The organism is Streptococcus infantis (genome assembly GCF_047464715.1).
GTDB classification, from domain to species: Bacteria; Bacillota; Bacilli; order Lactobacillales; family Streptococcaceae; genus Streptococcus; species Streptococcus infantis_S.
The window spans coordinates 1-57,671 of sequence record NZ_JASHBJ010000002.1; the positions used below are offsets into that span (position 1 = coordinate 1).

The window sequence follows — 57,671 nt, forward strand, 5'->3', positions numbered from 1 at the left end:
GCATAGCACCGCTTGCGTTCAGGTAATAACGGGAACCATCAATCTCTTGAAACCCTGTTAACATGACTCCTTCTTTGTCTAGATAGTACCAGAGTTCCTTGTCTTTGAGCCAACCTGTCTTCATAGCGCCGTTGCTTGCGAAGTAATAATAATGGTTATCAAGCCATTTCCAACCAGTTTGCATAGCACCGCTTGCGTTCAGGTAATAACGGGAACCATCAATCTCTTGAAGCCCTGTTAACATGACTCCTTCTTTGTCTAGATAGTACCAGAGTTCCTTGTCTTTGAGCCAACCTGTCTTCATAGCACCACTGCTTGCGAAGTAGTAATAATGGTTATTGAGCCATTTCCAACCAGTTTGCATAGCGCCACTTGCATTGAGATAATAGCGAGAACCATTAATCTCTTGAAGGCCTGTTAACATGACACCTTCTTTATCTAGATAATACCAGATGTCCTTATCCTTGAGCCAACCTGTTTTCATCGCACCACTGCTTACGAAGTAGTAATAATGGTTATTGAGCCATTTCCAACCTGTCTGCATAGCGCCACTTGCATTGAGATAATAGCGAGAACCATTAATCTCTTGAAGGCCTGTTAGCATGACACCTTCTTTATCTAAGTAGTACCAAGTATCTTTATCCTTGACCCAGCCAGTTTTCATAGCTCCGGAACTAGCAAAATAGTTCCAATGACCCTCAATTAAGCCCCAACCAGTTTGCATGATACCATTTTGATTAAAGTAATAGGTAGTGCCGTTGATATTCTTTTTACCAACTGTTCGAATACCATCTTCATCATAATAATACCAGCTTGAACCTTGCTTTTGCCAACTAGACGCGCCACCTTCTGTTTGAAGAGCGCCACTACTTGCAAAGAGCATCTTCTTGCCATTAAAGACTTGTAAGCCAGTCAGCATTTTACCATCTTTATCAAAGAGATATTTTTGACCACCAATTTCAGCTAGTTCATTGTAGCGTCTTGCACCCGACCACGTGATATAGTACCAAGAGCCATCATGCATAAACCAACCGGTCCTCTGCATACTTCCATCTTTGTTTAGATAGTACCAGTTTCCATCTATTTTTTCTTTAGAGTCTTTCAGATGAAGCCATCTATCAGCCTGCATTTGCCCTTGCCCATTAAAGAAATAGTAGACGCCATCTATTTTTTTCCACCCAATTGCCATTTCATCATCAGATAGACGATATTTCCAGTAGCCATCTTCCTTATACCACTTTTCTGATACCGTAGGAATATCAGGGAAAGATTCTGATACATTTGAAAAACCACTATCGCTGATATCAAAAACCGTCGAATCTTTGGTTTCACTATAAGCTTTGATTATTTGTATATTTTTTTCTCGGAGCAAATTAGTCGTTGATTGACGATTGATGTCTGATCCACTTGTTTGGACAACTATACTAGGTGACAAATTTTCAATAAAGTTAACTGTGTTTGAAATTGTGGCATCATAATGATGATTCCATTTCATCATATCTACTTTACCGATTACAGGACCTAATCTATCTTCAGCTCCTTCAGCATTATCTAGATCTCCACCTAGATAGATTTTCTTACCAGCTACTTTCACCACAGCAACAATTGAATTAGAATTATCATCAAAGACTCTTTTTAATTTTCCATCAGGACCGTACTCATTTTTATAATTGTAGAGTTGGATATCCATATCACCCAATTTAAAACGACTATCCTGATCAGAAATATCTTGGACAAGAGTTACGCCACGTTCTAGAGCTGTTCTAACCGCGTTATCATAATTATAGAGGTTATCCCACAATCTCCACTGTGTTGTAATACGTTCGTCTGAATATTTTTTGAGATAAAATCTGTCAACAGGGTAGCGTTTTATAACTTCATCTGCAGTGCCAATATGATCACTATGAACATGAGTTCCTAAAACAAAATCTAATTTTTTAACACCAACCTGTTTTAAATGACGGAAAAGTCTGTCCTCTATTGTATCTTCATTTGCCCTACTAATTCCCCAACGATCTGGATAAAGTGGATTACTTCCATCTGGAAAATCATAGTCTTCACCCATATCAATTAAACCAAAATGTCCATTGCTTTCTAAGAGAATAGCATCACTTCCCGACTTTGATTTCAGATTTATAAAATGAATCCTATTACCCCCACCAGTAGAAATAGTATCAGCAAAAACAGGTTTCGATAAAGATAGTATCACTAAGGTATATAGAAGACAACTGTATAATATTAGATTTTTTATCTTTAAATTTTTCATATAAATTATACTTCCCTTTATTTAATTGAGTATTCTGTTTATTTTTCTATTTTTAAAAGTTTTGACGATTATTTTCTATAAGCCTTTATACTATGGCTATACCACTCTTGCATTTCTGTTGAGGGCGGTGTCATATAATCACCATACATCTGTGTTAAAAAGGCATCATAGTTTTTCGGAATCGGCAACATTCTTCCTTCAAACTCTGTCAAAATCAGTTCCTCAAAGGTTCCTGCCGGAAAGACTTCTTTCATTTTTTCTTTTCCAACTCCAACGGCCCCTTCATAAGCAGGATTTTCTATCACACTATTTTTTACTAATTGATCTATTTTCTTATAGAAGTATCTCGGATTAACAAGTCTAAGAGGATACCAAGTACACAAGCGAAGGAAATCTTTTAATTTGCTATCTCCGTGAACCGCACGTTCTTTCTTGATATAGGCAAGCTGACGCAAAGCAACATATTTATAACTCTTATCAACAATACTTAAATCTGAAAATTGATCGATTGGAAAGACATCAATGAACAAACTAGTGTCATGGCGCTTATATTTTACGTTATCTTCAATTACAGTTGATGTATCTAAAATAGCTGCAAAATTATGGAAATACCATGAAGAAGTATTGTAAGAAAGAACACGATAAACAGGATGATTATCCTCCTCAATCGCTTTTAATAGACGCTCATAGTCTTTTCTATACAGTGAGATATCGATATCATCATCCCAGGGAATCATTCCCTTATGGCGAACAGCTCCCAGCATGGTTCCATAGCTGAGGAAATAAGAAATATCATTTTTCTTACAAATTTCATCAACATAGTCCAAAATACCTAGTTGAATTTCTTTAATCTCATTTTTTTCTAAGTACTGCATTTAATCCTCCAATTTATAGGCTTCAAATTCGTGGATATAAACCTGTTTTTCTTTTGGTGGCAGAGTCATATAATCACCATAATACTGCTTCAAAATAGAATCGTATTGTTTCGGTGCTGAAAGCATCAGATGTTCAAAAGGGACTTCAATTAAATCTTCAAATACTTCTTTGGCAAAGACTTCTTTTTCCTTAAACTTGGAAGGAATAAAAGCGATATATTTACCATCTTTCACCCTATACTTTTGAATTTGCTGTTCAATTTGACTCGCGAAATAACGGGGAGAAATCGGACGAAGGAGAAACCAGAAGAAGGAACGAATCAAGTCTTTTAACTTACTATCTCCATAAACAATATTCTTATGCTTACTAAAGGACAATAATTTAAAGCTTTCCAATTTATAACAAACATCGATAACTTTAGCATCATTGAAAGAATCCATTGGAAAAATATCAATAAAAATCCCGGAATCATAGGTTTTTGTATTTCGTGTATCCACTATCTTTGTTGTAGAATCCACAACTTTAATAAAATTATTATAGTATCGCTCATCAGTTTCCAAAGCTAAAATCTTATACTTAGACTGCTCTTGATTAAATAACTGGATAAAGCGTTCGTAGTTATCTCGTGTCATAGAGAGGTCTATATCATCATCCCAAGGAATAAAACCTTTGTGACGGATAGCTCCAATCAAGGTGCCATAATTGATAAAATAGGCAATATCATGTTTCTTACAAAAAGAGTCAATATAGGCTAAAATGTCAAGCTCGATCTGCTTAGCTTCTTCAATGCTTAATTTTCTCATCTAATCCTCCTAAGATTTTTTTATACGTCTTTTAAGCGAGACAAAATGTCCTAAAAACTCATAAAAGATACTATCTTTTGTCCAAACAAGTAAACCAATATAACTAAGAGCTGATAAGACCATGATAATCAGCATATTAATCAAAAAAGGTAGGTTGATAACCATCTTGACTGGATAAATAGCATTGACCAAGAAATAGATAGGAACAAATGTCAATGCGAAAAGTGAATAACGTACAGTATATTTGAAGATATGTCTTAAACTAATTAGTTTTTTCTTATGAATAAAGATAGCATAAAGTATTAGGAGAAAACTTTCCGATAACATGGTAGTAATTAGATAATACTCTGGTGTAATAATATTATTAAAGTAGAGAAGACTATCAAGCACTAGGTTCAGTCCACCAGCAAATAAGGTATAAACTGTGATTCTTTTTTCAAATCCATTTGTAAAGAGAATTTGAGATCCTAAAATCGTATCTAGGGCAAGAATAATGGTGCGAAAAGCAAAGAGGGATGTTAAGATACCACCACCAATATATTTTTCACTCCCATATAAAAGTATTGCTTGAGGTCCTAAAATCATCAAACCAAAACTAAGTGGAATGATGAAGAAGTTGAAAATGCGACTTCCGCGATTTACCAAATTTACATACTCTTCTTTTTTTCCAATACCTAGATAGTAGCTCAAGCGAGGAACACTGACTCCAATCGCACCCGTAACAACACCTGCAATAACCGTTACAATCCGTTGTGCCATCGTATAGTAACTGACGTTCACATCAACACCCGTCTTTACCAAGAATAGACGATCAAGGAAGGTAAATAACATATTGGCATTGGCAAAAATCAACATGGCTGTCAAAGGTAGGAAAAGTGGTTTAAACTCTTCTAACGAAACCTTAACAAACTGAATATCTCTCTTAATCCAAAAATAACTAATGAGATAATTGATAAGAGTTGAAAGACTCATAATCAGTGTATACACAACAATGTCATGCTCATTTTTTACAAACATGAAGATGGATACCAACATGAGAACACGTATGAAAGCTGTTTTATAAAATAAAAAGCTATAATTTTCAAGTGCCTCATTGACCCATTCGATGGAGAAGATTTGAGCAATTAGTTGAACACCCATTACCAAAAAGATCTTTTTGATGACAGGATTACTATTAAAGAATAAGGGATAGGAGAACAGATAGACAACACTTGTCAAAATCGTACAAGCTACACACAAATAAAAAAGGCTTGAAAAAACTTTATTTAATTCTTTTTTATTATCTTTTACATTACTAATAGCACGAAGCCCGTAATTATAGACTCCATAGGTCGCAAAAGGCAAGAAAAAAGACAGAATAGTATCGACAGAGTTAAAATAACCATAATCTGTACGATCTAAAACACGCGCTACATAAGTACCCGTCAAAATTGGGAAAATGATATTTAAAACACGAATACCCATATAAGCTAGGGCATTTAATTTAATACTTTTCATTCAATTTACCTCGTCGATTTATTATATCATAAAGTTAGTTAAAAAGCCTATTCAGCTAAGAATTCTATTTATTCCCTCAATGGTGAATAAAAAGAAGACCTTTCAGTCCTCTTTTTATTTTTATGTAAAACGATTTTAGAGCGCAAAAGCGATAACACCTAAAACTGAACGATTGAGATTTCTCACTTCTTGCATACTTTCTTCAAATTTCTTATAGCGAGTGACACCATATTCTTCTACGAAAAGTACATTCTCAAATGCTAAAAGTTCTTTGATATTCTGCAAATTAACAAATTGAACTCCTTCAAGATTCAACTTGTATTCTGACTTCAATTTATTCAAGATATGCTTATCTGAACTTACAATTGCTAATGGTTGGCCTTGGCACACATAACTTAGGAGTTCAGAAAGATTTTCAAGAGTTGTGATAGTTGAAACGAAATCTACTTGATAAGCAGAAAAATCACCTGCACGATTGATAGTTGGATTAAAGAGATATACTAGGATATTTGCTAAAATAACTAAGACTACACAGAGGACACCAATAATCACTAAGCGTAAAATAAGATTTTTCAAGTTAAATCCAAGAGCAACTTCTCCATTCGGAGTCAATTCTGTAGAGTTGACCGTTTCAAGTTTCTCAATCTTAACATCTGTAAAAGTAGACTTAAACTTATCAATCAAAGAGTCAAATTTACTCTCAAGGAAATCATTTACTTCCTTACTTGGAGTTAAAATTTTAACAGTTACACCTGCATCATCAATTAATGGATTGATCGTTAATTTTTTTGTCCAATAGTCACTTGCAGAATTCTTCAATGCTGTTTCTGTAGTATCTAAATCTTTTGCGATTTCTTTCATCTTATCAGAATCAACATCATTAAACAGAAAGGCACCATTGAGATTACCATCAATTAGTTTTGCATAGAAGTCACTATAGCCACCAACTTGATGATTTAAAATTGTCTTTGATGATTCTTCTGGAGCAGTTATCTTATAGGTAATATAAGTTGAATAGCTAGTAGAATCTTTGACTGTATTTTTACTTTTAACAGCTTTTAAAGTAAATGGTACAGCTATGAGAGCAAATAAGGCTAGTAAAGCTAGCAAATTCACTTTACGTTTTTTATAAAGATTTGCGAACAAATCAGCTACAGAATAATGTTCAAACATGTATTTCCCCTTTTTTGATTAAGTGATGATTTTCTTTTGTAAGCATTTTTGCCACGAAAATGATAATAAGAACAATTCCCCAGAATTGCATTGTAAAAAGATTAAAGAAACTTTCTGAGAAGCTACTTCTAGGCATAAAGAATAAATTATTCAAGATTAGCAAAGATAATGCAAATAAGATTGTTCTTGAGCGATATGCCACTTGCAACATAGCTATAAAGAGCATACCAAGTAAGATACTTAGTAGAAATAGTCCCAACATACCATAATCAGTATACAATTCCATGATATAACTACTTCCAATACCATGGCCTCTTAAATATTCTTTATTTAGAACAAGATAAGATAAATTGTGGGCATAACTATTACTGTCAATCGCTAGTTCAATACTATTTGTCGTATGTTCAAATGGTTTGGCACCAAATATGATTCCGATACTACCTCTCGCAAAATAGTCAACAACCGGACCAAAAGTGAAATTTCGGAAGTCTCTATAAGGAAGACTACTATTGTACAGGAATCCTCTAGCTAAAACTCCAAAACTAGTTCCTTGTTTATAAATGAAATCGAGTAATAAATCAAAAACTCCACTATGGGACACTTGAGCATTATCACGAACATAGTTTAATGCTCCCATCGCAAGCATGAGAACAGGTGTTCCAAGATAAATAGCCATTTTTTCTTTGAAACCGATCCATTTACCTTTCTCCGTTTGTTCACGCATAAAGTAGTAAACAAAGGCAAAAATCAAACTTAGAATAAAGGGATTTCTGGTACCAATTACTAAGTGAATCAAGTTAGCCGCGATATAGGCAACTAAAACCATTGTCGCATGTGACTTTTTAGGTTTGGTTGCTAAGTAAACACACATGGCATAAACCGTGAAAGTCGATAAGATATAGGTAAAGTAGGGCAATTGACTTTCAAAATTTGCATAATAATTGTAATAAGAAGTTTGCAAACGGTATAGCAAGCGCTCAAATAGTCTAAGAAAATAAAATGGATAAGTGAGTAGAAATACACTCAATGAAACAAAACGTAATTTTTTTATATAATTGATATTTACTGTTTTTTCTACTTTTACAGGAGTCTTGCTTTTTCGAGCAAGATAATAATTCGCTATAAAGCCACCTATAGTCAATCCTAAGATAGAAACAATGACAACTAGGAAAGCAAATCGATAAGCAATTGGTTGATAGGTATCTAGCGCTCCATCTCTAAAATAATCAATGGTGGGTCTGGATACCAAAAATATAAAAATTGTGATAAAGAATATAAAGTGAATCAAATAGTATTTAATATTATTCCAGCAAAGTAGCAGACTGCTAATTAAGAGCAAAAGCAAAGTTGTCAGAAGTCCTACGTTGTTACTGGTAAACAAATAAGTGATTCCACTTATTATGGTTACGATATAGCTTAGAATCGTAACCGTTAGCAACATTCGTTTGCCATCAACCATCTCAGCCCTCCTTTTCTAATTAATTTTTTTCGACTGCTCAATATTTTTGAACAATAATATTCTATACAATCTTACATTTACAAATAATGCTAAAGCACTAATACGTCTTCCTTTTCTAAAAATGGTATTTTTGAAAATAGCAAAGGCATGTTTTTTCAAATAACGATAAATTCTTGGATAGTCTTTAAACTCTTTGAAATTATCATCTAAGAGCATCTTATCTAAAATAAAGAAATGCGCATATGCAAGTCTAAAGAAAGCTACTTCTGTTAAGCTTGGATAGTTTTTAACCACTTCATTATAAAATTTTTGATAAATATCAATGTAGGCTAAATCTTTTTCCGCATATGGTTTGGTAGTAATACTGTCTCCTCGGTGGAAATAGTAATAGTATGGTTTGGTATTAACTACATACTTTTTAGCTACTTTAATGAGATCAAAATGATAGTAGGCATCTTCATAAATCAAGCCTTTTGGAAAAGTTAACTGTGCTGCAATTTCCTTTTTGATGAGTTTGTTACAAATAGTACCAGGTATTTTCTCACCAATTAAATATTCTCTAAGGAATGTTTCGGTATCACATACAAAATAATCATCCTGATTTTCAGTTTGCGGACTCTCACTATTGGCATAGACATTCATAACCCCACAGCTGGAAACATCCGCATCTTCTTTGATTAATTGTTGATATAAGCTAGCAATCATTTCAGGATGAATATAATCGTCCGAATCTATAAAAATAACATAGTCCCCGTGGGCTTGCTTCAATCCATCATTTCGAGCTTGAGATAGTCCTTCATTTTCTTTGTGATAGACCAAAACTCTTTCATCTTGCTCAGCAATTTGTTCACACAAGCGACCACTTTCATCTATCGCCCCATCATTAACAAGAATAATTTCGAGATTTTTATAGGTTTGTTGCTGAATGGATGCTATTGATTTTTCAAGGTATTGCGCCACATTATAGACTGGAACAATGACACTAATTAATGCAGTTTCCATGCTACTCCTCTATTAGTTTTTCTACTTGTTCAATTTGTTTAGCAATTGTAAACTGTTGAATAAATTGGCTAGCCTCATTAACATCAAAGCTTGATACACCTGTCATGTAGTTATCAATCGCTTGAGCTGCCTCTTGATTACTATCAATGACTTTACCAAATCGACCTTCCTGAGATAATTCTTCTGCTCCGCCAACCTCGGTAGATACAAAGGGAACCCCTAGACTCAAGGCCTCAACATAGACCCCAGGAAAACCTTCCTGTTTGGACATGGATAATAGGACTTTCATATGAGAGAGATACTGATAAGGGTTCTTTTGATAGCCTAAAAAATGAATGTAGTCTTCAAGTTGGTATTCTAGCACTCTTTTTTTCAATTCACTTTCCATCTCTCCAGCACCTATAAAGTAGAGGTGATATTTCTTACCTTGTTGGTGCAAAAGTCGTATAACTTCTACTACTCGGTCAGAACCTTTATTTTCCTCAATACGTCCAATGGTACAGATACTTTGAGGAGCTATGTCTATTGCTACTTTCTCTTTTGATTTTTCTAAAATACTTTCAAAATCATAACCATTATAGACTGTAGTCAATTTCTGTGAGTATTCCGTATAAACTTCTCTGATAGAATTGCTGGTTTTCTTTGAAATCCCCACAATCGTATCAGCAGCATCCAATTGTCGTCTATGAGATTCACGCTTTGATCTATCTGTTAAGAATTCTTCAATACTTCCATGAATCCAAGAAATCTTCTTCACTTCTTTTCGTTTAGAAAATAAAAGAGGAGGATTCATGATTGTAAAGGAAACCTCTACATCATATTGATATTTTACAAGTAAACGTCTTGTAAGTCTCGGAAAATAAATTCTCAATCTCCATAAAAGCGCTCTTAACCATCTTGGTTGGCGATAATCTTGAAAAGCTTTTAAAATTTTTACATTTTCAGGAACAGATTCGTATCCTTTATCAAAATGTTCCATTTCAAGAATGTCAATATCATACTTTTCCGGATCTAAGTTTGAAACAATCGTTGAAAGGATTTTTTCTGCACCTCCACCTAGAGAGAAGGACCACATAAAAAATAGAATTTTCTTCTTATCCACCATATTCTCCCTTATATTCTGTGTAGCTCTTATCCATATCAGCGATTACAGCATCGTGGTGAGGTACTTGCTTGTCTGCCGGCGGTGGTGTCATATAATCACCAAAAGCCGTACTGAGATAGGCATCATAACCAACTGGAATAGGCATCTCTGTTCCTTCAAAAGGTAAGAAAATATTATCTTCAAAGGCCTGAATTGGATATTTCTTCTTCATGTAGCCTGGACCTGAACATAATTCTGTGATACCATCACTTTCAGCTAATCCATACTTGGTCATTTCTTTCTCAGCCTTTTTCCAGATACGATAGCGAAGCGATTTAGGAGTCAACCCTAGTAAAATGGTACTACCCCACTTCATGAGAGCTCCATGCTTTTCTGGAATGGTTTGTGCACAAAATAGAGAATAAATCAAAGCCCAGCGGACTTGTTTCTTGCGCTCTACTGGATTTTTAGGGTAGTAGTCCAAGGGAAGAACATCCAAAGCCAAGCCGTGGGGAAGATCCAAATCTTGTTGATAAGGCTTTATACAAGTCGTCTCCTTATCGCGAATGGTGATAAAGAGGTTACGGTCTACATAGTCTTTAGAACTCTTTGATAGGAAGTAACGCTCATCCGCATATTGAGGCCATAACTCTGCTAGTTTTTCATAGTCCTTTCGTGGCATAAAGAAGTCCAAATCATCATCCCAAGGTATGAAACCTTTATGTCGTAAAGTTCCAATAGCTCCTCCGCCACACAAATAACAGAGCAAGCCATGTTCTTTACAAAAAGCGACAAAATATTCAGCCATTTCTAAGCTACGGGCTTGAATTTCCTTTAAATCACTCATCTCATTCTTTTCCTCTTCTATAGAATTACATCATTTTATTATACCAAAAAATGGTCAAAAAATCCATCTGGTTATGTAAAAAATCAAAGCCTGAGACATCTATTTTATTAGATGTTTCAAGCTTTGATTTAGTTTTTATTATCATCTAAATCCCATTTGAGCTAATTTTTTCTGATAGGCTTCTTGGTCAATACGAAGTGACTGACCTCCGTAGACATCATAGTCATCTACCCAGTCTCCAAGTTCCGGTACTGTTAGTCTTTCAATACCGTTCTGACCTCCCTCAAGAACTGATAAACCATTGGTCAATAGGAAGGTATATGGAATATTTGTAGATGTCATAGCGAATACTTTTCCAAGGGCTTCTGAACCTGTGAAAAGTTTTGTAGGATCCTTAATTTGCTGTAAAACAGCTGTCATGACTTGTTGCTGTCTACGAGTGCGTCCATAGTCCCCTTCATCGTCATCACGGAAACGTGCATAGTTGAGAAGAGTTGAACCATTCATTTGTTGCGTCCCAACTTTAATAGTTTGTGTTGGCGATTCAGATTCTGTGGCATGCAAGTCATCACCAACTGTAGCTTCTGTAACCGGAACTCCGTTTAGGGTTGAAAATTGAGCATCAATGGTCACACCGTCAGGGAAAAGCGTGTCAATGGCAGTCGCAAAGGCTTGGAAATCGACAAGTGCATAGTATTTGATATCTAGGTCAAAATTATCTTTAAGGACCTTACGCACCATTTCAGCCCCTTGTTTTCCTTCTTGTTCCCCCAATTCGTAGGCCAAGTTCAACTTGTGATCAGCCTGTTTTTGTCCGTTAATAACTTGGCTATAACCATCAATATAAACTAGGTTGTCTCGCATAAAGCTTACAAGCTTAAGCTTTTTATCCTTACCACTTACATTTAAAACCATAATGGAATCTGTCCGTGTTTCTGCACTATTCTGTCCAATACGGCCGTCTGTTCCTAAAATAAGAATATTGACACCATCTCTTGTATCCTGTCCATTGAAGACTTCAACTTGAGCAGCCTTGGCATCTTTTGACCCACTTGAGCCATTCGGATTGGCTGATTGGAAACCTTTCAGGAACATGAAAATCATTCCTACTGCAGCACAAAGCAACAGCATTCCTAACCAAGCAAGTATGCGTTTAAATCGAAAGACTCTTTTTTTCTTTGGTTTCTTCTGCTTAGGAATCTTGGCTTTTGGTTGAGGTGGACTACTACGTCGACTAGCTCGGCTACGATTTGTATAACTCGGTAGACCTGTATTAGATTCCGTATAGTCCTGATAGTCTTGATTTTCTGCTTCTTCTACGACAACTGAACGAGCTTCTTGTTGACCATCCAGCTTAGCTTGTAAAAAAGCAAACTCTCTCTTTTCTTTCTCATTCAAATAATGAATATTTTTCAAGAGATAGTCATAGCGTAATTTTTCATGGTGTGTCAGAGGATTTTCTCTAGTCATTCCTTCTCCTTCCCTTTATCCTGTATGGTATAGATAGGGTAAGCTCCAAGTATTTTATACTGGATACCAATCGTTTCTAGTTCTTTTTGAGCAAAATGGACCAGTTCTTTATCAGTATAAGCGACATCAATGATAAAAAAGTATTCCCCCAAGGCAGTTTTTAGGGGACGACTCTCAATCTTCGTCAGATCAATTCCGCGCCAAGCAAAGGTAGAAAGCGCTTTGTATAATGCACCTGGAAGATTATCCGGCAAGGTCAAAGCTAGACTCATCTTTTCAGAACCTGGACTCAAAGGGATTTGTGGTAAGTTAAGCCCCAAAACCCAAAAGCGAGTGAAGTTGGCTTCCATTTCCTGAATATCTTGAGCAATCAGTTCTAAACCATATTCTTCAGCAGAGCTTTTTGGAGCAATAGCTGCAAATGGTTGATCTGGATGTTCGGAAACGTACCGAGCAGCATAGGCTGTACTTGCCGTTACTTCTAATTGAGCGTCTGGAAAATGTTCATCGATAAATTTCTTCCCTTGGGCTAATGCCTGCGGATGAGAAAAGATTTTCTCTATTTTAAACTGTCCTGGTACTGCCATCAGCTGTTGATGGATTGGCTGAACAATCTCTGCCACAGCTTGAATGCGAGCCTGATGGAAAAGATAGTCTAGGGTCTCATGAACACTACCTTCAATAGAATTTTCAACTGGCACTACTGAATAGTCTACCAAACCTTGTTCATAGGCCTTGATAACGTCCGTAATATTTGAAAAAGGCTCTAGTTCCTCATGTGGAAAAGCCGTCTGCACAACATGGTGCGAAAAAGATCCTTTGGGACCTAGATAGGCAATTTTCATTTCAGTTCCTCTATAATTTCCTCTGGGCTTAATCTTGATACATCAACAATCTGACTAGCCACTTCCTCATACCAGATTTGTCTTTCATTAAAAATCGCTGCCAAATCTTCCTTACTATTGTTTAGAAATAGGGGGCGTTGATTGTCCTTATCGGCTGAAATACGCTGATAGAGAGTCTCAAAATCTGCTTTTAGATAGATATTCTCTGGATTTTGCTTGAGTAAGTCTCGATTACGTGGCGAAATAACAATCCCTCCACCAGTAGAAATAACTTTATCTGTCTTTAGCAGGTCAACTAGGACTTCTTCTTCTACCTGACGAAAGGCTACTTCCCCTTTTTCTTCAAAGAAACGAGCAATCGACATCCCCAGGCGTTCTTCAAGCAGAGAGTCCATATCGACGAAGTCAGATGCTAAATTTCTAGCAATGGTAGATTTTCCTGCCCCCATAAATCCTAGTAAAACCTTAGCCATGAATCAAGGTCTCCAAATCATCAAAGAAGCTTGGGTAGCTAGTATTGATAGCTTCGGCACGATCCAATTCGACCTCTCCATCTGCAACTAAAAGAGCTGCAATGGCTGTCATCATGCCGATACGGTGGTCCCCAAAGGTATTGACTCTGGCTCCATGGAGAGCAGTTTTCCCTTTGATAATCATGCCGTCTGCTGTAGGAGTAATAGCTGCTCCCATGCTATTTAAAGCATCAGCAACAACTTGAATGCGGTCAGTTTCTTTAACCTTAAGTTCTTCTGCATCTTTGATAACCGTTTGCCCTTGAGCTTGGGTAGCTAGGAGCGCAATAATCGGCAATTCATCAATTAAGCGCGGAATCAAAGCTCCACCAATCTCGGTTCCTTTGAGGTCTGAAGTTTCGACAGTTAAGGTTGCTGACTTAGCAATTGGATCAATATCAGTAAGTTCTAGTTTCCCACCCATAGCACGAATAACATCGATGATACCTGTACGTGTTTCATTAATACCGACATTCTTAAGCACCACACGAGAATTTGGAACAATCAAACCTGCGACTAACCAAAAGGCTGCACTAGAAATATCTCCAGATACGACAACAGTTTGCCCACTTAGTTTCTGTGGTCCTTGGACTGTGATTTTCTTACCATCGACACTCAAGTCTCCGCCAAATTGACGCAGCATATCTTCTGTGTGGTTACGAGTGCACTCCTTCTCGATAATGACTGACTGTCCTTGAGCCTGCAAGGCTGCAAAAATCAAGGCAGACTTGACTTGAGCAGAGGCGATTGGCAATTCATAATGAATAGGTGTTAAATTTTTTGTACCTTTTAAGTGCAACGGTGGCAGGTCTCGCTCTGTCTGACCAGAAATGCTAACTCCCATTTTTTTCAAAGGAAGAGTTACACGGTCCATAGGGCGTTTGGAAAGACTATCATCTCCAAACATCTCCACTTCAAAGTCTGCACCTGCAAGGACGCCTGAAATTAAACGAATAGAGGTCCCAGAATTACCCATATCTAGAGCATTTTGAGGAACTTTCAAACCATCCATACCGACACCTTGAATGGTAACGACACCATCCTTGTCCTCAATCTCAACGCCGAGGTCGCGAAAAACTTGCATAGTTGACAAGACATCCTCACCACGTAAGATATCATAAACCTTGGTCTCTCCATCAGCTAAGCTCCCAAAAATGATAGAGCGATGACTGATGGACTTATCCCCTGGTACTCGAATGCTACCATTCAAATGCTTAACGTTTGTTTTTAACTTCATACTAGACCTCATACTGACAATACTTTTTCTTATTTTATCATAAAAAGTCAGAAATTTCTTAAAAATTCCTGACTTTATGAGGTAAATTCTTATTTTAAAAGTTCTGAAATTGGTTCAAAGACAATTTTTTCAATATCAGAAAGGTAGATAGAAAGTTGTTGCTGTTTGGCAAAGAATTCTGACAAGAGAGAGTTGCCTTGAATCTGTTTACCAAAGCTTTCCATTTTTTCTTGGAAAGAAGCGTCTGGAATTTGACCAGTTTGTGCCATAATTTGGATTTCATGCTGAAAAGCAATATAATCCGCAAAAATTTTGCTTGCTTCTGCATCTGCTTGGATGGCATCTCTAGCTTCCTTAACCGCCTTGTATTCAGGCAATTCGCGTAGTCCACGACTAAGTGCATTTGCACTATCATAAACATTTGACATAATTGTCCTCCTTATTTAATTACGACTGTGTAGTCAGTATTTTCTGTAATGACTTGCTCAGCACGTTTTAAATCCTGAGCATTCTTAAATGAAATTTGTAGAATCCCGTGAACATCCTCACGGTTTTCCTCATTGATATGGATATTGACCAAAGAAGTTCCTCTTAGCAATTCCAAGATGCGCAAAATCACATCTTCCTCATCGGGAACATCTACATAAAGGTCATAAGAGCTATCTACGCCTCCACGTTTGTGGATTTCCATAGCTTGACGTTGCTCACGCGCTTGATTGAAAAAGTTCCAGATTTGGTTTTCATCACCTGCACTGATAGCTTGTTCAATCTCGCCCAAACGGCCCTTGAAGTCCTCGATGCGTTCAATAATGGTCTCTCGATTGGATAAGAGGATAGAAGCCCACATGCCTGGCTCGCTTTCAGCAATCCGAGTCATATCACGAAAACCACCTGCCGCAAACCGTCGCGCCATTTCGTGCTCTTCAGCATAAGTGGCAGTTTGTTCCATCAAGCCTGATGCTAAGATATGCGGAAAATGGCTAATCTGAGAAGTCACTCGGTCATGCTCTTCAGCATCGATTTCAATGAAACGAGCATGAAGACCTGACAGCAAGTCTTTCATTTCTTCGAGCGTATCCGGAGTTGTCAGACTAGATGGCGTGAAAATATAATAGGCATTTTCAAAGAGGTTGACATCGGCAGAGGCCGCTCCTGTCTTATGACTACCTGCCATAGGATGAGCGCCAACAAAGCGAACAGACTTATCAGCAAAACACTTCTCAGCTGTAGATACGATAGCTGACTTGGTCGATCCAGCATCAGAAATAATGACACCTTCTTTTAGTTCCAAAGTTGCCAATTCTTGTAAAAAAGCAATGGTTTGCTTGATTGGCAAGGTAAGAATGATGATATCTGCAAGGGGAGCGAAACTGGCAAAGTCATCCGTCGCTCGGTCAATCATTCCTCTCTCCAAGGCAATATCTCTAGACGCTTGACTACGATTGTATCCTAAAATCTCATAATCAGGATGGTCCCGCTTGATTCCCAGTGCCATCGAAGCACCAATCAAACCCAGTCCTGCGATATAGATGGTTTTTGCCATAAGAACTCCTTAATAATTCTTTGTATACTCCCGATGTTTTGCAACAGCTTCTTTTAATTCTTCCAGATTATCTGAAGAGAATTTCTCAAGGATTTCTTGAGCCAAGACCGTTGCTACGATTGCCTCCATAACGACGCCTGCTGCTGGAAGAGCAGTCGGATCACTTCTCTCTACTGTTGCTTTATAAGGCTCATGGGTTTCAATATCAACGCTCATCAATGGTTTATAGAGAGTTGGAATTGGTTTCATAACCCCACGGATAATAATCGGTTGACCATTGGTCATACCACCTTCGAAACCTCCAAGATTATTAGTACGACGAGTATAGCCATCTTCTTTAGACCATAGGATTTCATCCATGACTTGGCTACCCTTGAGATAACCTGCTTTAAAGCCTAGTCCAAATTCCACACCCTTAAAAGCATTGATCGAAACAACTGCTTGAGCTAATCTTGCATCTAGTTTTCTATCCCATTGGACGTATGAACCCAGACCAACCGGAACACCACCGATAACCGTTTCAACAACACCACCGATGGTATCTCCATCACGTTTGATTTGGTCAATATAGTCCTTGATTTCCTGCTCACGTTCTTGGTTAACGATAGAAACTTCTGACTGGGCAGCTAGTTTTTTGATCTCTGCGACTGTTAAGTTTTCTGGAACATTGATTTCCTTACCACCAAAGACAACAACATGGTTAGCAATTTCGATATCAAGCTCAGCTAAAAGCCGCTTGGCTACTGCTCCAACTGCCACTCGCATGGTCGTTTCACGGGCAGATGAACGTTCCAAAGAATTTCGCAAATCATCAAAGCGGTATTTGATGCCCCCAACCAAGTCTGCGTGACCTGGGCGAGGATGAGTGATTTTTCGTTTACTTTTGAGTTTGTCTTCAATATCCTCGGCAGACATGATATCTAGCCATTTTTGATGATCCTTGTTAATGACATCCATGGTGATTGGAGCCCCTGTCGTCTTCCCGTGGCGAACACCAGAAGTAAAGACAACTTGGTCACTTTCAATCTTCATACGTCCACCACGACCGTAACCGCCTTGGCGACGTTTGAGATCCTCATTGATATCTTCTGCAGTCAAAGACAGTCCTGCAGGAATTCCTTCAATAATTGCTGTCAGACGAGGACCATGTGATTCTCCTGCTGTTAAATATCTCATACATTCTCCTTATTTTACTAAGTAATCTTTCATTTCTTCGAGAGAAACTGGGTGAATCATCGCTGAACCAAGTTCTGGCACCAAGACTAACTTCATGGTATTCCCACGCGCTTTTTTGTCATGAGTCAAAGCCTGATAAAGCTTATCAATGTCCCAGTTTTCATAATCAACAGGAAGACCAAACTTCTGACACATCTCTCGGATGGACCGGGTTATTCCAGCTGGCATGAGTCCTTTTTCTTCTGCCACCTTAGAGACCTGAACCATTCCCATAGCTACTGCCTCACCGTGCATGACTTTTCCGTAACCAGCAGTTGCTTCAATGGCATGGCCAATTGTGTGACCAAAGTTGAGATATAAACGAATGCCATTATCCAACTCATCTTCAACTACCATCTTGCGCTTGACCTGGCAAGAATGCTCAATCAAACTCTCGGAATGTTCCAAAATACTTTCCACAGAACCATCCATTTCAGATAATAAGTCCCAGAGTTCTGGATCTTCAATTAAGCCATACTTGATGACTTCACCCATTCCTTCAATCAATTCTCTCTTCCCTAAGGTTTCAAGAACGGTTGGATCAATCAAAACACCATCCGGCTGAGCAAAAGTTCCCACCATATTCTTGGCAAAAGAGGTGTTAACTCCAGTTTTTCCACCGATAGAGGAATCAACCTGGGCAGTCAAACTAGTTGGAATTTGAACGAAATGAACTCCTCGCATATAGGTAGAAGCTACAAAGCCAGCTAAGTCCCCTACCACTCCGCCACCAAGTGCAACGATTCCATCACTACGAGTCATATCCTGTTTGACTAAAAATTCATAGACTTTTTGAACTGTAGTCAGATTTTTTCGTTCTTCGCCCTCTAAAAAGTCAAAAACTGCCACTTGAAAGCCAGCATCCTCCAAACTCAATTTAACCTTTTCTGCATAGAGTGAAGCCACACGGTTATCCGTTATGATAACAACTTTTTGCGGTTGCCAAAGTTCCCGCAACCATTTCCCTGCTTGAGACAAGCATCCTTTTTCAATCTGAATATCATAAGGATGGTGGGGAAGGTCTATTTTGATTTTCATAGCAGTTCTCCTTTTTTCATTATTGATACTTTTGTTTTAATAATTCCCAGATTTGATCTGTTGGCATTTCCTTGCCGGTCCATAACTGAAAAGCTTCAGCTGCTTGGTAAAGCAACATGCCTAGACCATTAATAGCTTCATTTCCCTGGTTTCTTGCCCACTTTAGAAATGGAGTTTCAAAGGGTTGATAAATCACATCTGCTACCAATAGATTTTCTGGTAAAACAATACTTGTTGGGATTGGCTGAGATGCTCCATCCATACCCACACTGGTCGCATTGACTAAGAGATCAGCATGAGTGATGCTGCCTTGAAGGTCTTGACGATCTTCTAAAGCAAATAACTCTACTCTAAATCCTGTTTCATGCTGTAGCTTCTCTAAGTAAGGTTTTGTTTTTCCCATCGAAGCCGAGCGTACAAAGACAGAAATCTGGTCTACTCCATCCAAGATTGCCTGTGACAAAATTGCCTTGGCTGCGCCACCTGCTCCTAACAAGACCATTCTTTTCCCTGATATTTTAAAAGAAGGCAAGCTCTTAAAGAATCCCTTGCCATCTGTGTTATATCCGATTAAAGTTCCTTCTCGATTCACCACTGTATTGACAGCACCAATCAAACGAGCTTCTTCGCTCAACTGGTCCAGATAAGGAATCACTTGCTCCTTATAGGGCATAGAAAGATTGATTCCATACATCTGATAGCGACGAATATTGGCAACTGTTTCAGCCAAGTCCTTAGCTTCTACTTCCCAAGCTAGATAAACCCCATTGGTATTGGTTGCTTCAAAAGCGCTATTGTGAATAAAGGGAGAAATGGAATGTTTGATGGGATTTGCGACTACAGCTGCTAAACGTGTGTAGCCATCAATCTTCATTGAGAATCTCCCGAATTTTTTTCATGCTAGATAGAGAAATCTGTCCTGGCGCACTAGCTTCATCTAGACTTGCAAAAGACCAGCTAGAACCCGTTACATCTGATGTGATACGAGAAACCTTGCCCACTTTCCCCATAGAAATCGTTACATATTCCTGTTCGGGATTTAGTGTTTTAAAGCCACGTGTAAAGTTCATCAAATCCAACACATCTTGTTCTGTGTGAGCCATAACTGCGATTTTCACAACTTTAGGGTTTAAACTTGTTAACTCGGACAAGATTTCCATTAGATTTTCCGGTGTTTCTTGGAAATTATGATAGCTTAAGACCAGGTTTGGAAATTCTAACATTTCCTCAAAAACATCCCTATAGCTAAAATACTCAAAATCAATATAATCTGGTTGATAAAGCTGGGCTACTTCCTTGATAATTTGAACATATTCTTCTGAAGAGAGTTCAATTTGACCACCCTCAGCACGAGTACGCAAGGTAAAAACAAGCTCACGTCCTGCAAATTTTTCGAAAATAGCTGGTGCTACCTGCAAAATAGCTTCCTTTGGTAAGAAGTCAGCTCGCCATTCGATGATATCGGCATCATGGTAGCGCATCGCATCAATAGCCTGAGCCTCCTCTAAACTTCTTGGCATTACGGAAACAATTAATTTCATTTACTAACCTTCATGGTAATCACTTTGAGGTAATTACTACTTTCATCTTTTTCATTGTAGACAAAGTCTGCTGGAAGTCCATACTTTTGAAGGACCTGATATTTTCTACCTGCAAATCCTTTGTCGATTTGTTCTGTGAATTTTTGACGGGAAACATTAGCAGCATTAGTACTAGCAATAATGATTCCACCTGGATTTAAAATCTCTAGGCTTTGGGAAATCAATTTATGATAATCCTTAGCTACAGAGAAGGTTTGTTTTTTATTTCGGGCAAAACTAGGCGGATCCAGAACAATCACATCGTAGCTCAAACCCTTCCTCTTAGCATATTTAAAGTATTCAAAGACATCCATGACAAGCAATCGATGATTGTCTAGACTCAAACCATTAGCATGAAAATGAGCTTCTGATAGTTCTCTCGAACGCTTGGCTAGATCCACAGAGGTTGTTTCACTAGCTCCTCCCATAGCTGCAGCGACTGAGAAGGCTGCTGTATAGGAAAACATATTGAGCAAGGATTTCCCCATTGCTAAACCATCAACTAAGCTCCCACGAACTTCATGCTGATCCAAGAAGATCCCTGTCATAAGACCGTCATTCATAAAGACTTGGTACAAGACTCCATTCTCAAGAACAGTGAAATATTCAGCTGCTTCTTGACCATAGATATGGGCAGACTCATAATCTAGACCTTTGAAGCGAATCTTTTCATAGGCACCCAAGACTTCTGGAAATACCTGAGCGAAGGCTGCCATAATCTCTTGGCGAAGACCATAGATATAGGAGTTATACCAAGAGAAAACAACATAATCTCCGTAGAGATCCAGCGTCATTCCACCAAAACCATCGCCTTCTTGATTAAACAAACGAAAGGCAGTTGTCAACTCATCCTGATAGTAGGAAGAACGTTTGTGTTTGGCTTTTTCAAACAAGCTTTCAAAGAACTTTTGATTAAAAGAAACTTTCTGGTTGGTTACAAACCAACCAATCCCCTTGTTTTGACTGGATAAATAAGCCTTCCCTAAAAATTTTTTGCTTTGGCTGAAAAGCTCAACTTCTTGATTAGTTTCAGATAGCTCTGGAAAATCAATCTCTTCTAAAACCATCTGACCCTTATTCAGCTTTTTTTCGACACGCCGGCTGACGAATACTTTTTTCATAGATACAATTATATCAAATTTGTTGAAAATTCACAAAATAGAAAGTGATTTCTCCATTGATTCCATAGGAATTGAAGCTATTTTTCACGCTTTTTCATCAGATAATAACTCTCTTCCGCATTTTAAAAAGTTTTTTGTAAAAAATGGACATAAAATGGCTAGAGTATATTTTCTAGCGCAAACGTTTGCGTATTCCTTGGCTTTGTGGTAAAATGATTGTCAAATTGTTAAGTATGAGGACTTTCTATGAAAAATCAAACCCTAATGCAATATTTTGAGTGGTACCTTCCCCACGATGGACAACACTGGACGCGACTTACCGATGATGCTGAGCATCTTGCAAATCTAGGAATTAGCCACGTCTGGATGCCACCTGCCTTTAAAGCTACCAACGAAAAAGATGTCGGTTATGGTGTCTATGACCTTTTTGATCTCGGAGAATTCGACCAAAAAGGCACTATCCGTACCAAATACGGCTTTAAAGAAGACTATCTTCAAGCCATTCAAACACTTAAATCACATGGGATTCAACCTATGGCCGACGTCGTCTTAAACCACAAGGCAGCTGCAGATCGTTTAGAATCCTTCCAGGTTATTGAAGTCGACCCAGAAGATCGCACAATTGAACTTGGAGAACCTTTTACTATCAATGGTTGGACAAACTTTACTTTTGATGGAAGACAAAACACCTACAATGATTTCCACTGGCACTGGTACCATTTCACTGGAACTGACTATGATGCCAAAAGACGGAAGTCTGGCATCTATTTGATTCAAGGTGATAATAAAGGCTGGGCTAACGAGGAATTAGTTGATAACGAAAATGGTAACTATGACTATCTCATGTATGCAGACCTAGATTTCAAGCATCCAGAAGTCATACAAAATATCTACGATTGGGCTGATTGGTTTATCGAAACGACTGGTGTAACAGGTTTCCGCTTAGATGCTGTAAAGCATATTGACTCTTTCTTTATGCGTAATTTCATTCGTGACATCAAAGAGAAATATGGACAAGACTTCTATGTCTTTGGAGAATTCTGGAATCCAGACAAGGAAACCAACTTGGACTACCTCGAAAAGATTGAAGAGCGCTTTGACCTTGTCGATGTCCGACTCCATATGAATCTCTTTGAAGCAAGCCAGGCTGGTGCAGACTACGACTTGCGTACCATCTTTAATGATAGTCTGGCTCAAATCAAACCAGATAAAGCTGTAACCTTTGTCGAAAACCATGATACTCAACGAGGACAAGCTTTAGAATCTACTGTAGAAAAATGGTTCAAACCAGCAGCCTATGCTCTTATTCTTTTGCGTGAGCAGGGTCTCCCTTGTGTCTTTTATGGAGACTACTACGGTATCTCTGGTCAATATGCTCAGCAAGATTTTAAAGAAGTTCTTGACCATCTGCTAGCTATCCGAAAAGATTTGGCTTATGGAGAGCAGACGGACTACTTTGATGACCCTAATTGTATCGGTTGGGTCCGTTCAGGAGCTGACAATCAAGCACCTTTAGCTGTTCTTATCTCAAATGCTCAAGACAATTACAAAACTATGTTTGTAGGTCAAGAATGGGCTGATCATTCTTTTGTTGATTTACTTGGCAACCATTCAGACCAAGTAACTATTAATGCTGAAGGATATGGTGATTTCCCAGTTGCTGAACGTTCTGTAAGTGTTTGGGGACTTACTTTTTAAGAACACAAAAAAACTTGCCCATGGCAAGTTTTTTTATTGCTAAATATTAGTCTTTCCAAAGGTCCATGGCATTTTTAAAATCAGATGAAACTTGTACATTTTGAGGGTTTGTTGCCTCTCTCTCCTGACGTTTCGCTTCTACCTGGGCTACATTCCTAATCCCTTCGTGACGCCAGTTTCGAAGGATAGCTTGGATATATTTCCAATTTGGTTTTCCATTTAGAACAGCTTCACGTAAGGCTTCTTTTATCAAATCCGCACTAGTTCCGTCTTCTTTCAAACTCTTTTCCAAATCTTCGATTTCAAAGGGGCTCAATAGACGACCTAGCTCCTGTTGGAAAGTATCTACCAAGCTCTTTAAATCATTTGAGGCAGATTGCACCTGGTTTGGAGCCTGTTTTTCAAAAAGTTGGTCTAGGCGCTCCAAGGCAAGAGTTGCATCGAAGATAACTTCTATTTCGCCATTAAGTTCAATCGTACGATATTGAAGCAGGCCTTTTTCTGTCAAGCGTGAAATAGCCTGATTGACTTCAGTGACATTTTTGCCGATTTTTTCAGCAATCTGACTTGGAGACAATTCTCCTAAAGCCGTTGTATTCTGTAGGTAAAAGAATTGCCAAACCAAGAAATCATCACTTGATGAGAACAATTGATTGTAATGTAAAAGCAGGTCACTCGGTAACACTAAGTTTCCTGATTTGAAAGCATCTAAATATGTCATAATTCCTCTTATAAATATCCAAAATGAGACACATCTTCTTCCGCACTCTTCCACTCAAACGGCGTTTCTTGGTAAACCGCATAATTTACCCAGTTACTAAAGAAGAGAGCTGCAGATGAACTCCAACGCATACAAGGAAGCTCATGAATGTCATCATTTTTGAAATAATTTTCTGGTATATGGGGATCTAAACCAGCATCTAGATCTCTAAAATATTCCTTTGCAAGCGTGTCGCGATCATACTCTAAATGCCCAAAGCTATAAACTTCTCTCAAATCTCGACTCGCAAGGATAGAGATTCCCACCTCTTTTCCTGATGCTAAAATCTCTAGATTTGTTTTATTCAGAATATCTTCTTTGTGGACTTCTGTATGGCGAGAATGAGGGGATACATATAAATCATCAAAACCTCTCAAAAGAAGGTGACCTTCTTTTAAAATATCCTGAGGATAAATCCCCGAAAGCTTCTGCTCCATCTGGTATTTATCTACGCCATAGCGATAGTATAGACCTGCCTGTGCCCCCCAACAAATATGCAAGGTTGAAAAGACATGAGTCTTAGACCAATCGATAACTTGGGTAAACTCCTGCCAATAGTCAACCTCCTCAAATGGAAGGTGCTCAACTGGAGCTCCTGTGATAATCAAGCCATCGAAATAATCGTCTTTGACCTCCGAGAAGGTCTTATAAAAGGTCTCCATATGCTCTGATCGAGTTGTTTTTGATTGGTGACTCTCCATATATAAAAAGTCAATATCTAACTGTAAAGGAGTATTGGCCAAATGCCTTAAGAGTTGAGTCTCTGTTACAATTTTTTGCGGCATTAGATTTAAAATAAGAATTTTCAAGGGCCGGATATCCTGATGAGCCGCCCGTTGATCATCCATGACGAAAATATTTTCTGTTTGTAAAATCTCAACTGCTGGTAATTTTTTATCAATTCGAATCGGCATGGAAATCTCCTAACTGTATCATACTGGACTCAAGTAACCTGACTGTCATCAAATGGAATAATCCAGCTGACGACACTTCTTCCCTTTATTATACTGTAAGAAGATATAGTTTTCAATTATAGTTTTTCTCTAACTAGATATAGCCTATTTTTATATCAGATGAAGAGAAAACAGCCCTAGGGACTGTTTTTCATTAATAATGCATCAAAACTTTATAATCGTAATCTCCGATAGCTTCACGACCTTTAAGCTCATCAAGCTCAATCAAGAAGGCACAACCAGCTACGATACCACCAAGTTTTTCAATCATTTCGATGGTTGCTTTCACAGTACCACCTGTTGCTAAAAGGTCATCTACGATCAGAACACGTTGACCTGGTTTGATAGCATCTGCGTGCATAGTCAAAGTATCAACTCCATATTCTTTTTCGTAGTCAGCTGAAATAACTTCGCGTGGCAATTTTCCTGGTTTACGCACAGGTGCAAAACCAATTCCCAACTCAAAAGCGACTGGACATCCAACGATAAATCCACGAGCTTCTGGTCCTACGATCATATCAATCTGTTTGTTAGTAGCATATTGAACAATTTCACGAACAGCGTAGCTGTAGGCATTTCCATCTGCCATCAATGGGCTAATATCACGGAAAGTAATTCCTTCTTGTGGATAATTTTCAATACTTGCAATGTAGTCTTTTAAGTTCATAGCGTTTCTTTCTTTTAAAGTTTTTACTCCCTATTATACCATAATTCCTAGAAAAGCAAAATAGAAAGAAGCCTTGGAATATCCTTCCAAAGCCTCTCAGCCCTTCATAAAATTCGGAGATTCGCTCGCTCAATGAAATCTTTACTTCTTTTTGCTTTTAGAAGTTTGATTCCGTTGACGATTCTGTTGGATGCGCCACTCTCTCTCAAAGTAGGACATGGTTTCAAATACTCTCTTTGGCAAACCGACATCCAACAAGTGGATTGGAATTTTTAAAACGTTCGAATGTTTTGAACTTGTAAATCTACTTCGTAGACGATTCCAGAAAGAGTTGGATTTTAAAAGTTCCTTGTCATAAAACTGAACCTCAATAGTATAAAAATCCCTTGAATTTCTACTGCCCTTAATTCTCATAAGAGCAAATTTTTCTATATCTCCCCAAGAATAAAACTGCCAGTCTTTTTTCGGATGTGGCTTATAGGAAAAACCTTGAGCCGTACATTTTAAATACTCTTTATCTGATAGAAGAATCTGTATCCGTTCATACAAGAGCCATCCAACAATGATGATTAAGAATAAGACAAAGAGTCTTAATACCACCAATCCCACAGGTGCCTCCTTGGGATAGGTCATCATAAAAGATAGGATCCAAAGAAGAAAAGCTAACTCAACTAAGCAGAGAACAATAGTCCAAATGATTTTCTTACTACTCCATTTGATGATTTTCTCTTCCATTAAACCAACTCACTTAAATATTCATAGCGTTCATATTTTTCAAGTAAGGCTTCATTCTTTTCATCCAGCTCCTTTTGAAGGGTGGCTAGTTTCCCAAAGTCAGAACCATTTGCCTGCATCTCTTCTTCAATCTCTACAATGCGGTTTTCCAAGGCTTCGATGTCACCTTCAATACATGCCCACTCCTGCTTTTCTTGGTAAGTCATCCGTTTCTTTTCTTCACGAACTTTGACGACTTTTTCCTTGTCAGCTTTTTGGTTTTGAGTTACCGTTTCTGCTTCAAAAGCTTTTTCATCTAGGTAGTCTGTGTAATGTCCAAAGAAAGGACGGATGGTTCCATCTTCAAAAGCGAGAATTTTAGTTGCTACCTTATCAAGGAAATAGCGGTCGTGACTAACTGTCAAGACTGGTCCTGCAAAACCTTGTAAGAAATTTTCTAAAACCGTTAAGGTTGCAATATCTAAATCATTTGTTGGCTCGTCTAAGAGGAGGACATTAGGCTTTTCAAGAAGTAATTTGAGGAGATAAAGACGTTTCTTCTCTCCACCAGATAACTTCTCAATCAAGGTACCATGCGTTGATCGTGGGAAAAGGAACTGCTCTAGCAACTCAGCGATAGATGTCGTAGAACCACCACTGGTCTTGACTTCTTCTGCCACTTCCTGCAGGTAGTTAATAACCCGCTTGCTTTCATCCAAACCTTCGATTTGTTGAGAGAAATAAGCGATGCGAACCGTTTCTCCGATAATAACTTGACCTTTAGTTGGCTCGAGACTTCCTGCAATGAGATTGAGAAGAGTTGACTTCCCAACACCATTATCCCCAACGATTCCGATACGGTCTTTGGCTTGGACCAAAAGGTTAAAATCTTGCAAAATCGGTTTGTCATCATAGGCAAAGGAAACATCCTTAAACTCGATGACCTTTTTACCGATACGGCTAGTTTCAAAATTCATGGCCAAGTCTGTCTCAACACTAGTATCTGAAACTTCCTTCTTCAAGTCATGGAAACGATTGATACGCGCCTGTTGCTTGGTTGCACGAGCTTGTGGTTGTCTTCTCATCCAGGCTAATTCCTGTTTATAGAGTTGTTCTTTTTTGTGAAGAAGAGCTGCATCGCGCTCATCCTGTTCAGCTTTGAGGCGAACATAGTCCTGGTAATTCCCCTGATATTCTGTCAAACCAGCTCGGTCCAACTCAAAGATTCGCGTAGAAAGAGCATCTAGGAAATAGCGATCATGGGTGATAAATAATACTGTTTTCTTGGAATTCTTCAAGAAGAGGGTTAACCACTCAATGGTCGCAATATCCAAGTGGTTGGTAGGCTCATCAAGAAGCATGAGATCATGGTTTCCAAGAAGGACTTGCGCCAACTGAACCCGTCTACGTAATCCACCTGACAAAGCTCCAACAGGGGTTGATAAGTCTTGAATGCCTAGTTTACTGAGAACCGTCTTGACCTGACTGTCGATTTCCCAAGCTTGGAGGGAATCCATCTCAGCCATAACCCGTTCCAAACGAGTCTGTTTGTCTTCACTATAGTTAAGCATGAGCAGTTCATACTCACGAATCAGCTGGATTTCTTTCAAATCACTTGATAGGACCGTATCCAAAACGGTCTTGCTATCATCAAAATCCGGATTCTGGGTCAAGTAGCCTATCTTGTAATCATTCTTTGATGAAAATGGGCTAACATCACCATCAAAACCTGAAACTCCCGAAAGAACATCTAGAAGGGTAGTTTTACCGGTTCCGTTGACACCGATAAGACCAATTCTGTCCAAGTCATGGATGATAAAGGAAATATCCTTAAAGACTGTCTTATCTCCAACGGATTTACTTAGTTTTTCAACGATAAAGTCACTCATTTTCTCTCCCTTAGGTAGTCATGGATGGCTTGACGGTCATTTTCCAATTCTCCATCAACAATAGCATACTCAATTTCTTCTAAAACATCCCCTAATTCAGGACCTGGCTGATAGCCGTATTCTTTGATGAGAATGCCACCATTGATTTGCATCTCTTTCTTATCATGAATGGTCAAGCTCTCATAAGTTTCTGTGATTGTTTGTGGATTATAGTCTTTACCTTGAGCTCTGCGGAGATTTTCAGCTTGTAAAAGTAAATCCAAATCAAAGCGGTAGCAATCACGCTTGCTTAGTTCTCCCTCATCTCGAAGAGCCAAAATTGTCAATAAATCCTGAACCTGTTTGGCAAACTGACGCGAAGTTTTCCAATGCTTTAAAAACTTTTGCGCATCTTCCACTTTTAAAGCACATAAAAGTGCTGCCCAGGCTTGTTCAGAAGTTTCAAAAGTGAAATTACCCTCTAAATCAAACAAAGACTGGAGTTTCTCCTGACTGCCTGCCATATCTGGAAGATAATCATAAGCTTTGCTTGCAATCATAGAAGATAAACCTACTCGCCAATAGGGAGCCAGTAAAAGTTTATCAAACTCGACAAAGGTGCGTTCCACAGAGATTTTATCTAAGAGTGGCGTTAAGGCCTTCATCGCTTCAAATGTTTCTTGCTCTAGTTCAAAACCAAGACTAGCTTGGAAACGAAAGCCACGCATGATGCGTAGCGCGTCTTCATTGAAACGTTCACTAGCTATACCAACAGCTCGTAAGACCTGATTTTCTAAATCTTTGAGACCGTCAAATAAATCAACGATTTCCCCTGTCTCATCCAAGGCAAAGGCATTGACTGTGAAATCACGTCGTTTGAGGTCCTCTTCTAACGAACGAACAAAAGAAACTGAACTTGGTCTACGGTAGTCTACATAGACATCTTCCGTTCTGAATGTGGTTACTTCGTACTCTTCATCTCCGTCTAAAACCAAGACAGTCCCATGCTCAATTCCAATATCAGCTGTGCGTGGAAAGATCTGCTTGGTTTCTTCTGGATAAGAAGAAGTCGCGATATCCACATCATGGATGGGACGATTGAGTAGGGCATCCCTAACAGAGCCACCCACAAAATAAGCCTCAAATCCTGCTTCTTTAATTTTTTCTAATACTGGTAAAGCCTTCTGAAATTCAGAAGGCATTTTTGTTAATTTCATAGTAAGTGTTCTAATCCATAGACAAGCTCATGACGCTTGACAACTTCTTTGATTCCCAAATTCACCCCTGTCATGAAGGAGCTACGATCATAGGAGTCATGACGCAGAGTCAATCCTTCTCCCTGATTTCCAAAAATGACCTCTTGATGAGCTACCAGACCTGGTAAACGAACCGAATGGATTCGCATACCATCAAAATTAGCTCCTCGTGCTCCCGCAATGAGTTCTTCCTCATCACAAGCACCTTGTTGAATAGACTCACGAACTTGAGCCATCAACTCAGCTGTTTTAATAGCTGTCCCGCTCGGCGCATCTTTTTTCTTATCATGGTGAAGTTCAATAATCTCCACATTTGGGAAGTATTTAGCTGCCTGTGCTGCAAATTGCATGAGTAAGACAGCACCCAAAGCAAAGTTAGGAGCAATCAAGCCACCCAAGTCTTTGGAACGAGACAATTCTTTTAATTCTTCGATTTCTTGACTGGTGAAACCTGTCGTTCCTACTACTGGAGCAAAGCCATTTTCAAGAGCAAAACGTGTATTCTCATAGGCGACAGCTGGTGTGGTAAAGTCTACCCAAACATCTGCTTCAAAACCTGCCAAGTCATTCTTATCATTGAAAACAGGAATTTCTTGCCACTCAGATGCAGACTCAAAAGGATCCAAAACGGCTACTAGTTCAAGTTCAGGATCAGACAAAACCATCTGACAAGCAGCTTGGCCCATTCTTCCCTTAAAACCTGCAATAATCACTCGAATACTCATCTTTACTCCTATCTAAGATACAAAGCCTGTAAGAACACAAAGTGAAAATAGGAGTTCTGATCAAGGAGTTTCTTCTCCTTGGAAGAACTATCTTTTTCACACAGGGTTCCAGGCGTGTTCAATTCTAAGATACAAAGGACCTTTGCTGCCCATGAAAAATAGGGGATGGCGCTGACTTCCCACGAAAGGCAAGACAGGTATCTTTTTTCAAGAGGCAGATAGTCCGTGTTCAATTTTAAGATACAAAGCCTGTAAGACAAATCTAGACGATTGGTGTGTATGCCAAAGCGATGCTTCCTTCTCCCAGGTGGGTTCCAATGACACTACCAAAGGTTGCAATCTCAACATCTGTAGCTACTCCACTATCTAGCAAAAGCTGACGTAAATCGGCTGCTTTTTGAGTAGCATTCCCATGAATTACAGTAATCTGATAATTTCCATTACTTGTTACTTCTTTGACAATTTCAACCAAACGTTTTGTTGCTTTCTTCTCTGTACGAACCTTCTCATAAACTTCGATAACACCTTGGTCATTAAAATATAGAATTGGTTTAATGCTAAGAAGATTTCCTAAAATGGCTGCGCCGTTTGATAAACGACCACCTTTAACCAAATGATCAAGATCATCTACCATGATAAAGGCAGAAGTATTTTCAATCTGTTCTGTTAACTTGTCTAGTATAGACTGGAAATCATTTCCCTGCTCAGACCATTGAAACACACTTTCCACCATGAATCCTAGTGGTGCACTTGTAATTCGAGTATCAGGAAAAGCAATGGTCAGACCTTCGAACTCATCCGTCATATATTGGATATTCTGATGAAATCCTGAGATTCCAGAAGAAAGGAAGAGACCCAGAACATGAGTATAACCTTTTTCTTTCAATGATGATAAAATTTCATCCAACTTTGCGATACTTGGTTGACTTGTTTTAGGTAGTTCAGATGAACGAGCCATTTTTTCATAAAATTCTTGAGCGGTTAGATTTACACCTTCAACATACTCCTGTCCGTCGATATTCACAGGAATGTCTAGCACAAATAAATCTTCTTTCCGCAAGGTTTCCGCTTGTAGAAAAGCAGATGAGTCTGTTATGACCGCTAATTTCATTTTTTAAAACTCCAAATTTATTCCTGGTAAATCTAGTGCAATTTCCGTTACTTCATAAGTTAAACGGTTTAGCATATCCAAAGAAGGACGAGCAAGTGTCTCAACTTCTTCTTGACTAAAGTCACTTGGTTGGTCTACAATACGACCTTCAACATGGTTGACTTGAGAAATAGTACCACTGATAACAAATTTATCAAAGACAATCATAAAGCTCAAAACAACTACGAGAGAAGTCACCTGATTTTCTTGGTCATGTTGAAGTAGTTGGAAGTTCACATCAACCTTTGTTTCAGGAATTCCGTTCTCATTTTCCCATTCAAAGTTACGAGCATCAAAGTGATACTGACTAACAAATTCTTGTTCACGTTTTAAATTCATCATATTCTCCATGGTTACAATTTACTTTGACATTGTAACATATTTTCTTATTTTCTGCTAACTTTCCTAAATTCCGATTTCTGCTTTCACAACTTCAGCAATGGTATCCACATAGTAATCTACTTCTTCAGTTGTTGGTGCTTCAGCCATGACTCGCAAGAGTGGCTCGGTTCCACTTGGGCGAACGAGAATACGTCCGTTACCTGCCATCTCTTCTTCCATCTTATCGATAATAGCCTTGATAGCTGTTACTTCCATGGCTTTGTCTTTCATGGTGTTTTCCACACGGATGTTAACCAATTTTTGTGGGTAAATTGTTACTTCTGAAGCCAATTGAGACAAGCTCATCCCTGTTTCTTGCATGATCTTAGTCAATTGAACTGCTGAGAGTTGACCATCACCAGTTGTATTGTAGTCCATCAAGATAACGTGACCTGACTGCTCTCCACCGAGATTGTAGCCTGATTTTCTCATTTCTTCAACTACATAGCGGTCTCCAACAGCAGTGACAGCTTTATTAATGCCTTCACGGTCCAAGGCTTTATGGAAACCAAGGTTGGACATAACTGTCGTTACAATTGTGTTTTGTGCCAATTGACCTTTTTCAGAAAGGTATTTCCCGATGATATACATAATCTTATCACCATCGACAATTTCACCATTTTCATCGACTGCAATCAAACGGTCGCTGTCCCCATCAAAGGCTAAACCAATTGCAGATTGACTTTCTTTTACAAGTTCTTGCAAGGCTTCTGGATGAGTCGAACCAACATTCAAGTTAATGTTCAAACCATCTGGAGTTTCTCCAATGACAGTGATTTGAGCACCCAAATCTGCAAAAATTTGACGAGCACTTGTAGAAGCTGCTCCATTTGCAGTATCCAAGGCTACCTTCATCCCTTCAAGAGCTGTTCCAGTTGAAACCAGGTAGGCTTCATACTTGCGTAATCCCTCTGGGTAATCAACAACAGTACCTAGTCCTTCGGCACTTGGACGTGGAAGAGTATCTTCGCTAGCATCTAGTAAGGCCTCGATTTCTGCTTCTTTGTCATCATCTAGCTTAAAGCCATCGCCACCAAAGAATTTAATCCCGTTATCAAGGGCTGGGTTGTGGCTAGCTGAAATCATGACACCTGCGCTCGCTCCTTCAGTTTTTACCAAATATGCTACTGCAGGCGTAGCAAGTACACCAAGTTTATAAACGTGAATTCCCACAGAAAGAAGACCAGCAATCAAGGCTGCTTCTAACATTTCCCCTGAAATACGTGTATCGCGTCCAACAAAAACCTTAGGCGCTTCTGTCGCATGTTGACTGAGGACATATCCTCCAAAGCGACCCAATTTAAAGGCCAATTCTGGCGTTAATTCTATGTTTGCTTCTCCACGGACTCCGTCCGTTCCAAAATATTTACCCATTTTAAGATTCCTTTTCTAGTATAATGTTTATTTTAAGATTCTGACTTCGTCTCTGCTGCTGTCGTTGAAGAGTTTTCGGTAGACGAACCATTACTTGTTGAGGTTGTACTACTTGTTGTTCTGACAGTTTTGGTTGTTACTTTCATAGTAGTTTCAAAAGGTGTAATCACTGTTGGTAAGACAGCTCCATTTTTATCAACAGCTTGCAAAGGAACTGATCCAGAATAGTTCCCTGTAATCTGTTCACTCGTTGGTAAAACTGCAACAATCCGATCAATCTTAGATAGTGTATCCGCATCACTAGTTACTGAAACTTTTTCATCAGAAACAGTAACACGTTCGATTATAATCTTCTCATCAATTTGACTAGAATCAATTTGAGGTACAACAGGTACATTATCTCGAGTAACTTTCTTACCAATCTTGACTGTGATTTTTTGTGGTGTTGCTACAGCTGTCAAACCACTTGGAAGATTTTCAATGGTTAAGGGAACTTCAATCGTTCCTTCTGTAGCCTGCGTCAAATCAGCAGTCACTTTAAATTTACGAGTGCTTTCCTGCATCTCACTAGCCAAGGCCACCCGATTTGAACCCGTTAGAAACACTGTCACTTCTGAGCTAAAACCACTGATAAAATACTGCTCACTATCATACTGAATATCAATCGGTACATTGACTACTGTATTGGTATAGGTTTCAGTTTTAGTTTGTCTTGCGTTGGTATTGTTTTGATAATTGATTGATGTTGCATAGATAAACAGGACACACGCGAACAGGAGCGAGGAGATGATATAAAGACTATTTCTTCTCATTATTCCAGCCTCCTAATAGACGTTCTTTTAAGCTTGGTTCTTGTGAATCCTTAGGGATCAGAATACGACGTAGTTCTTCCTCGAATTCTTCTAAACTTAGATCATGTTTGAAGACACCATTGTAGGTGATGGATATACCTCCAGTTTCTTCTGATACAACAAAAGTAAGGGCATCTGAAACTTCTGATAAACCAATGGCTGCACGGTGACGAGTTCCGAACTCTTTGGAAATACCTGTGTTTTCTGTTAGTGGTAAATAGGCAGAAGTTACTGCAATCCGATCTCCACTGATAATAACTGCACCGTCATGGAGAGGCGTATTAGGGATAAAGATGTTAATTAATAACTCAGCAGAAATCTTAGCATCCAAAGGAATTCCTGTAACGATGTACTCCTGCAAGGTTCTCACACGTTGAACAGCTACCAAAGCTCCAATTTTCCGTGGGCTCATATACTCAACCGATTTTACAAAAGCCTGAACCATCTTCTCTTCTGAACTCATAGGAGTATTTGAAAAGAAGTCCGTAGCTCGACCTAATCGTTCCAAACCTGTCCGAATTTCTGGAGAAAAGATAACAACCGCTGCGATAACTCCATAGGTAATCAATTGGTTAATCAACCAGGAAATAGTCGTCAAGCCCAAAAAATTAGCCGCAATCTGAGCTAAGATAAAAACTAAAACGCCTCGAACCAGAATCATAATCTTGGTTCCTGCAATTGATTTTGTAAATTGATATAAGATATAAGCAACGATTAGAATATCAATCACATTTATCGCAATACTCCAAGGACTGGAAAACAAACTAGACCAGTATTGAAGATTAGATAATTGCTGAAAATTCATCCTGTGTCCCCTCTCCAAAAAAGCTTCTCTTCATTATACCATTTTTAATGGAAATTTTCTCCCCCTACCTCATTTTAAATTAGTAGAAAATATGATAGAATAAAATGATAAAAATGAAATAAGGAGAAACCATGTCTGAATTATATGATATTACCATCATAGGGGGTGGCCCAGTTGGTCTTTTCGCAGCCTTTTATGCAAATTTACGTCAAGCTAAAGTACAAATCATTGACTCTCTTCCTCAATTAGGTGGCCAACCTGCCATTCTTTATCCTGAAAAACAAATTCTTGATGTCCCAGGTTTCCCAAATCTCACTGGTGAAGAACTAACTAATCGCCTCTTAGAACAACTAAAAGGTTTTGATACACCAGCACATCTCAATGAAACTGTTCTTGACATTGAAAAAGAGAATGATGTATTTAAGATAACAACTACTAAAGGTATTCATAGTAGTAAAGCTGTCATTATCGCTATGGGTGGAGGTGCCTTTAAACCGCGTCCACTTGAATTGGATGGTGTTGATAGTTATGAAAATATCCATTACCACGTTTCTAATATTCAACAATATGCTGGCAAGAAAGTAACCATCCTCGGTGGAGGAGACTCTGCTGTGGACTGGGCCTTAGCTTTTGAAAAGATTGCTCCAACTACACTTGTTCACCGTCGAGACAACTTCCGGGCCCTCGAACATAGTGTCCAAACCCTTCAAGAATCATCTGTTAGCATCAAAACACCATTTGTGCCAAGTCAACTTCTTGGAGATGGAAAAACTCTTGACAAGCTTGAAATCACAAAAGTCAAATCCGATGAGACCGAAACTATTGAACTCGACCATCTCTTTGTTAACTATGGATTTAAATCTTCTGTCGGTAACCTTAAAAATTGGGGATTAGAACTGAATCGTCATAAAATTATCGTCAATAGTAAGCAAGAATCTAGCCAGCCTGGAATTTACGCAATCGGTGACTGCTGCTACTATGAAGGTAAGATTGACTTGATTGCCACAGGTCTTGGTGAAGCACCAACTGCTGTCAACAACGCCATTAACTACATTTACCCAGAACAAAAAGTGCAACCAAAACACTCTACAAGTTTATAAGAAAAAAACCACGAATCATACGATTCGTGGTTTTATAGTTTTTGAGCGCTTTAATGCAATCTTTCTGCTCTTATATATCGTATTTATCTTTAGTAATGGTCAGCTTGATTATGTTCTCAGTTGCTTTCTGATTGCCTTCTACAGCTTGCTGAAAGATTGCAAAGTCCAGTAACGCCTCATTGTTGCCAGCCATACCTATTTCTTCAAGTTGTTTCTTGATTTTACTATCCGTCACATCCGAAGATAAGAGGGTTTCAAATGCTTTTTTAGATCAGCTTTTTCTCTTCTAGCTATGCTAGACGCTTTGCCTCCTTTTGAGCTAATAGCTCTTATTTAATCTTTGCTTCGTTCTGTAACTGGTTTTAAATTTTTAATCCCATCTCTAGATAATTTTCACCCTCCTTTCAAACAAAAAAATCACAAGCATTTTATACTTATGATTTCATTGTATATGGTAAAAAGAGGGTATTTTTACGCTATTCCTAACAACTTTTCAATTTTATTGAGCAAATCTCTATATTTTGGGTTGTCACTTTCATTATTGACAAGATATTCGTTTGCGACAATATTTAATGATTGATATAACCCGCCCATAATTCCGGATTGTTTCTCAGTCAGTTCAATCTTCTTAGCGTATTCATCATAATACATCTTGCAATTCTCATATATACGCTCATTCAACTTATTATAAAGATTAGTCATTTTCTATTGTACCTATCTATAGTTCATCAGCAATTTTATTTATCTTTCGCAATCTATGATTGACACCGCTTTTGGTGAGTGGATTTGTCAAACTGTCTGCCAATTGCTGGATAGAGTAGTCCGGATGTTGGATACGTAAATGCGCTACTTCCTGCAAATCTACTGGCAAGCTATCTAGACCAACAGTATCCATGATTTTACTGATATTATTGATGATTTTCATACTCGCTGAAACCGTACGAGCGATATTTGCTGTCTCCGCATTATTAGCACGATTGAGATCATTCCGAGTTTCTCGAAGAATCTTGACACCTTCAAAAGTATCTCGTGCCTCCATGGCTCCCACTAAAATTAGGAAATCCATAATATCCTCTGCTCGCTGAAGATAGGTCACTGCCCCCTTTTTTCGTTCGATAACCTTGGCATCTAACAAGAACTGCTGCAAGAGCGAAGCAATCCCTTGGGCATGGTCCACATAGACGGAACTTATTTCTAACTGATACTTGCCTGACTCAGGATCCCGAATACTCCCATTTGCCAAAAAGGCTCCACAAAGATAAGCACGTCCAGCTTCCTCATCTCCTAAAATATCTGGATCAATCCCTGTTTCCAAGCCAAAGAAAGAATCTGCTAAGCGTAAATCCGCTAACAGTTCTTGAACCCGCTCATCAGTAAACACGGTATAAACACGATTTTTTCGAAGATTACTTCTCTGGTGGTGACGAATCTCAGACTTGATGCCATAAAAGTGCAAGAAAGATTCATAGAGATGACGAGCCAACTTAGCATTTTCCGTAATGACGGACAAGGTCAAACCAGAACTAGATAAGCCAATACTACCAGACATCTTGATAATAGCTGATAATTCATGACGACTCAAGTGATGCTGACTTAAAATTTCTTCTTTTACTGCTACTGTAAAACTCATTTTCTCACCTGTATGATCCGCATGAGCTCATCTACGATTAAATCACCATCGTGGAAGGCACCCCCATTTTCCAAGCGTAGAAAGTTGGATGAAATGACACGTGGGACTTGCTGGCGCAAACCTTCAAAATCATGCTCAACCTGCACCAAATATTCATCAAAACGGTTGGTATCCATATAGTCCCTCGGAACCTTTTCGATATTAACAAGGACAGTATCGATAAATGGACGGCCCAAATGACGATGCAAGACTGCTACGTGATCACTATCTGAGAAATGTTCTGTCTCTCCACGTTGAGTCATGATGTTGCAGACATAGGCAATTTCAGCCTTGGTTTCCAGAAGAGCCTGGCCAATCTCCTCAATGACGATATTAGGCAAAATCGAAGTAAAGAGGGAGCCTGGTCCCAAGACAATCATATCACTCTCAAGAATGGTATTGACAACTCGACGGCTAGCCTGCGGTTTTTCATCATCTAGAGTGTTTGTCACATAGACATGGTCAATCATACCTGTATGATCTGCAATGTGACTTTCCCCAGCAACTTCTGATCCATCTTTAAAGACAGCATGGAGCGTCAAAGGATGGTCACTAGAGGGATAAATCTTTCCTGTAGTATGGAAGAATTTACTCAGCAATTGCATGGCATTATAGGTCGAACCCTGCATTTCAGATAATCCAGCTATGATAATGTTTCCTAATGGATGACCAGCAAAAGCACCTGCATCCTCTGAAAAACGGTATTGAAAGACCTTTTCATAGAATTTTGGCATATCTGACAAGGCCACAAGGACATTACGTAAATCCCCCGGAGGTGTCAACTGTTGAATATTTTTACGCAATTCGCCTGAAGAACCGCCATCATCCGCAACGGTTACAATAGCTGCAATTTCCACATCCTTTTCCCGTAAACTATTTAAAATAACAGGGATTCCGGTTCCTCCACCGATCACCGTAATTTTGGGTTTTCTCATGAACGGTTTACCGTTTCCTTTCTTCGGTCTTTATCACGATGACTTTCATTTACAGGCCAACTTTTAGATAGGTCATTTGCTAAACGCTTGGCAAAAGCAACACTTCTATGTTGTCCACCAGTACAACCAATCGCAATCGTTAAGACTGATTTGCCTTCTTTTTTATAGCCTGGTAGGATTGGTTCAACCAAGGCTAACAAATGACGGTAGAAATCTTCAGATTCCTCATGGTTCATCACATAGTCATAAACTGCCTGGTCTTGACCTGTCTGATTACGAAGTTCTGGCAAATAGTAAGGGTTTGGCAAAAAGCGAACATCAAATACCAAATCAGCATCAATTGGAATGCCGTATTTAAACCCGAAAGACATCACCTCGATTCGGAAAGACTGCGTTTGTTCTTGGTCTGAAAATTGTTCTGCAATAGTCTTGCGGAGTTCACGTGGAGTTAACTCTGTCGTGTCTACCACGTTTTGACTCATATTTTTCAAAGGTGCCAAGAGTTCGCGTTCCAACTTGATTCCATCCAAGATACGACCATCTGCTGCAAGAGGGTGACTTCTTCTAGTTTCCTTATAACGTGCCACTAATTCCTTATCAGCCGCATCCAAAAAGAGGATTTTAAAGTCTAAATCATCTTGATTTTCCAATTCATCCAAGACAGCTTGAATCTCTGAGAAGAAAGAGCGGCTTCGCATATCCACCACTAGGGCTAACTTGTGGTCGTCATCCTTGGTCTCTACCAACTGCAAAAACTTTGGCAAGAGAGCAGGCGGCATATTATCAATGGTAAAATATCCTAAATCTTCAAAGGACTGAATGGCTACAGTTTTCCCTGCACCACTCATCCCTGTCACAATCACCAGGTGAAGTTGTTTCTTTGTCATCATAGTCTCCTTATATCAAAAGAAGTTTGGAAGAACCAAACTTCTACTAGCTTATCCAATCTCTGCGATGACTTCAATTTCGACTTTTACATCGCGAGGAAGACGAGCTACTTCCACAGCTGAACGAGCTGGAAATTCCTTGTTAAAGGCTGTTTGGTATACCTCATTAAAAGGTACAAAGTCGTTCATATCACTCAAGAAACAAGTTGTTTTAACAACATGGTCAAAATCTGTTCCTGCTTCTGCTAAAATAGCTCCAATATTTTTCAAGACTTGTTCAGTCTGTTCTTGGATTGTTTCTCCTACGATTTCTCCAGTTTCAGGAGATAGTGGAACTTGACCGCTAGCGAACAAAAGGTTGCCAACGATTTTTCCTTGAACGTAAGGTCCGATTGCCTTTGGAGCTTTATCTGTATGAATTGTTTTTGCCATATGTATTCCTCACAATTTCTCTAAAATAGCATCCCAAGCCTGGTCCATTCCTGCTTTTGTCACAGATGAAAAGAGGATAAAATCATCACTTGGATCAAAATTTAATTTCTTTTTAATAGCTGATTCGTGCTTGTTCCATTTCCCACGCGGAATCTTGTCTGCCTTGGTCGCCACAATGATGACAGGAATTTCGTAATATTTAAGAAATTCATACATCTGTACATCATCAGCCGATGGATCATGGCGAAGGTCAACGAGACTGACAACCGCTCGAAGATTTTCTCGAGTAGTCAAGTACTCCTCAATCATACGACCCCATTTTTCGCGTTCCTTTTTGGAAACACGGGCATAACCATAACCAGGCACATCCACAAAACGCATCTTGTCATCAATATTAAAGAAATTGAGTAGTTGTGTTTTTCCTGGTTTTCCAGAAGTACGAGCTAGATTCTTACGATTAAGCATGGTATTGATAAAGCTTGATTTTCCAACATTTGAGCGACCTGCAAGAGCAATCTCAGGAAGTTCATCCTGCGGATAGTGGGACTTGTTGGCTGCACTCAGCAAAATCTCAGCATTGTGTGTATTGATTTCCATAGTCACCTCTAGGCTGTCTCTAGAATCGGCTTAGCCGTTCCGTCAACCGCTTCTTTTGTGATACGAACAGTTTTCACATTTTCTTGACTTGGAACTTCAAACATAACGTCTAGCATAGTTTCTTCGATGATTGAGCGAAGACCACGCGCACCAGTTTTACGTTCGATGGCTTTGTTTGCAATTTCTTGGAGAGCTTCGTCATCAAATTCAAGCTCTACATCATCATAAGAAAGCAAGGTCTGGTATTGTTTAACCAAGGCATTTCTTGGTTCCTTCAAGATGCGAACCAAGTCATCCACAGTCAACTGCTCCAAGGCTGCAAAGACAGGCAAGCGTCCAATTAATTCAGGAATAATCCCGAATTTTTGAATATCCTCTGCGATGATTTCTTGCATGTAAGAACTATTTTCATCAATGGCCTTGTTGTTTTGTCCGAAACCAATCACTTTTTCACCTAGACGCTGTTTGACAATCTCTTCGATGCCATCGAAGGCACCACCCACGATGAAGAGGATATTTTTTGTATCCACTTGAATCATTTCTTGTTGTGGATGTTTGCGTCCACCTTGAGGTGGTACGCTGGCTACAGTTCCTTCGATAATTTTGAGGAGGGCTTGTTGTACCCCTTCACCAGATACATCACGTGTGATAGACACATTTTCGCTCTTCTTAGCAATCTTGTCAATCTCATCTACATAGATAATTCCACGTTCTGCATGTTCGATGTTGAAGTCAGCAGCTTGCAAGAGTTTGAGGAGGATATTTTCCACGTCCTCACCTACATAACCAGCCTCAGTAAGAGCTGTTGCATCTGCAATGGCAAAAGGTACATTCAAACTTCTAGCAAGTGTTTGAGCAAGGAAAGTCTTCCCTGAACCAGTTGGGCCAATCATCAAAATGTTTGATTTTTGCAAATCCACATCTTCTGACTCTTCACGAGTGTCATGGAAATTGATGCGTTTGTAGTGGTTATATACAGCCACTGCCAAGGCACGTTTGGCACGATCTTGACCAATCACATAGTGGTTCAAGATGTTTAAGAGTTCGATTGGTTTTGGTACTTCAGACAAGTCTGCTAAGACTTCTTCTGCCAACTCCTCACGAATGATTTCCTGGGCCAACTCCACACATTCATTACAGATAAAGGCGTTGTTCCCAGCGATTATTTTTTTAACTTCTTCTTGGCTTTTGCCACAAAATGAGCAATAAACCATCATATCATTTTTCCTATTTGTAGGCATGATTCCCTTCCGTTCTAATTATTCATTCTCTCTAAAATAAGGTCATATAAAAAGCATGAATGCTATTCACCAAGTTTGTAAAGGCATTAAGCCAAAGTAGAGTAGCAAGTCCAAAGCGCTTTTTACGAAAAGCGTGTGTTCCAGCTACAAAACAGACAGCACACAAAAGAGCTGTAAAAAATCCAAAAATACTGCGCTCCATTAGACTTCCTTTCTCTTTCTATATTCGATGGTAAAATCATAAATATTTTTCTCATCTTTGCTATAAGATTTGCTTGCAACAATCTCAAAAACAGTCAAGTCAAAATCTTCTGGGAAATAGGTATCCCCTTCAACTTGAGCATGAATTTGTGTCACAATAATCTCATCGAGATAAGGTTCAAAAAGCTGAAAAATCTGTTTGCCACCAAGGATATAGAGATTTTTATCCTGGTTTTGATACCAGTCTAAAACCTGCTCAACATTTTGGAAAACCAGAGCCCCCTCGATTGACTCTTCGGGATTGCGCGTCAAAATCAAGGTTTCACGTCCTGGAAGCAATCGTCGACCCATCCCATCAAAGGTTACACGTCCCATCAAGATGGCATGATTCAAGGTTGTTTCTTTAAAATGTTTTAACTCTGCTGGCAAATGCCATGGTAAGCGATCCTCTTTTCCGATTACACCCTTTTCATCTTGTGCCCAGATGGCTACGATTTTCTTTGTCATGCTTTCATCCTTTTTATTGATAGTTCTATTTTATCAAAAATCTTCAAAAAAGACTGTTTTGGAATGCCCTCCTGAATAGAAAAAATCCGTAGAAAACTTCTACGGATTTTTAGAAAAATTCAGTATCTTACAAACCAGGTGCTTGTCCTAATTCTGCCGCAAGCATCCAGACTGTTTTTTCAAGGTCAGCCTTAGCACCAACGAAGATATCATTAGTAACATCATCACCTTCCTCATCAGTTACATCCAATGCTTTTTGGAAGAGTGTGATGAGGTAACGATAAATAGATAGAACACGCTCTAAACTTTCTTCTACGTTACGGAATTCTCCAACTTCTTCTTCGATTTCACTGTGTTGAAGGAATTCTGTCAAAGTAGAGTAAGGTTTGCCACCAAGAGTGATCAAGCGTTCGCTGATTTCATCAAGGTAACCATCAAGGCTATTCATATATTCATCCATCTTAGGATGCCATACCATAAAACCACGTCCACGCATGTACCAGTGTACTTGATGAAGAGCGATATGCGCTACATACAAGTCTGCTACAGCTTGATTCAAAACTTCCTTTGTATTTACTAGCGCTTCTGCCGCTGGTTTAGATAATGTTGCTACGTCTTTTAATGCATCTTTTTTCAATTCTACCATTTTTCTCACCTCATAATATTATTTTTGCAACCATATTTATTGATTACTATCTCAGTATACTACACCTAGTAGACAAAAGCAAGAAAATTAACCCATATTAAAAAAGTTGTAATAGACTGATAATTTAAGAAAATGAGCAGATATCTTTTTAGTTATTTTCAGTATCTTTCCGAGAGAATTGGCTTTGATAAAGGTCATAATAAAATCCTTTTGCAGCCAAGAGGCTTACATGATTTCCCTGTTCAATTATCTGTCCATCTTTAAGTACCAAAATCTTATCAGCTTCCTGAATTGTCGAAAGACGGTGAGCAATGACAAAGCTTGTTCTTCCCTTCATCAAACGCTTCATAGCTTTTTGAATCAAGAGTTCTAAACGGGTGTCAACTGATGATGTCGCTTCATCAAGGATTAGAATTTTTGGATTGGCTAAGAGGGCACGCGCAATGGTTAAAAGCTGTTTCTGACCAAGAGAAATATTACTTGACTCTTGGTTCATCTCCATGTTATAGCCCCCAGGAAGAGTGCGGATAAAGTGGTCTACATTAGCAGCCTTAGCTGCTTCAACGATTTCCTCATCTGTTGCTTCAAGGTTCCCAAATCGAAGATTTTCCTTGATACTGCCTTCATAGAGCCAGGCATCCTGTAAGACCATACCAAACTGGCGACGATAGTCCTGACGAGACAGGTCACGAATATCTTGACCGTCGACTAAAATAGCACCCGCTGTTACATCATAAAAACGCATGAGCAGGTTGATTAAGGTAGTTTTACCGGCTCCAGTTGGCCCTACGATGGCTACCATCTCTCCAGGTTCAACATCTAGGTTGAAATTGCGAATCAATGGTTTATTTTCCACGTATTGGAAATCAACATTCTTGAAGCTAACCTGTCCTGTTAATGGTGGCAGTTCTTTTACTTTAGCAGTTTGAACTTCTTCCTGTTCATCCAAAACTTCAAAGACACGGTCAAGCGAAGATTTAGCACTTTGCATTTGTCCTGCTAACTGGGTGATGTTTTGGATAGGCTGGCTAACTTGCCAGACGTATTGGACAAAGGCCTGCATATTACCAATGGTTAAGCGTCCTGCAATAACCTGCAATCCTCCTAGGACAGCGACTATCAAATAAGTTAAGTCAGATACAATGTGTAAGGCAGGCATCATCAAACCTGAAATGAAGCTAGCCTTGAATCCAATTTGTTGCAATTCATCCGTAATCTTTTCAAATCTCTCTTGAGATTTCTCTTCACGTCCGAAAAGTTTAAGAACATTGAAACCAGTCAAGCTTTCCTGTACAAACCCATTCATTTGTCCCAGAATAGCTGCCTGCTGTTTAAAGTATGGCTGCGAACGATTCAGAATGGTTTTGGCACCAAAGTAAGTCACTGGAATCGATAAAATGACGACGATGGCCAACTGAAGATTTAGATAGAGGACCATTCCCATAACAAAAAGAATGGTAAAGACTGCATTGACGATCTGTAAGAAAGATTGTTGTAGAGCGTTTGAAACAGTTTCAACATCACTGGTAAAACGACCTAACAAATCTCCAAACTGGTGCTTGTCAAAGTAGGACACAGGGATGCGATTGATTTTTACGCTCATTTCATTTCGCAAATCCTGTATCATGGACTGCACCGCATTGGTCATAAAGTAGTTTGAATAATATGACCCCAACTCATAGAGAAGACCACGCAAGAGATAGATAACCAGAATCATTGCGATATAAGGGGTATTAATACCTGCTCCTGCAACACCATTTGCCATGGCAAGGAGGTTGCTGGTTAACTCAGTGATAGCAAGCCCCAATACGAATGGCTCGATAACACTCATAATGACGCTGACTATTTTCAAGAAAACTGCAAAGAAAACAGAGAATCGGTAGGCTTTTAAATAGCTCCATAGACGAGCTAGACTAGATTGTTGTTTCATCCTTTACCTCCTATTCTTCTGTCAGAGACGCATTTTTCAGCTGCGACTCAGCAATTTCTCGGTAAATGTCATTGGTTTCCATCAATTCTTCATGACGCCCACGACCAACAATTTCACCCTTATCAAGGACGATAATCTGGTCAGCATCCATGATAGTTCCAACACGTTGAGCAACAATCAATACCGTAGCATCTTGTGTCACTTCCTTGAGACGACGGCGCAAAATAGCATCTGTACGGTAGTCCAAGGCTGAGAAAGAATCATCAAAGATATAGATATCTGGACCCTTGATGACTGCTCGTGCAATCGACAAACGTTGTTTCTGACCACCTGATAGGTTGCTTCCGCCTTCTGCCAGATGCGTCGCAAAACCTTCTTCTCGACTTTCGATAAAGTCTTTGGCTTGGGCCACATCTGCTGCTTGGTGCAAGTCCTCATGACTGGCATCCTCTTTACCGTAACGGAGATTGTCTGCGATAGTCCCAGTAAAAAGCAAGGCCTTTTGTGGAATAAATCCAATCTTCTGACGGAGTGATTTGAGACGGTAATCCCGGACATCAACACCATCGACCTTGATTTTCCCTAGCGTAACATCGTAGAAACGAGGAATCAATTGAACTAGAGTAGACTTACCTGACCCAGTTGAACCGATAAATGCAATGGTTTCTCCCGGTTTAGCAGTGAAGGAAATATTATGCAAAACAGGGCTTTCTGTTCCCCCAGGATAGGCAAAGGTCACATTATCAAATTCTAAATAACCATGAGTTTCTGTTTCTTGAATTCCACCCTCGTTTGGATCAATGGAAATTGGCATATCCATGATTTCTTTCAAACGCTCGCTAGATACAGCTGTTCTAGGATACATGGTGAAGAGGTTTGATAAGAATAGGAAGGACAAGAGAGCATGGAAACTATACTCGATGAAGGCTACCAAATCACCAATCTGCAAACTGCCGTGCTTGAGGGGATCAAGGGCAAACCAAACGATAGCCACAATCATAGCGATAATGATTTGCACAAATAGCGGTTCTGTCAAACCTGTCAATTTGAATAAACGATTCGAATTGTCCGCATAGATAGCATTTTTCTCTTCAAAACGTTTTTCTTGGAAGTCTTCACGAGCAAAGGCACGTATGACACGCAAGCCCATCAAATTCTCACGGACATACTGGTTAATCTTATCCAGTGTTTTCTGTTGCTTTTCAGATAAGGGGCGAGTTTTGACCGCCACATAAATGACTACTACAGCCAGAAAAGGTACGGAAAAAGCGACGATCCAGGCTAGTGAAGGACTCGTCAAGAAAATCATGAGAATACTCGACAGCATCATCATGGGAGTGATAACACCCAACTTAAGCGTTTGTTCCGCAAACTGCATGAGGACAAAGGCATCACTGGTGATACGAGTAACTAGTGAAGACACACCAATTTGTTCATATTCGTGATGAGAATACTCCTGTAACTTAGCATAGACATCATTTCGCATATCCTTAACCATATTGGTAGTCAGTTTACTAGCAGCATAGGCTAGAACAATCCGCCCACATGTTCCCAAGACGATTATGACCAACATGACAATAGCCCAAAAATAAAGCTTATCCTTGTCTCCTTGGTTGATTCCCTGGTCAATCATGCGGGCCAGAACAGTCGGTAGTCCAAGATTGACAATAACAAAGAAAATAGCTCCAAGGAAGTCTAAAACTAGCCATTTGGGATAACGTTTGAGATAAGACCAAATATAAAGCATAATTCTCCTTTCTTTTTCATTCAAAATGCAGAAAAGAGCGTGCTTACGCACGCCTTTTTACTAAAAAGAAGACAGGCAGTCTTAACCTCGAGAGAGGGAACTGTCTGTCTCAGATATTTGAGGCTTATTTTACAAAGTCAAGCAATGCCAAGAAGCTTTCTGGATCAAGTGATGCACCACCAACTAGAGCTCCATCAACGTCTGGACAAGCCATGTATTCAGCAACGTTTTCAGGTTTTACTGAACCACCGTATTGAACACGTACTTTATCAGCAACTTCTTGACCAAAGTCAGCTGCTACAACGTCACGAACAACTTTACACATTTTTTGTGCGTCGTCTTGTGAAGCTGATTTACCAGTACCGATAGCCCAGATTGGCTCATAAGCGATAACTGTTGAAGCGACTTGTTCTGCAGTCAATCCAGCAAGAGCAGCTGAAACTTGAGCACCTACGAATTCTGCTGCTTTACCAGCTTCGTAAGTTTCAAGTGACTCACCACAACAGATGATTGGAAGCATACCGTTCGCAAAGATTGCTTTTGCTTTTTTGTTGATGTCTTCGTCTGTTTCGTGGAAGTAGTCACGACGTTCTGAGTGACCGATCACAACGTAGTCAGTACCGATTTCTTTCAAAACTTGTGGGCTAGTCTCACCTGTGAAAGCACCTGCATTTTCAAAGTAGCAGTTTTGAGCAGCAACTTTAAGGTTTGAACCTTTAGCAGCAGCAAGAACAGTTGTCAAGTCAACTGCAGGAGCTGCGATACCTGCTTCAACAAGGTCTGATGAAGGAAGTTTTGATGCTACAGCTTCAACGAATGCTTTTGCTTCTTCTGGGTTTTTGTTCATTTTCCAGTTACCAGCGATAAATGGTTTACGTGACATTTCACATACCTCTTTTTTCATTTTATTTTCTACTTATTTTATCATAAATATAGGGAGCTTGCAAATCTTACTCTGTAACTAGAAGTCTTCTTTTCAAAAACTTTCCAGTTATTCTTTCTATTTGGAAGCTGACTTACGCCTCGTTAATTTGACCACGGCTTCTGTTCTAGCCGTGTGTGGAAACATGTCAACGGACTGGATATAGTGTAGGTCATAGACATCAACCAAACGGACTAAATCACGCGCCAAGGTAGACACATTACAGGATACATAAACCATCTTTTCAGGAGCGTATGTGACAATGGTATCCAAGAGCTTATCATCTAAACCTGTACGTGGCGGGTCTACTATCAAAGCATCGGCACAATAGCCTTCCTTGTACCAACGAGGGATAATTTCTTCTGCAGTTCCTGCTTCATAGTGGGTATTGGTATACCCCATACGCTTAGCATTTTCTTTGGCATCCTCAATGGCTTCTGGAATAATATCCATCCCTCTCAAACTTTTAACCTTTTTAGCAAAGGCAAAACCTATGGTCCCAACACCACAATAAGCATCAATCAGATGGTCATCCTCAGTCACGTCTAAAGCTTTAACGGCTTCACTGTAGAGAATCTCCGTCTGTTCAGGATTGAGCTGATAAAAAGCTCTTGGTGAAAGAGAAAACTCATAGTCTAGAACACCCTCGCGTATACTATCCCACCCCCAAATAATCTCTGTCTTGTCCCCATAAATCTCACTAGTTTTAGCAGTATTGGTATTGACTGCGACAGTCACTACTTCAGGATAATCCTTGACTAGGTCTTTCACAAATTGAGTCAGGTTCAATTGGCGATTGGTCACAATGATAATCTGAACTTGCCCAGTTTTCCGGGCTCGACGAACCATGATGGTTCGAACTCCAAGGATTTTCCGTTCATCCGTAATCGGAATTTGATGGTAGGTTAGGAGCTCAGCAATGCGATTGGCAATCGCTTGTGTTTCCTTGTCTTGGACTAGGCAGTCTTTTAACTCGACCAAATAATGGGAATTTTGAGCATATAATCCTGCCTTGACTTGACCCTTAAACTTTCGTGTTTGAAATTGCAGTTTAGCCCTATAATACTTTGGTTTCTGCATGCCAATAGTTGGTCTAATCTCAAAGTTTTCATAGCCAGCAGGGGCAAATTTCTTCAGAGCTTGATGGAGAAGATCTGTCTTGAATTCCAACTGCTTGTCATAGTGTAGGTGCATAATTTGACAGCCTCCACACTCATTATAAATAGTACAGTCTGGAACTACTCGAAATTTAGATTTTTTATTGACCTCAAGCAGTTTAGCCTCAACGTAGTTACGCTTGACAGAAGTCACCTGACAATAGATATCTTCACCCTTGAGGGCGCCTGGGACAAAAACGAGTGTTTTCTGGTAAAATCCGATACCTTCCCCGTTAATCCCCATGCGCTTGATTTTTAATGGAATTTTTTGTTTGACTTTAAGACTCATAAGTCTATTATACCACGTAGTTTCTCAATGGTTAAGAATATGTTACAATAAAACCATGAATACAAAGACATCTCATTTTTCCCCATTGGATTTTCCTGAGCAATTACGAACTTATATAGAGGGAGCAACCCTTTCTGACAGCTCTTCTCATTCAGGAGCAAGGGTCCTCTATCTTGACTCAGGTTACTACTTGAAAATAGATCGAAAGGGAAGTTTAGAGCGAGAAGCTAGCATTGCAAGTTGGTTTGAACAAGAGGGAATAGGAACTCCAGTCATCCACTATCTATCTACAGATAAAGACTACCTCCTGACTAAAGAGGCTATTGGTCATGATGCTCTCGCTTTTTTAGACCAGCCAGAAAAAATCTGCCGAACAATGGCAGAGGCTCTTAAAAAGCTTCACAACTTAAACCCACAAAATTTTCCATCAAAAAATCATTTAAAAGCCTATAAAGAAAGAGCCTTTAAAAACTATGAAAAAGGTGAGTTCTATGCCAAGGCGCTCCTACCCCAATTCCAAATCAACAGTCGCGAAGAGGCCTTCCAACTCATCCAAGAACAAGGGCACCTTTTAAGGACAGATGCCTTTATTCACGGGGATGCCTGTCTACCAAACTTTATTCTTAAAGATACCAGCCATTTCTCTTGTTTTATTGACCTTGGTTTGGCTGATTTTAGTGACCGACATATCGATCTCTTTTGGGCAGTTTGGTCCCTAAACTATAACCTAAAGGACCCTAAATACGCTGAACTATTTCTTGACTATTACGGGAGAGAACAGGTCGATATAAATAAACTTCGACTCGTTGCCGCCTTTGAAGCATTCGGATAAAAGAAAACTATGAAAATCACAAAACTTGAAAAGAAAAAAAGACTCTATCTGCTAGAGCTTGATAGCGACAAAACTTGCTACATTACCGAGGATACCATTGTTCGCTTTATGTTGACCAAAGATAAGGACATTAGTCCCGAAGAGTTTGTAGAAATCCAGACCTTTGCACAATTTTCCTACGGAAAGAATCTAGCACTCTACCACTTATCCTTCAAGGCTCGTACTGAAAAAGAAGTCCGAGATTATCTAAGTAAACATGAAATCGATGAGAACATCATACCCAAAGTCATCCAATCTCTAAAAGATGACAACTGGATAAATGACAGACAATATGCCTATGCTATTATCAACTCTAATCAGCTATCTGGTGACAAGGGAAGCTATATGCTGATGCAGAAGATTTCTCAAAAGGGAGTTGCCAAATCCATCATCCAAGAAGTCTTACAAGAATTTGATATGGCGGAAGTCGCAGAGCGCACAGCCGAAAAACTACTGAAAAAATATCAGGGTAAATTACCTGCCCGCGCTCTACAAGATAAGATTATCCAGGGTCTAACCAATAAAGGATTTTCCTACACAGAAGCCAAAACAGCCTTTGACCAACTAGATAGCCAAGTCGAAGAAGAAACTGTTCAGGAACTAATTTTTAAAGAGTTGGACAAGCAATATCGGAAATATTCACGAAAGTATGAAGGATACGAACTGAAACAACGTTTGACACAAGTTTTAGCAAGAAAAGGCTACGATTTTTCGGATATAGCCAGCGCTCTCAGAGAATATCTTTAATTTTTTCATGGAAAAACTAAGAACTTTAAACAAAAATATGATACAATAGTAAACGATAAACTTATAAATTGTAGAAAGTTGGTTAGTTATGAAACTTCCAAAAGAAGGCGACTTTATTACAATTCAAAGTTATAAGCATGATGGGAGTCTCCACCGTACTTGGAGAGACACCATGGTACTAAAAACAACAGAGAACGCTATTATCGGCGTCAACGACCACACACTTGTTACCGAAAGTGACGGTCGTCGTTGGGTGACTCGAGAACCGGCTATTGTTTACTTTCACAAAAAATATTGGTTTAATATCATCGCCATGATCCGTGATAATGGGATTTCCTACTACTGCAACATGGCTAGCCCTTATTATCTAGACGAAGAAGCTTTAAAATACATCGATTATGATTTAGATGTTAAAGTTTTTACAGATGGTGAGAAACGCCTCTTGGACGTCGAAGAGTATGAGCGTCATAAGCGTAAGATGAATTATCCTGATGATTTAGACTATATTTTGAAAGAGCATGTTAAGATTCTTGTTGACTGGATCAACAATGAACGAGGCCCCTTCTCAGAAGCCTATGTCAACATTTGGTACAAACGCTACGTAGAACTAAAGAATCGGTAAAGTTGTCAGAGGTCAGGATTTTAATCCTGACCTCGTTTTTTTATAAGCAAAAAACCTGCCTTGAGGCAGGTTTTCCTTTAAATATCTAACTTTGTAACAGTAAATTTGATATGCGAATAGTCTTTTTCGATATCCTTATCAACCATGAAGGCGGTTGCATCCTTCTTGACCTGTACCAAATCAATATTTTGAGCTTGAGCTGCATAGACACAGCCACAGTAACATTGGCGATAAATGTCGTACTCTTCACACATTTCTACAGAGCGTTTATAACCTTGATTTTTCTTAAAATCACTCGGAAGATAGTGAGTGGTGTAGATTTTCTGCACATCAATTCCAATACTATTAATCGTTTGCGAATTTTTGTGAGGACTGATGGTTAGGGCTGAGCCAAAGTAGTCAAAGCCTAAGTCCATAGCCACTTGCGCTGTCTTGTCCAAACGATAGTCAAAGCAAACCTTGCAACGGTCCCCACCTTCAGGTTCTTCTTCCAAACCTCGAACCAGTTTACGGTATTCGTTGGGTTCATAGGGAGCTTCTAGGTATTGGACCTTATTTCCAGTTCGCTCATTGAAATCACTGACAAATTTTTTGGTTACATAGGCACGCTTATGATACTCAGCTTTGGGATGGATATTTGAATTTGCAAAATAAATGGTCACATCCGCATACTTGGTCAAGTACTCTAGAGTGTAGGTGCTACAGGGAGCACAACAGACATGCATGAGAATAGTTGGTCTTTCTTCATTTTTTTCCCAAACTTGGACCATCTTTTGCATGACACGGTCATAGTTGATCTTTTGATTGGGATTCATCTTGCTTAGAATTTCTTCTACATCAATCATGCTCTTCTCCTTTTCTTCTTGTTATTTTATCACAAGAAGGCTCTTTGGGCAAATAAGGTTTCATGCTTTATCCAGTTTTTAAGTTCTGATTTAATACCTTGCCCATTCTTGTCAGACCGATTATTAGGATAGGGCAGATTAAAAGCAAGATAAGACCTAGAACTAAAAAGACAGCTACAAGACCCCAACGATCAATCAACCAACCTGTCAGTGGGAAAATGACAATCATAGATAAACTAAAGAGCATAGAATTGATACTAAGCATAGTTGCTCTTACACTAGACGGTAAATAGCCTTGTAAGTCATTGAAATAGATAGGCTGATAAACTGCATAGAGTGTATCGGTTAAAAGATATACGAGAAGAAAAGCAAAGGGAGTTCCAAAAAACACCAACAACAAGGCTAAACCCGTTAGTGCAACAAGAGTCGGAAAAACTCGATTGCTATTCCATTTTTTACCAATTTGACTAGCTACATAAACTGCTATAAGATTTAAGCCACTACCAATCAGCATGACCAGCGATACCTGCCATCCTGCTAAGTCACTTATTTTCTGCTGATAGTAAAAGTAAAACATGCACATGAGTGTTCCGACTAGCTGATAAGTCAGCATCCAATAAAAGAGTACTGGTTTTTCATGCCATTCTTTTCGAACTTGCAGGACAATCTTTTTAAAGGTTAAGATTTCATTTATTTCTCTCTTAGCCATTGGTTCTTTCATCAAATAAATCAAGATTATAGAAAGAAATGATAAGCCAATAGCGATTAGATAGGTCCAAGCCAAGGCTCCGTGAATAAAGAATCCTGCCACAACTGTACCTAGGGTTCGAGTCACTTCTGCCACACCAGACAAAAAGCTAGAAATCTGAAGGTAACGGTCTTTTTGACCCGCTTCTACCGCAGAATCATATAAGAAAGCGGTGCTGGTTCCCGAGTCAAAATTATAGGACCAAGCACTGACCATCATGGCAAGAGCATAGATCCAAAAATTCCCCTGACCAAACAAAATCAAGATAGAGGATACAATACTGGCCAAGCGAGCCAAATAGAGATTGGTCTTGTAGCTAAATCGATCGGCCAACATACCAGATGGGATTTCACATAAGAGACTTGTCCCATGAAAGATACTTTCTAATAGACCAATTTGAAGTAAGGAAAGACCATTTTGGATAAAAAACAAAATCCAAAAACTGGTAATCCCAAAATAAGATGTGAATTCCAGTCCTGCCAGGAGTGGAATATTGCGTTTGTAAGTTCTTTTAAACATCGTTTTCTCTCTTTCAATATATAATATGAGTTTTTCTAAAAGACTTACTGAGAGTTGCCTACATTTTCTCCAACTCTTTCATTTAAAGTAATACTCAATGAAAATCAAAGAGCAAACTAGGAAGCTAGCCGCAGGCTGCTCAAAACACTGTTTTGAGGTTGTGGATAGAACTGACGAAGTCAGTAACATAGATACGGCAAGGTGAAGCTGACGTAGTTTGAATTTGATTTTCGAAGAGTATAAAAACGCCAGACGGCGTTTTTATAGCTATTAAGGTTTGATACGGTGCAACATACGTGGGAACGGAATGGCTTCACGGATGTGTTTTGTCCCAGCTGCAAAAGTTACCATACGCTCGATACCGATACCAAATCCACCGTGTGGTACTGTACCATATTTACGAAGGTCAAGGTAGAATTCATATTCTGTACGATCCATACCAAGTGATTCCATCTTCGCAACAAGGGCATCGTAGTCTTCCTCACGCATTGAACCACCGATGATTTCTCCGTACCCTTCTGGTGCGAGCAAGTCCGCACAAAGAACGCGGTCTGGATTACCAGGAACTGGTTTCATGTAGAAGGCCTTGATGTCTGCTGGGTAGTTCATGACAAAGGTTGGTACACCAAAGTGATTTGAAATCCAAGTTTCGTGTGGTGAACCAAAGTCATCGCCATGCTCGAGATGTTCGTAGTCAGCATCTGCATCATTTTCATGCTCTTGCAAGAGGTCAATGGCTTGATCGTAAGTGATGCGTTTGAATGGTTCAGCAATATAGCGTTTCAAGAGCTCAGTATCACGCTCTAATGTTTCTAAGGCTTGAGGAGCACGGTCCAAAACGCCTTGAAGAAGAGCTTTGACATAAGCTTCTTGCAAGTCAAGTGATTCATCATGTGTCAAGTATGAGTACTCTGCATCCATCATCCAGAACTCTGTCAAGTGACGACGAGTTTTTGATTTTTCAGCACGGAATACTGGACCAAAGTCGAAGACGCGACCAAGTGCCATAGCACCCGCTTCAAGATAAAGCTGACCAGATTGGCTCAAGTAGGCTGGTGTTCCAAAGTAGTCTGTTTCAAAGAGTTCTGTAGAATCTTCTGCAGCATTTCCTGAAAGAATTGGGCTATCAAACTTCATGAAACCATTCTTATCAAAGAACTCATAAGTTGCATAGATGATAGCATTACGGATTTGCATGACAGCTACTTGTTTGCGTGAACGAAGCCACAAGTGGCGGTTGTCCATCAAGAAATCTGTACCGTGTTCTTTTGGAGTGATTGGGTAATCTTGAGATTCACCGATCACTTCGATGTCTGTAATATCGAGCTCGTAACCAAATTTAGAACGCTCGTCTTCTTTGACAATCCCTGTCACGAAAACAGATGTTTCTTGGCTTAGACGTTTGATGGTGTCAAATTTTTCAAGACCTACTTCTTCGCCGAATTTTTCGATAAAGTTTGGTTTAAAAGCCACACCTTGGAAAAAGGCTGTTCCATCACGCAATTGCAAGAAAGCAATTTTCCCTTTTCCTGATTTGTTGGCAACCCAAGCACCGATAGTGACTTCTTGACCAACGTAATCTTTTACTTCGATAATTGTTACACGTTTTGTCATCATTTATCTTCCTTTTTTCGTTTAACTTGTCCAAAGACATTATTACTCATTATTGTACCACAAATAATGGCTGATAGCTAGCTAGTTTGACAGAAATTCATAAGTTTTTAAACACAAAAAACCTCCGCCAAAAGGACGGAGATTTAGATTATTATTTTTCCATAAATTGGTGCAAACGACGAATGGCTTCTTTTAGAGTTTCCAAGTCTGTTGCGTAGCTGAGACGAACATTTTCTGGTGCTCCAAATCCGGCTCCTGTAATCAAGGCCAGACCAACTTCCTCAAGGATAGCCGTTGTAAATGCTGTTACATCGCTATAACCTTTCATCTCCATAGCTTTTTTGACATTTGGAAAGAGATAGAAAGCTCCTTGTGGTTTGACAACCTCAAAGCCAGGAACTTCACACAAGAGTGGATAGATAGTATTCAAACGCTCTTCAAAGGCTTGGCGCATGATTTCTACAGAATCTTGAGGTCCAGTTAGCGCTTCAATCGTTGCATATTGAGACACTGCTGTCAGATTTGAAGTTGTTTGACCTGTTAGTTTACTCATGGCAGCAATGATTTCTGGATCACCAACTGCATAACCTACCCGCCATCCTGTCATAGCGTAGGCCTTAGACACTCCATTGATGACAATAGTTTGTTTGCGAATAGCTTCTGAAAGACTAGAGATTGGAACGAACTCATTCCCGTTATAGACCAAACGACCATAAATATCATCGGCCAGGATGAGAATATCATGTTCAACCGCCCAATTTCCAATGGCTAATAATTCCTCACGAGAGTATATCATACCGGTAGGATTAGAGGGTGAGTTAAGAACCAAGACTTTGGTCTTATCTGTGCGAGCTGCTTCTAATTGCTCTACAGTTACTTTAAAGTGATTGTCTTCCTTGGCTTGAACAAAGACTGGAACACCACCAGCCATTTTAACCTGATCCCCATAGCTGACCCAATATGGTGTTGGGATAATGATCTCATCGCCTGGATTGACCACAGCCATAAAGAAAGTATAAAGGGAAAACTTGGCACCTGTAGCAAACGTGACTTCATTTGCCGCCACAGAATAACCATAATAACGTTCAAAATAAGTATTAACCGCTGCTTTCAATTCAGGCAAACCCGAAGCTACCGTATAGAAAGACGCGCGACCATCTCGAATGGCTGCAACCGCAGCGTCCTGAATATTTTCAGGAGTATGAAAATCAGGCTGACCTAAAGTCAAGAAAAGAACGTCTTTTCCTTCAGCCTTTAACTTCTTTGCTCTTGCATCACTAGCCAGAGTGACACTTTCTTCCATTTCTAATACACGCTTGGATAGTTTCATTGTTTCTCCTTTTCGACTAAGGCACCAGATTCAAAATCAACCAGATAATAAACTCCTCCAGACTTGATTTCCCAGACAGGCTTATCAGCGTAGCGTCCAAAAGTAATCTTGTCAATCTCAGTTGCTCCTTTTTCTTTGACAACTGCTTCTGCTTTTTCTTGAGAAGTACCATTTTCTAGTTGGTAAACATAAATATTGTTGTTGCTTTTTTCTATTAAAACAGCAACTGGTTTCTGATTCTTATCTTGACCAAGAACACTATAATAGCTTTCTAAACCATTGAAGATATCAACCTGGCTAACCTCTTCTAGATTCGCATACTGTTTGGCGATTCTTTCCCCTTCTACCTTTGCTGTGTGATAAGGTTTCATGCTAAGCCATACCAAATAGAGAAAGGAAGAAGTCACAACTAGAGCTAGCAGGGTCAAGCCAATGCTGTACTGAAATAATAAGGAATTTTTTTCTTTTTTCTGTCTCTTTTTCACTCGTCTATTTTACCATCTATCCAAGTGAATTACAAGTGAATTAAGGGGGAGATTCTTGAACTCTAACCTACTTTCAGGCATTCAAATATAAGCTCCAACTATTGAGCTATAGGCTTTTCTTTATCTACAATCTCATGATTGATAGCTTCAAATTTAATACTTTTTATATTTTGAGCAAATTTCTTGCAAATGATTTCGTATTGTTGTAACATATATTGTAACAACAGAGTGATTCTGATTAAAAGATTAAAATTAAAAGGAGACATCCTATGTCTAAAAAAGTATTATTTATCGTCGGTTCATTACGAGAAGGTTCATTCAACCACCAAATGGCACTAGAAGCCGAAAAAGCTCTTGCTGGAAAAGCTGAAGTGAGTTACCTTGATTACTCAGCTATTCCTCTCTTTAGCCAAGATTTTGAAGTTCCTACACTTCCGACTGTTGCAGCAGCTCGCGAAGCTGTTCTAGCTGCTGATGCTATCTGGATTTTCTCTCCAGTCTACAACTTCTCAATTCCAGGGACTGTAAAAAACTTACTAGATTGGCTTTCACGCGCAATTGACTTATCTGACACTCGTGGAGCATCTGCTCTTCAAGATAAGATTGTTACGGTATCTTCTGTAGCTAATGCAGGTCATGATCAACTCTTTGCAATTTACAAAGACCTCTTGCCATTTATCCGTACACAAGTTGTTGGTGAATTTACAGCAGCCCGTGTTAATGATTCTGCCTGGGCAGATGGTCAATTAGTCCTTGAAGATAGCGTCGCTGCTTCACTAAAACAACAAGCAGAAGACTTGCTTCAAGCTATTCAATAATTGCAACAAAAAGAAAAAGATAGTAGAAAATGTCATTTCTAC

57 protein-coding genes and 1 pseudogene are annotated in these 57,671 nt (G+C 39.2%); 6 read left to right on the forward strand and 52 right to left on the reverse strand.

Annotated features, from left to right (window positions below; all coding sequences use genetic code 11):
• The 20 genes from QM419_RS04750 to QM419_RS04845 form a co-directional block, all read right to left on the reverse strand.
• Positions 1 to 2,266, reverse strand: a 2,266-nt coding sequence (locus QM419_RS04750; RefSeq protein WP_414278061.1) for an MBL fold metallo-hydrolase, incomplete at its 3' end; no start/stop codon positions are given.
• A gap of 68 nt (positions 2,267 to 2,334) precedes the next feature.
• Positions 2,335 to 3,141, reverse strand: a complete 807-nt coding sequence (locus QM419_RS04755; protein WP_414278062.1) for a LicD family protein — start codon at positions 3,139 to 3,141, stop codon at positions 2,335 to 2,337.
• On the reverse strand, positions 3,142 to 3,945 hold the full coding sequence (locus QM419_RS04760) for a LicD family protein (protein ID WP_414278063.1): 804 nt from the start codon (positions 3,943 to 3,945) through the stop codon (positions 3,142 to 3,144).
• Positions 3,946 to 3,954: 9 nt separating this feature from the next.
• Positions 3,955 to 5,442: an oligosaccharide flippase family protein gene (locus tag QM419_RS04765; protein WP_414278064.1), complete on the reverse strand. Its 1,488-nt coding sequence runs from the start codon at positions 5,440 to 5,442 to the stop codon at positions 3,955 to 3,957.
• Between the two features lie 135 nt (positions 5,443 to 5,577).
• Positions 5,578 to 6,615: a prephenate dehydratase gene (locus tag QM419_RS04770; RefSeq protein WP_414278065.1), complete on the reverse strand. Its 1,038-nt coding sequence runs from the start codon at positions 6,613 to 6,615 to the stop codon at positions 5,578 to 5,580.
• Entirely contained in the window at positions 6,608 to 8,074 is a 1,467-nt protein-coding gene (locus tag QM419_RS04775) for an O-antigen polysaccharide polymerase Wzy family protein (protein WP_414278066.1), read from the reverse strand. The genes QM419_RS04770 and QM419_RS04775 overlap by 8 nt, the downstream gene beginning before the upstream one ends.
• Before the next feature lie 15 nt (positions 8,075 to 8,089).
• Positions 8,090 to 9,076, reverse strand: coding sequence for a glycosyltransferase family 2 protein (locus tag QM419_RS04780; RefSeq protein ID WP_414278067.1), 987 nt, complete (start codon positions 9,074 to 9,076; stop codon positions 8,090 to 8,092).
• Between the two features lies 1 nt (position 9,077).
• On the reverse strand, positions 9,078 to 10,181 hold the full coding sequence (locus QM419_RS04785; RefSeq protein WP_414278068.1) for a glycosyltransferase: 1,104 nt from the start codon (positions 10,179 to 10,181) through the stop codon (positions 9,078 to 9,080).
• Entirely contained in the window at positions 10,171 to 11,007 is an 837-nt protein-coding gene (locus QM419_RS04790) for a LicD family protein (protein WP_414278069.1), read from the reverse strand. Before QM419_RS04790 ends, QM419_RS04785 begins: the two co-directional genes overlap by 11 nt.
• Before the next feature lie 141 nt (positions 11,008 to 11,148).
• On the reverse strand, positions 11,149 to 12,477 hold the full coding sequence (locus QM419_RS04795; RefSeq protein WP_414278070.1) for an LCP family protein: 1,329 nt from the start codon (positions 12,475 to 12,477) through the stop codon (positions 11,149 to 11,151).
• Positions 12,474 to 13,322, reverse strand: a complete 849-nt coding sequence (gene pheA / locus QM419_RS04800) for a prephenate dehydratase (protein WP_263393892.1) — start codon at positions 13,320 to 13,322, stop codon at positions 12,474 to 12,476. The genes QM419_RS04795 and pheA overlap by 4 nt, the downstream gene beginning before the upstream one ends.
• Positions 13,319 to 13,795: a shikimate kinase gene (locus QM419_RS04805; protein ID WP_414278071.1), complete on the reverse strand. Its 477-nt coding sequence runs from the start codon at positions 13,793 to 13,795 to the stop codon at positions 13,319 to 13,321. Before QM419_RS04805 ends, pheA begins: the two co-directional genes overlap by 4 nt.
• Positions 13,788 to 15,071, reverse strand: coding sequence for a 3-phosphoshikimate 1-carboxyvinyltransferase (gene aroA / locus QM419_RS04810; RefSeq protein ID WP_414278072.1), 1,284 nt, complete (start codon positions 15,069 to 15,071; stop codon positions 13,788 to 13,790). Before aroA ends, QM419_RS04805 begins: the two co-directional genes overlap by 8 nt.
• An 89-nt stretch (positions 15,072 to 15,160) precedes the next feature.
• Positions 15,161 to 15,499 (reverse strand): YlbF/YmcA family competence regulator, encoded by a 339-nt coding sequence (locus QM419_RS04815; RefSeq protein WP_414278073.1) that lies wholly within the window; start codon positions 15,497 to 15,499, stop codon positions 15,161 to 15,163.
• A gap of 11 nt (positions 15,500 to 15,510) precedes the next feature.
• Positions 15,511 to 16,614, reverse strand: coding sequence for a prephenate dehydrogenase (locus QM419_RS04820; RefSeq protein ID WP_414278074.1), 1,104 nt, complete (start codon positions 16,612 to 16,614; stop codon positions 15,511 to 15,513).
• 9 nt (positions 16,615 to 16,623) lie between these two features.
• The gene (aroC, locus tag QM419_RS04825) at positions 16,624 to 17,790 is read right to left on the reverse strand and encodes a chorismate synthase (RefSeq protein ID WP_414278075.1); all 1,167 of its coding nucleotides are present in this window, start codon (positions 17,788 to 17,790) and stop codon (positions 16,624 to 16,626) included.
• A gap of 9 nt (positions 17,791 to 17,799) precedes the next feature.
• Positions 17,800 to 18,867, reverse strand: coding sequence for a 3-dehydroquinate synthase (aroB, locus tag QM419_RS04830; protein ID WP_414278076.1), 1,068 nt, complete (start codon positions 18,865 to 18,867; stop codon positions 17,800 to 17,802).
• Between the two features lie 19 nt (positions 18,868 to 18,886).
• Complete coding sequence (locus QM419_RS04835; RefSeq protein ID WP_414278077.1) at positions 18,887 to 19,741, reverse strand: shikimate dehydrogenase; 855 nt, start codon at positions 19,739 to 19,741, stop codon at positions 18,887 to 18,889.
• On the reverse strand, positions 19,731 to 20,408 hold the full coding sequence (aroD, locus tag QM419_RS04840) for a type I 3-dehydroquinate dehydratase (RefSeq protein ID WP_214262249.1): 678 nt from the start codon (positions 20,406 to 20,408) through the stop codon (positions 19,731 to 19,733). The genes QM419_RS04835 and aroD overlap by 11 nt, the downstream gene beginning before the upstream one ends.
• Positions 20,405 to 21,568 (reverse strand): class I SAM-dependent rRNA methyltransferase, encoded by a 1,164-nt coding sequence (locus tag QM419_RS04845; RefSeq protein ID WP_414278078.1) that lies wholly within the window; start codon positions 21,566 to 21,568, stop codon positions 20,405 to 20,407. Before QM419_RS04845 ends, aroD begins: the two co-directional genes overlap by 4 nt.
• A gap of 246 nt (positions 21,569 to 21,814) precedes the next feature.
• Here QM419_RS04845 and QM419_RS04850 point away from each other — a divergent pair, with 246 nt between their 5' ends.
• Entirely contained in the window at positions 21,815 to 23,266 is a 1,452-nt protein-coding gene (locus QM419_RS04850; protein ID WP_414278079.1) for an alpha-amylase, read from the forward strand.
• A gap of 46 nt (positions 23,267 to 23,312) precedes the next feature.
• Here QM419_RS04850 and QM419_RS04855 read toward each other — a convergent pair whose 3' ends face one another.
• From QM419_RS04855 to cdaA, 12 genes are all read right to left on the reverse strand, one after another.
• Positions 23,313 to 23,987, reverse strand: a complete 675-nt coding sequence (locus QM419_RS04855; RefSeq protein WP_414278080.1) for a DnaD domain-containing protein — start codon at positions 23,985 to 23,987, stop codon at positions 23,313 to 23,315.
• Positions 23,988 to 23,995: 8 nt separating this feature from the next.
• Positions 23,996 to 24,940 (reverse strand): homoserine O-acetyltransferase MetA, encoded by a 945-nt coding sequence (gene metA, locus QM419_RS04860; protein WP_414278081.1) that lies wholly within the window; start codon positions 24,938 to 24,940, stop codon positions 23,996 to 23,998.
• Positions 24,941 to 25,133: 193 nt separating this feature from the next.
• A complete protein-coding gene (locus QM419_RS04865) occupies positions 25,134 to 25,646 on the reverse strand; it encodes an adenine phosphoribosyltransferase (protein ID WP_414278082.1) in 513 nt (170 codons plus the stop codon).
• Between the two features lie 141 nt (positions 25,647 to 25,787).
• Complete coding sequence (locus QM419_RS04870) at positions 25,788 to 26,381, reverse strand: hypothetical protein (RefSeq protein ID WP_414278083.1); 594 nt, start codon at positions 26,379 to 26,381, stop codon at positions 25,788 to 25,790.
• Positions 26,381 to 28,249: an ABC-F family ATP-binding cassette domain-containing protein gene (locus QM419_RS04875; protein ID WP_414278084.1), complete on the reverse strand. Its 1,869-nt coding sequence runs from the start codon at positions 28,247 to 28,249 to the stop codon at positions 26,381 to 26,383. The genes QM419_RS04870 and QM419_RS04875 overlap by 1 nt, the downstream gene beginning before the upstream one ends.
• Entirely contained in the window at positions 28,246 to 29,445 is a 1,200-nt protein-coding gene (locus QM419_RS04880) for a CCA tRNA nucleotidyltransferase (RefSeq protein WP_414278085.1), read from the reverse strand. Before QM419_RS04880 ends, QM419_RS04875 begins: the two co-directional genes overlap by 4 nt.
• On the reverse strand, positions 29,442 to 30,209 hold the full coding sequence (dapB, locus tag QM419_RS04885) for a 4-hydroxy-tetrahydrodipicolinate reductase (RefSeq protein ID WP_414278086.1): 768 nt from the start codon (positions 30,207 to 30,209) through the stop codon (positions 29,442 to 29,444). Before dapB ends, QM419_RS04880 begins: the two co-directional genes overlap by 4 nt.
• 262 nt (positions 30,210 to 30,471) lie before the next feature.
• Complete coding sequence (locus QM419_RS04890) at positions 30,472 to 31,320, reverse strand: DegV family protein (RefSeq protein WP_414278087.1); 849 nt, start codon at positions 31,318 to 31,320, stop codon at positions 30,472 to 30,474.
• Between the two features lie 3 nt (positions 31,321 to 31,323).
• The gene (locus tag QM419_RS04895) at positions 31,324 to 31,698 is read right to left on the reverse strand and encodes a DUF1149 family protein (RefSeq protein ID WP_004252208.1); all 375 of its coding nucleotides are present in this window, start codon (positions 31,696 to 31,698) and stop codon (positions 31,324 to 31,326) included.
• Positions 31,699 to 31,764: 66 nt separating this feature from the next.
• Positions 31,765 to 33,114, reverse strand: a complete 1,350-nt coding sequence (gene glmM / locus QM419_RS04900) for a phosphoglucosamine mutase (RefSeq protein ID WP_414278088.1) — start codon at positions 33,112 to 33,114, stop codon at positions 31,765 to 31,767.
• 32 nt (positions 33,115 to 33,146) lie between these two features.
• The gene (locus QM419_RS04905) at positions 33,147 to 33,926 is read right to left on the reverse strand and encodes a YbbR-like domain-containing protein (protein ID WP_414278089.1); all 780 of its coding nucleotides are present in this window, start codon (positions 33,924 to 33,926) and stop codon (positions 33,147 to 33,149) included.
• Positions 33,913 to 34,770: a diadenylate cyclase CdaA gene (gene cdaA / locus QM419_RS04910; protein WP_414278090.1), complete on the reverse strand. Its 858-nt coding sequence runs from the start codon at positions 34,768 to 34,770 to the stop codon at positions 33,913 to 33,915. The genes QM419_RS04905 and cdaA overlap by 14 nt, the downstream gene beginning before the upstream one ends.
• A gap of 131 nt (positions 34,771 to 34,901) precedes the next feature.
• Here cdaA and QM419_RS04915 point away from each other — a divergent pair, with 131 nt between their 5' ends.
• The gene (locus QM419_RS04915) at positions 34,902 to 35,870 is read left to right on the forward strand and encodes an NAD(P)/FAD-dependent oxidoreductase (RefSeq protein ID WP_414278091.1); all 969 of its coding nucleotides are present in this window, start codon (positions 34,902 to 34,904) and stop codon (positions 35,868 to 35,870) included.
• Between the two features lie 73 nt (positions 35,871 to 35,943).
• On the opposite strand, the pseudogene QM419_RS04920 reads toward QM419_RS04915, so the two are convergent.
• The 15 genes and pseudogenes from QM419_RS04920 to rlmD form a co-directional block, all read right to left on the reverse strand.
• Positions 35,944 to 36,203 (reverse strand): annotated as a pseudogene (locus QM419_RS04920) (stress-induced protein); the annotation flags it as partial.
• Between the two features lie 138 nt (positions 36,204 to 36,341).
• On the reverse strand, positions 36,342 to 36,521 hold the full coding sequence (locus tag QM419_RS04925) for a hypothetical protein (RefSeq protein ID WP_414254481.1): 180 nt from the start codon (positions 36,519 to 36,521) through the stop codon (positions 36,342 to 36,344).
• 67 nt (positions 36,522 to 36,588) lie between these two features.
• Positions 36,589 to 37,500 carry a DNA-binding protein WhiA gene (gene whiA / locus QM419_RS04930; RefSeq protein WP_414254430.1) on the reverse strand — a complete coding sequence of 304 codons (912 nt, stop codon included), beginning with the start codon at positions 37,498 to 37,500 and terminating at the stop codon, positions 36,589 to 36,591.
• Entirely contained in the window at positions 37,497 to 38,474 is a 978-nt protein-coding gene (locus QM419_RS04935; protein WP_414254429.1) for a YvcK family protein, read from the reverse strand. Before QM419_RS04935 ends, whiA begins: the two co-directional genes overlap by 4 nt.
• Positions 38,471 to 39,361 (reverse strand): RNase adapter RapZ, encoded by an 891-nt coding sequence (gene rapZ, locus QM419_RS04940; protein ID WP_414254428.1) that lies wholly within the window; start codon positions 39,359 to 39,361, stop codon positions 38,471 to 38,473. Before rapZ ends, QM419_RS04935 begins: the two co-directional genes overlap by 4 nt.
• 51 nt (positions 39,362 to 39,412) lie before the next feature.
• Positions 39,413 to 39,793 carry a RidA family protein gene (locus QM419_RS04945; RefSeq protein ID WP_001140424.1) on the reverse strand — a complete coding sequence of 127 codons (381 nt, stop codon included), beginning with the start codon at positions 39,791 to 39,793 and terminating at the stop codon, positions 39,413 to 39,415.
• 9 nt (positions 39,794 to 39,802) lie between these two features.
• Positions 39,803 to 40,390, reverse strand: a complete 588-nt coding sequence (gene yihA / locus QM419_RS04950; RefSeq protein WP_049494688.1) for a ribosome biogenesis GTP-binding protein YihA/YsxC — start codon at positions 40,388 to 40,390, stop codon at positions 39,803 to 39,805.
• Between the two features lie 8 nt (positions 40,391 to 40,398).
• On the reverse strand, positions 40,399 to 41,631 hold the full coding sequence (gene clpX, locus QM419_RS04955; RefSeq protein ID WP_414278092.1) for an ATP-dependent Clp protease ATP-binding subunit ClpX: 1,233 nt from the start codon (positions 41,629 to 41,631) through the stop codon (positions 40,399 to 40,401).
• Between the two features lie 31 nt (positions 41,632 to 41,662).
• Entirely contained in the window at positions 41,663 to 41,833 is a 171-nt protein-coding gene (locus QM419_RS04960; RefSeq protein ID WP_000442253.1) for a hypothetical protein, read from the reverse strand.
• The gene (locus tag QM419_RS04965; protein WP_414278093.1) at positions 41,833 to 42,339 is read right to left on the reverse strand and encodes a dihydrofolate reductase; all 507 of its coding nucleotides are present in this window, start codon (positions 42,337 to 42,339) and stop codon (positions 41,833 to 41,835) included. The genes QM419_RS04960 and QM419_RS04965 overlap by 1 nt, the downstream gene beginning before the upstream one ends.
• Positions 42,340 to 42,466: 127 nt before the next feature.
• A complete protein-coding gene (locus tag QM419_RS04970) occupies positions 42,467 to 42,985 on the reverse strand; it encodes a Dps family protein (protein ID WP_414278094.1) in 519 nt (172 codons plus the stop codon).
• A 148-nt stretch (positions 42,986 to 43,133) separates the two neighbouring features.
• Positions 43,134 to 44,915, reverse strand: coding sequence for an ABC transporter ATP-binding protein (locus QM419_RS04975; protein WP_414278095.1), 1,782 nt, complete (start codon positions 44,913 to 44,915; stop codon positions 43,134 to 43,136).
• A gap of 10 nt (positions 44,916 to 44,925) precedes the next feature.
• Positions 44,926 to 46,662 carry an ABC transporter ATP-binding protein gene (locus tag QM419_RS04980; protein WP_414278096.1) on the reverse strand — a complete coding sequence of 579 codons (1,737 nt, stop codon included), beginning with the start codon at positions 46,660 to 46,662 and terminating at the stop codon, positions 44,926 to 44,928.
• 124 nt (positions 46,663 to 46,786) lie between these two features.
• Complete coding sequence (gene tpiA, locus QM419_RS04985; RefSeq protein WP_006150433.1) at positions 46,787 to 47,545, reverse strand: triose-phosphate isomerase; 759 nt, start codon at positions 47,543 to 47,545, stop codon at positions 46,787 to 46,789.
• A 117-nt stretch (positions 47,546 to 47,662) separates the two neighbouring features.
• Complete coding sequence (gene rlmD, locus QM419_RS04990; protein WP_414254423.1) at positions 47,663 to 49,030, reverse strand: 23S rRNA (uracil(1939)-C(5))-methyltransferase RlmD; 1,368 nt, start codon at positions 49,028 to 49,030, stop codon at positions 47,663 to 47,665.
• A gap of 55 nt (positions 49,031 to 49,085) precedes the next feature.
• On the opposite strand from rlmD, the gene QM419_RS04995 reads away from it, so the two are divergent.
• The 3 genes from QM419_RS04995 (at position 49,086) to QM419_RS05005 (ending at position 51,270) form a co-directional block, all read left to right on the forward strand.
• The gene (locus tag QM419_RS04995) at positions 49,086 to 49,862 is read left to right on the forward strand and encodes an aminoglycoside 3'-phosphotransferase (protein WP_414278097.1); all 777 of its coding nucleotides are present in this window, start codon (positions 49,086 to 49,088) and stop codon (positions 49,860 to 49,862) included.
• A gap of 9 nt (positions 49,863 to 49,871) precedes the next feature.
• The gene (gene recX / locus QM419_RS05000; RefSeq protein WP_414278098.1) at positions 49,872 to 50,648 is read left to right on the forward strand and encodes a recombination regulator RecX; all 777 of its coding nucleotides are present in this window, start codon (positions 49,872 to 49,874) and stop codon (positions 50,646 to 50,648) included.
• Positions 50,649 to 50,736: 88 nt separating this feature from the next.
• Complete coding sequence (locus QM419_RS05005; protein WP_004252157.1) at positions 50,737 to 51,270, forward strand: DUF402 domain-containing protein; 534 nt, start codon at positions 50,737 to 50,739, stop codon at positions 51,268 to 51,270.
• 77 nt (positions 51,271 to 51,347) lie between these two features.
• Here the strand turns inward: QM419_RS05005 and QM419_RS05010 are convergent, their stop codons facing one another.
• The 5 genes from QM419_RS05010 to QM419_RS05030 form a co-directional block, all read right to left on the reverse strand.
• The gene (locus QM419_RS05010) at positions 51,348 to 52,115 is read right to left on the reverse strand and encodes an epoxyqueuosine reductase QueH (RefSeq protein ID WP_006154672.1); all 768 of its coding nucleotides are present in this window, start codon (positions 52,113 to 52,115) and stop codon (positions 51,348 to 51,350) included.
• Between the two features lie 67 nt (positions 52,116 to 52,182).
• The gene (locus QM419_RS05015; protein WP_414254419.1) at positions 52,183 to 53,382 is read right to left on the reverse strand and encodes an MFS transporter; all 1,200 of its coding nucleotides are present in this window, start codon (positions 53,380 to 53,382) and stop codon (positions 52,183 to 52,185) included.
• A gap of 270 nt (positions 53,383 to 53,652) precedes the next feature.
• Positions 53,653 to 54,996, reverse strand: coding sequence for an asparagine--tRNA ligase (gene asnS / locus QM419_RS05020; protein ID WP_414254507.1), 1,344 nt, complete (start codon positions 54,994 to 54,996; stop codon positions 53,653 to 53,655).
• A gap of 151 nt (positions 54,997 to 55,147) precedes the next feature.
• Entirely contained in the window at positions 55,148 to 56,326 is a 1,179-nt protein-coding gene (locus tag QM419_RS05025; protein WP_414278099.1) for a pyridoxal phosphate-dependent aminotransferase, read from the reverse strand.
• Entirely contained in the window at positions 56,323 to 56,811 is a 489-nt protein-coding gene (locus QM419_RS05030; RefSeq protein WP_414278100.1) for a DUF5590 domain-containing protein, read from the reverse strand. The genes QM419_RS05025 and QM419_RS05030 overlap by 4 nt, the downstream gene beginning before the upstream one ends.
• 269 nt (positions 56,812 to 57,080) lie before the next feature.
• Between QM419_RS05030 and QM419_RS05035 the strand changes: the two genes are divergently transcribed.
• The gene (locus QM419_RS05035) at positions 57,081 to 57,629 is read left to right on the forward strand and encodes an NADPH-dependent FMN reductase (protein ID WP_414278101.1); all 549 of its coding nucleotides are present in this window, start codon (positions 57,081 to 57,083) and stop codon (positions 57,627 to 57,629) included.
• Positions 57,630 to 57,671: the final 42 nt, after the last annotated feature.

What these genes read in the sequence shown, in the direction of transcription:
- QM419_RS04755 (WP_414278062.1), bottom strand. Translation starts at nt 3,141, where the DNA reads ATGCAGTACTTAGAAAAAAATGAGATTAAAGAAATTCAACTAGGTATT.
- QM419_RS04760 (WP_414278063.1), bottom strand. Translation starts at nt 3,945, where the DNA reads ATGAGAAAATTAAGCATTGAAGAAGCTAAGCAGATCGAGCTTGACATT.
- QM419_RS04765 (WP_414278064.1), bottom strand. Translation starts at nt 5,442, where the DNA reads ATGAAAAGTATTAAATTAAATGCCCTAGCTTATATGGGTATTCGTGTT.
- QM419_RS04770 (WP_414278065.1), bottom strand. Translation starts at nt 6,615, where the DNA reads ATGTTTGAACATTATTCTGTAGCTGATTTGTTCGCAAATCTTTATAAA.
- QM419_RS04775 (WP_414278066.1), bottom strand. Translation starts at nt 8,074, where the DNA reads ATGGTTGATGGCAAACGAATGTTGCTAACGGTTACGATTCTAAGCTAT.
- QM419_RS04780 (WP_414278067.1), bottom strand. Translation starts at nt 9,076, where the DNA reads ATGGAAACTGCATTAATTAGTGTCATTGTTCCAGTCTATAATGTGGCG.
- QM419_RS04785 (WP_414278068.1), bottom strand. Translation starts at nt 10,181, where the DNA reads ATGGTGGATAAGAAGAAAATTCTATTTTTTATGTGGTCCTTCTCTCTA.
- QM419_RS04790 (WP_414278069.1), bottom strand. Translation starts at nt 11,007, where the DNA reads ATGAGTGATTTAAAGGAAATTCAAGCCCGTAGCTTAGAAATGGCTGAA.
- QM419_RS04795 (WP_414278070.1), bottom strand. Translation starts at nt 12,477, where the DNA reads ATGACTAGAGAAAATCCTCTGACACACCATGAAAAATTACGCTATGAC.
- pheA (WP_263393892.1), bottom strand. Translation starts at nt 13,322, where the DNA reads ATGAAAATTGCCTATCTAGGTCCCAAAGGATCTTTTTCGCACCATGTT.
- QM419_RS04805 (WP_414278071.1), bottom strand. Translation starts at nt 13,795, where the DNA reads ATGGCTAAGGTTTTACTAGGATTTATGGGGGCAGGAAAATCTACCATT.
- aroA (WP_414278072.1), bottom strand. Translation starts at nt 15,071, where the DNA reads ATGAAGTTAAAAACAAACGTTAAGCATTTGAATGGTAGCATTCGAGTA.
- QM419_RS04815 (WP_414278073.1), bottom strand. Translation starts at nt 15,499, where the DNA reads ATGTCAAATGTTTATGATAGTGCAAATGCACTTAGTCGTGGACTACGC.
- QM419_RS04820 (WP_414278074.1), bottom strand. Translation starts at nt 16,614, where the DNA reads ATGGCAAAAACCATCTATATCGCAGGACTGGGTTTGATTGGTGCTTCG.
- aroC (WP_414278075.1), bottom strand. Translation starts at nt 17,790, where the DNA reads ATGAGATATTTAACAGCAGGAGAATCACATGGTCCTCGTCTGACAGCA.
- aroB (WP_414278076.1), bottom strand. Translation starts at nt 18,867, where the DNA reads ATGAAAATCAAAATAGACCTTCCCCACCATCCTTATGATATTCAGATT.
- QM419_RS04835 (WP_414278077.1), bottom strand. Translation starts at nt 19,741, where the DNA reads ATGAAGATTGATGGCTACACACGTTTAGCAGCTGTAGTCGCAAATCCC.
- aroD (WP_214262249.1), bottom strand. Translation starts at nt 20,408, where the DNA reads ATGAAATTAATTGTTTCCGTAATGCCAAGAAGTTTAGAGGAGGCTCAG.
- QM419_RS04845 (WP_414278078.1), bottom strand. Translation starts at nt 21,568, where the DNA reads ATGAAAAAAGTATTCGTCAGCCGGCGTGTCGAAAAAAAGCTGAATAAG.
- QM419_RS04850 (WP_414278079.1), top strand. Translation starts at nt 21,815, where the DNA reads ATGAAAAATCAAACCCTAATGCAATATTTTGAGTGGTACCTTCCCCAC.
- QM419_RS04855 (WP_414278080.1), bottom strand. Translation starts at nt 23,987, where the DNA reads ATGACATATTTAGATGCTTTCAAATCAGGAAACTTAGTGTTACCGAGT.
- metA (WP_414278081.1), bottom strand. Translation starts at nt 24,940, where the DNA reads ATGCCGATTCGAATTGATAAAAAATTACCAGCAGTTGAGATTTTACAA.
- QM419_RS04865 (WP_414278082.1), bottom strand. Translation starts at nt 25,646, where the DNA reads ATGAACTTAAAAGACTACATTGCAAGTATTGAAAATTATCCACAAGAA.
- QM419_RS04870 (WP_414278083.1), bottom strand. Translation starts at nt 26,381, where the DNA reads ATGGAAGAGAAAATCATCAAATGGAGTAGTAAGAAAATCATTTGGACT.
- QM419_RS04875 (WP_414278084.1), bottom strand. Translation starts at nt 28,249, where the DNA reads ATGAGTGACTTTATCGTTGAAAAACTAAGTAAATCCGTTGGAGATAAG.
- QM419_RS04880 (WP_414278085.1), bottom strand. Translation starts at nt 29,445, where the DNA reads ATGAAATTAACAAAAATGCCTTCTGAATTTCAGAAGGCTTTACCAGTA.
- dapB (WP_414278086.1), bottom strand. Translation starts at nt 30,209, where the DNA reads ATGAGTATTCGAGTGATTATTGCAGGTTTTAAGGGAAGAATGGGCCAA.
- QM419_RS04890 (WP_414278087.1), bottom strand. Translation starts at nt 31,320, where the DNA reads ATGAAATTAGCGGTCATAACAGACTCATCTGCTTTTCTACAAGCGGAA.
- QM419_RS04895 (WP_004252208.1), bottom strand. Translation starts at nt 31,698, where the DNA reads ATGAATTTAAAACGTGAACAAGAATTTGTTAGTCAGTATCACTTTGAT.
- glmM (WP_414278088.1), bottom strand. Translation starts at nt 33,114, where the DNA reads ATGGGTAAATATTTTGGAACGGACGGAGTCCGTGGAGAAGCAAACATA.
- QM419_RS04905 (WP_414278089.1), bottom strand. Translation starts at nt 33,926, where the DNA reads ATGAGAAGAAATAGTCTTTATATCATCTCCTCGCTCCTGTTCGCGTGT.
- cdaA (WP_414278090.1), bottom strand. Translation starts at nt 34,770, where the DNA reads ATGAATTTTCAGCAATTATCTAATCTTCAATACTGGTCTAGTTTGTTT.
- QM419_RS04915 (WP_414278091.1), top strand. Translation starts at nt 34,902, where the DNA reads ATGTCTGAATTATATGATATTACCATCATAGGGGGTGGCCCAGTTGGT.
- QM419_RS04925 (WP_414254481.1), bottom strand. Translation starts at nt 36,521, where the DNA reads ATGTATTATGATGAATACGCTAAGAAGATTGAACTGACTGAGAAACAA.
- whiA (WP_414254430.1), bottom strand. Translation starts at nt 37,500, where the DNA reads ATGAGTTTTACAGTAGCAGTAAAAGAAGAAATTTTAAGTCAGCATCAC.
- QM419_RS04935 (WP_414254429.1), bottom strand. Translation starts at nt 38,474, where the DNA reads ATGAGAAAACCCAAAATTACGGTGATCGGTGGAGGAACCGGAATCCCT.
- rapZ (WP_414254428.1), bottom strand. Translation starts at nt 39,361, where the DNA reads ATGACAAAGAAACAACTTCACCTGGTGATTGTGACAGGGATGAGTGGT.
- QM419_RS04945 (WP_001140424.1), bottom strand. Translation starts at nt 39,793, where the DNA reads ATGGCAAAAACAATTCATACAGATAAAGCTCCAAAGGCAATCGGACCT.
- yihA (WP_049494688.1), bottom strand. Translation starts at nt 40,390, where the DNA reads ATGGAAATCAATACACACAATGCTGAGATTTTGCTGAGTGCAGCCAAC.
- clpX (WP_414278092.1), bottom strand. Translation starts at nt 41,631, where the DNA reads ATGCCTACAAATAGGAAAAATGATATGATGGTTTATTGCTCATTTTGT.
- QM419_RS04960 (WP_000442253.1), bottom strand. Translation starts at nt 41,833, where the DNA reads ATGGAGCGCAGTATTTTTGGATTTTTTACAGCTCTTTTGTGTGCTGTC.
- QM419_RS04965 (WP_414278093.1), bottom strand. Translation starts at nt 42,339, where the DNA reads ATGACAAAGAAAATCGTAGCCATCTGGGCACAAGATGAAAAGGGTGTA.
- QM419_RS04970 (WP_414278094.1), bottom strand. Translation starts at nt 42,985, where the DNA reads ATGGTAGAATTGAAAAAAGATGCATTAAAAGACGTAGCAACATTATCT.
- QM419_RS04975 (WP_414278095.1), bottom strand. Translation starts at nt 44,915, where the DNA reads ATGAAACAACAATCTAGTCTAGCTCGTCTATGGAGCTATTTAAAAGCC.
- QM419_RS04980 (WP_414278096.1), bottom strand. Translation starts at nt 46,662, where the DNA reads ATGCTTTATATTTGGTCTTATCTCAAACGTTATCCCAAATGGCTAGTT.
- tpiA (WP_006150433.1), bottom strand. Translation starts at nt 47,545, where the DNA reads ATGTCACGTAAACCATTTATCGCTGGTAACTGGAAAATGAACAAAAAC.
- rlmD (WP_414254423.1), bottom strand. Translation starts at nt 49,030, where the DNA reads ATGAGTCTTAAAGTCAAACAAAAAATTCCATTAAAAATCAAGCGCATG.
- QM419_RS04995 (WP_414278097.1), top strand. Translation starts at nt 49,086, where the DNA reads ATGAATACAAAGACATCTCATTTTTCCCCATTGGATTTTCCTGAGCAA.
- recX (WP_414278098.1), top strand. Translation starts at nt 49,872, where the DNA reads ATGAAAATCACAAAACTTGAAAAGAAAAAAAGACTCTATCTGCTAGAG.
- QM419_RS05005 (WP_004252157.1), top strand. Translation starts at nt 50,737, where the DNA reads ATGAAACTTCCAAAAGAAGGCGACTTTATTACAATTCAAAGTTATAAG.
- QM419_RS05010 (WP_006154672.1), bottom strand. Translation starts at nt 52,115, where the DNA reads ATGATTGATGTAGAAGAAATTCTAAGCAAGATGAATCCCAATCAAAAG.
- QM419_RS05015 (WP_414254419.1), bottom strand. Translation starts at nt 53,382, where the DNA reads ATGTTTAAAAGAACTTACAAACGCAATATTCCACTCCTGGCAGGACTG.
- asnS (WP_414254507.1), bottom strand. Translation starts at nt 54,996, where the DNA reads ATGACAAAACGTGTAACAATTATCGAAGTAAAAGATTACGTTGGTCAA.
- QM419_RS05025 (WP_414278099.1), bottom strand. Translation starts at nt 56,326, where the DNA reads ATGAAACTATCCAAGCGTGTATTAGAAATGGAAGAAAGTGTCACTCTG.
- QM419_RS05035 (WP_414278101.1), top strand. Translation starts at nt 57,081, where the DNA reads ATGTCTAAAAAAGTATTATTTATCGTCGGTTCATTACGAGAAGGTTCA.